This window comes from Kribbella sp. NPDC050459 (assembly GCF_040655315.1).
GTDB lineage: Bacteria > Actinomycetota > Actinomycetes > Propionibacteriales > Kribbellaceae > Kribbella.
In genome coordinates, this window is the sequence record NZ_JBFAJQ010000024.1 from 1 (window position 1) to 56,440 (window position 56,440).

A 56,440-nucleotide genomic window follows, 5' to 3' on the forward strand; every position below is an offset into this window, starting at 1 on the left:
AAACGCTCGGCTGGGACACCCCAGCCGAGCGCTTACGTGATCTACTCACCACCTAGAAACCAAGGCGGTGTTGCGACGACCCCTTGAAACCGCCGTGGGGAGGGGCCTTCGGTCAGATCTTGTCGTCGGCGTCCAGAGTGCTGGCGGCGTCAGGTGCCTCGGTCATCGGCGGCGGGGCGCCGGTGATCTTGCGGCGCCGCCGGGAACGGCCCTCGAGGTAGCGGGCAAGCAGGGACAGCAGCGAACACAGCCCGATGTAGATCAGCGCGACGACGATGTACGTCGGGATGTACGGGAAGCCGTACGTCAACCGGCCGCCCATCTGCTTCGCGACGTACAGCAGTTCGGCGTAGGTGATGATGAAGCCGAGCGCGGTGTCCTTCAGCAGCACGACCAGCTGGCTGACGATCGCCGGCAGCATCGCGCTGATTGCCTGCGGCAACAGCACCAGCCGGACCACCTGGTTCTTCCGCAGCCCGAGCGCGTACGCCGCCTCGCGCTGGCCCTTCGGTACGGCGGCGATACCGGCGCGGAAGATCTCCGCGAGCACCGAGCCGTTGTAGAGCGTCAGGCCGAACACGACCGCCCAGAACGGGCTGAGCCCGAGCTGGAACTGGATGTTGCCGAAGTAGAAGTAGAACATCAGGATCAGCAGCGGGACCGCGCGGAACAGCTCGACGATCAGCGTCGCCGGGGTCCGGATCCACTTGTGGTCGCTGATCCGCGCCGCCGCGAAGACCGCGCCGAACAGCAGCGCGAGCACCGCCGCGAGACCGGCCGCCCGCAGCGTGTTCAGCAGGCCGTCCAGCAGCTGCTGCTGGATCGACGAGTACTGGAACTGCCGCCAGAGCCTGCCCTCGAACTGGCCGTTCTGGTACATCCGGTTGATCAGCCACGCGAGCGCGCCGACCAGCACGACCAGGACCAGGATGTTGGTGATGCGGTTGCGGGCCTTCGCCCGCGGCCCGGGAGTCTCGTACAGAACTGTGCTCATCAGGCCACCGCCGTCCGTCGTTCGGCCCATCGTTGCAGGAAGATCAGCGGCACGATCAGGATCAGGAACCCGATCGTGATCCACAGCAGCGTGAGCAGCTGGTTCTCACCGCGCTCGGACATCGCGGCCGGGATCGAGCCGGCCTCCGCGACCGAGAACCCGGCCGCGATCGTGGTGTTCTTCAGCAACGCGATGAACACGCTCATCAGCGGCGGGATGATCGCGCGGAACGCCTGCGGCAGGACGACGATCGAGAGCACCTGGTTGAACGACATGCCGATCGCGCGCGCCGCCTCGGCCTGGCCGGGGGCGATCGTGTTGACGCCGGACCGGACCACCTCGCAGACGAACGCCGAGGTGTAGATCGTCAGCGCGCCGACGCCGGTCCAGAACGGGCTCGGCAGCGCCAGCTGCATCTTGGCGGCGCCGAAGAACAGGAACGCGAAGACCAGCGTCAGCGGAGTGTTCCGCAGGACATTCACGTAGCCGGTGCCGATACCGCGCAGGGCCGGCACCGGGGAGACCCGGAACGCTCCCAGGATCGTGCCAAACACCAGACTGAGCACGCCGGACACCACGAACAGGCGGATCGTCAGCCAGAAGCCGTCCCGGAACAGCGGCCAGTTGTCGGTGAGGACCGAGAACATCGCGACCTTCCTCTTGCCTTCAGGAACAGAGTCCGGCCGCGGCGCCCGTTGCGGACACCGCGGCCGGCTGTTGGGTCAGTACTTCTCGAGCGGCGGCGGGGTCGAGTCGGAGCCCGACTTGCCGAGCGTCTCGTCGTAGATCGCCTTCCAGGTGCCGTCGGAGGCCGAGGTCTCGAGGATCGAGTTCACCTTGTCCCGCAGCGCCTTGTCGGCCAGCGGCAGGCCGATGCCGTACTTCTCGGTGCTGAACGGCTTGCCGACCACGCGGAGCTCGTCGGGCGCCGTGGCGGCGTACCCCTTGAGGATCGCGTCGTCGGTGGTGACCGTGTCGACCTTCTTGTCCAGCAGCTGGGAGACGCACTCCGAGTAGGTCTTGAACTCGGAGATGTTGCTCGCCTCGGTCAGGTTCTCGTCCTTGACCCGCTGGATCGGGGTCGAACCGGTCGCGGAGCAGACCTTCTTGCCCTTCAGGGCGGTCTTGCCGGCGTCCATCGAGGTGTCGTCCTTGCGGACCAGCAGGTCCTGACCGGCGATGAAGTACGGGCCGGCGAACGAGACCTGCTTCTTGCGCTTGTCGGTGATCGAGTAGGTGCCGACGTAGTAGTCGATCTCACCACCGGCGATCGCGGTCTCGCGGTTCGCCGACGGGATCTCCTTGTACTCGATCTTGTCGGGGTCCATGCCGAGGCCGGCCGACACCATCCGGGCCACCTCGATGTCGAACCCGCAGCGCTTGCCGTCGGCGTCCTTGTAGCCGAGGTTCGGCTGGTCGGCCTTGACGCCGACGATCAGGTTGCCGCGGGACTTGGCCTTGCTGAAGGTCTGGCTGCCGGCCACGTCCACGCCGCTCGCGGCGGTGAACTTGTGCAGCTCGCCGCAGGAGTCGGACGCCTTGCCGCCACTGTCGCCGCCGGCGGCGCTCGGCTCGTCCTTGCCACACGCGGCGGCGGTCAGCGCGAGCGCTGCGACGCCGAACGTGGCGACGAGGGTGCGCATTCTCATGATCAGGTTCCCCTTCGTTTCGTTGCTGGTACAGCCCGCGGGCGGTGTGACTGCCGGATCAGTGCTTCAGGATCTTGCCGAGGAAGTCCTGGGCCCGCCTCGAGGTCGGGTTCGTGAAGAAGGTCTCCGGGTCGGCCTGCTCGACGATCTCGCCGTCGGCCATGAACACCACCCGGTTCGCCGCGGTCCGGGCGAAGCCCATCTCGTGCGTGACGACGACCATCGTCATGCCCTGCTTGGCGAGGTCGATCATCACCTCGAGGACCTCCTGGATCATCTCCGGGTCGAGCGCCGAGGTGGGCTCGTCGAAGAGGATCACCTTCGGGTCCATGGCCAGGGCCCGCGCGATCGCGACGCGCTGCTGCTGGCCGCCGGACAGCTGGGCCGGGTATTTCGCGGCCTGCGAGGCCACCCCCACCCGCTCCAGCAGCTCCATCGCCCGCTTCTCGGCCTGCTTCGGGTCGGTCTTGCGGACCTTGCAGGGACCGAGGGTGACGTTCTGCAGGATCGTCTTGTGCGCGAACAGGTTGAAGGACTGGAAGACCATGCCGACGTCCGCGCGCAGCTTGGCCAGCTCCTTGCCCTCGCTGGGCAGCGGCTGCCCGTCGAGCGTGATGCTGCCGGAGTCGATCGGCTCCAGCCGGTTGATCGCGCGGCAGAGCGTCGACTTGCCGGACCCCGACGGGCCGATCACCACGACGACCTCGCCCTGGTCGATGGACAGGTTGATGTCCTTCAGGACGTGCAGTTCGCCGAAATGCTTGTTGACGCCGGTCAGCGCGACCAGACCGGTTTGCGTCAGCGTGTCGGAATCGCTCATGGCCAGAACCTAGCGGAGCGGGGGGCCCGGTCGCAGCGCTGGGTGGTACCACGGTGGTAACGATCTGCAATAAAGGCACGCTCCGTGCCAAGGTCGTCACGGATCGCCGAAATGCATGTTTTCCCTATGTAACTGATGGTCGGAGGACGATCACTTCCACGCCTGCGGGAAGTGGACGTATGGTCCCTCCGGCCCTCGCACGCCAGGGCTACGGGAGCGCCGCCACGGGACGGCGACCCGCCAAGAACCACACCGGAGTGCGTCATGCGGATCTCGCTGACCAAACGCAGCCGTCAAGTCATCGCCGGCGGGCTGGGAACCGCCCTCGTCGCCGCCGGTATCGGCGCCTACGCCGGCCGCTACGAGCTGAAGGAAGAGTGGCTCAAACATCAGTGGGCCGGGCGGCACTACAACGCCGCCGTGATGGAGAAGGCGCTGATGATCGCCGGCGGAAACCCCGCCGAGATGCAGAGCGAGTCGAAGGAAGCCTTCACGATCGCCGACGAGTTCGAGCAGGCCCGGACCGCGCCGGGCGGCATCGTCGCACCGGGCGCGTACTCGGCCGCCTTCGCCCAGCTCACTGCCCTGCCGCACACGGCCGGTGCGTGGCGTGAGGTCACCAAGGTGCCGTACGACGCCGACGACGCCCGGTACCGCGACTGGTACTCCAACTCCAGCGGTGGCGCCGGCTACGTCACCGGCCGGATCACCGGTCTTGCCGCCGACGACGCCAACCACGTGTACGCCGCCGGCGCGAACGGCGGCGTGTGGCGCTCCAGTACCGGGGGCGGCAACTGGACACCGCTGAGCGACACCTTGCCGTCCCTGAGCGGCGGTGATCTCCAGCTCGCCGGTGACGGCTCGCTCTGGTACGCGACCGGCGAGGCGAACACCGGCGGAACGTCGTACGTCGGATCGGGCGTCTACCGCCTCGCGAATCCCGCCACCGGCAGCTACTCGCCGTCCGACCGGGTCGGAGGCAAGGAACTGGAGTCGACCACCGTCGGCCGGCTGCGCTGGGGCGGCGGGCAGGTGTTCGCGGCGACCAACCGCGGCGTCTGGTACCACGACGCGTCGACGACCGCCGGCGCCTGGAAGGTCGCCTTCTACCCGAACCCGGACTTCATGCCGCAGATCAAGGACGACGCCGGCAACGTGCTGGTGCCGGCCGGCAGCCAGACCGGCGGCGCGACGAACGCGGCGTACAAGAACATCGTCAACGACATCGCGATCGACCCGAAGAACCCCAAGCACGTGATCGCCGCGATCGGCTGGCGATCGGGTGACACCTACAACGGGTTCTACGAGACCAACGACTACACCGCCGGTCCGTCGAGCTGGAAGCGGCTCAACGTGGTGCTGGGAGGTATCAAGAACAGCACCGACGTCGGCTACACGACGTTCGCGTTCAGCAAGACCGGCGATCGTCTCTACGCGATGGTGCAGCAGCCGAGCAAGATCAACGGCAGCACGAGCCTGGCCGGCATCTTCGTCTCCAAGACCGGCAGTCCGTCGGGTCCGTGGAACAAGATCGCCGACCCGCAGATCCTGCACAACAGCGGCTCGGCCCTGGACCGCAAGGGGTACGCGGTCGGCGTCCAGGCCTGGTACAACCAGTTCCTGACCGTCGATCCGGCCAACGCCGACCACGTCTGGGCCGGGCTGGAGGAAGTGTTCGAGACGACCGACGCCGGCTCGCACTGGGCCACCGTCGGGCCGTACTGGAACTTCGGCTTCCCCTGCTGGAACATCGACGACTCGAAGAACACCTGTCCGATGGCACCGCACTCCGACCAGCACTCGGTCGCGGTCGGTACGTCGGGCGGCAAGCCGGTCGTCTTCGTCGGCAACGACGGCGGCATCTACCAGCGGCCGGTCAACGGCCAGGTCAACGCGAACAAGAACGGCACCGACTGGAAGTCGCTGACCACCGACGGGACCATGGACGCCCTGCAGTACTACTCGGTGTCGGTCGGCAAGGACACCGAGCACGGCGGCGTCGTGGTGTCCGGCGGCTTGCAGGACAACGGCGTCTCGAACCTGTTCGCCGTACAGCCGAACGGCAGCAACAGTGACACCAAGATGGGCTCCAACTTCGGCGGTGACGGCGGCGACGGGGCGGCCGATCCGCAGAACGGCTGCAACCAGCTGCAGGAGTACGTCGCTCTCGCGGTCAAGATCACCAACAACTGCGCGCTGAACAAGGGTGCGCTGAGTGAGGCCGAGGCGAGCTCGTGGGGTCTGGACCCGGGTGACCCGAGCCCGCGGTTCATCGCACCGATCGCGATCGACTCGGCGAACTCGAACGGCTTCATCGCGGGTGGTCAGTACGTCTACACCTCTACCAAGGGCTGGGGCATGCGCAGCGCGTCCGAGTGGACGAAGGCGTTCGATCTCGGGGCGGGGCACTCGGCGACGGCGGTCGCGATGCGCGGCGGCGTCGGCTGGGTGAGTTGGTGCGGTCCCTGCAACAACGCGGGCTTCGCGCGCGGTCTGGCCACCAACGCCGGCGGCAGCTGGCACCAGGTGACCTTGCCGTCGGAGTTCCCGAACCGGTACCTCGCGGGCGTCGGCATCGACCCGGCCAACGGGCAGCACGCGTACGTCGCCGTGAACGGCTTCTCGCGCCGCTTCACCGAGGGTCCGGGCGCAGGTGTCGGCCACGTCTACGAGACCAAGGACGGCGGCGCCACCTGGTCGGACATCTCGGCGAACCTGCCGGACGTCCCGACGAGCGCCGTCAAGCAACTGGCGAACGGAGCACTCGTGGTCGGATCGGACCTGGCCACGTTCTACCGGGCGCCGGGCGCGACCACCTGGCAGGTGCTCGGCACCGGCCTGCCGACCACCACGGTGATGGACATCGAGTCCGGCCCCGACGGCAACGTGTACGCCGCCACCCACGGCCGCGGCATCTGGAGCATCACGCCACCCGCGTGACGCGCCCAGCCTGACTTTGAGCACCCACCAACCAATACTCGACGAGGATTTTGGTTGGTGGGTGCACAAAGCAGGTGTCAGGCGGGGCGGTGGGCGCCGCAGCAGCCGCCGGCGGCGAGAGTCGCGGTCGTGGGCGGTTCCTTGACGGCTGCTTCTACGTCGGCGAGCATCCGCTCGCGCTGGGCGGGGGAGATGACGCGGCCGCGGGTGACGACCGTGTGGATCCGGCGGGTGTTGCGGATGTCGGCGAGCGGATCCGCGTCCAGTACGACGAGGTCGGCGATCTTGCGTGGCTCGACCGCGCCCGTGTTCAGGCCGAGGAACTTGGCCGGCTCGACGGTGGCGGCGTACAGCGCCTGACGCGGCGTGGCGCCGGCGCCGACCAGGTGCTCGAGCTCGTCGTGCAGGGCGAACCCCGGCACGGAGTACGGCGTACCGGTGTCGGTGCCGGCCAGGATCGGTACGTCGTGGTCGAGCAGTTCGCGGACGAACCGCTGCCGCCACGCCCACATCTGCCGCTGGTGGGAGACCTCCTCGGCGGTGCGGTTGGCGGCGTACAGGTTCTGGATGACGTAGTCGTAGGTGCCGATCGAGTCTGCGCTGAGGTACTTCGCGAGCGCCGGGTCGAGCTGTGTGTAGTCGATCTGGTCGAGCACGTTGTGCATGGTGAGCGTCGGCGTGACCCGGGTCCGGTTGCGGCGGAGCGTTCCGAACACGTCGGCGGCGCGCGCCGGGCTGTAGGTGTTCGCGGCGATCCACTCGATCGGGTGCAGTTGCCGGAACCAGGCGTTGTAGTCGCCGGTCGGCACGGTGATCGCGAGCAGCATCCGCCGTACCTCGGCCTCGCGGGTCGAGACCGCCAGGCCGAGCGAGTGGATGTGCTCGATGCTGCGCTGACCGGCGTTGCTGACCTCTTTCGAGGTGACCTGGTCGGGGCCGTGACCGTGGACGGTCAGACCGACCTTGCGGGCCTCGTCGACGATCGCGCGCCAGGATTCCCGGCTGAGCCGCGAGTAGACCTTGACGAAGTCGGCGCCCTGGGACTTCACCCGCCGTACGGCGGCCCGCGCCGCGGCGGCGTCGTCGACGACGATGACCTGGATCAGGTTCGGGTCCCACAGGGTGGGGTCGCCGTCGATGATGTTGCTCGCGACCACCATCCGCGGGCCGAGCAGGGTGCCCGCCTCGATCCGGTCGCGCCAGTCGTACAGCATCGGGTTCGTGCCGGCCATCTCGCGGACGGTGGTCAGGCCGTTGGCCAGATAGAGAGGTGGCGACACCCGCTCGTCACCGAGGCTGTGGACGTGCATGTCGGCGAGGCCCGGGATGACGTACTTCCCGCTCAGGCGGATCTCCGCGGCCCCGCGCGGCACCGGGAGCCGCCCGACGCCGATGATCCGGTCGCCGCTGATCAGCACGGTCTGGTGCGGGTTCTTCCGGCCGGTGCCGACGTCGACGACGGTGACGTCGGTGAGCGCGGTGATGCCGGTACGGCGTACTGCGAACGCGGGGGTCGTGGTGAACGCGCCTCCGGCGAGGACGACGGCGCCGGCGGCGGTACGGGCGAGGAACTGACGGCGAGAACTGTTCATGCCCCTCACTATTGTCGCCGGGCGACCGGCGGTCAGGGGTGTCAGCCCGCTGGCCCAGGTAGGGAAATCTCTACCGCGGCACGTACTCTTGGTGGCTGTCATGCGTACTTATGAGGTCCGCACCTACGGGTGCCAGATGAATGTCCACGACTCCGAGCGGCTGCGCGGGCTGCTGGAGGACGCGGGCTATGTCCGCGCGCCCGAGGGCGACGAGGCCGACGTGGTCGTCTTCAACACCTGCGCGGTCCGGGAGAACGCCGACAACAAGCTGTACGGCAACCTCGGTCACCTGGCGCCGGTGAAGGCCCGCAAACCCGGCATGCAGATCGCCGTCGGCGGCTGCCTGGCGCAGAAGGACAAGGCGTCCATCACGCGCAAGGCGCCGTGGGTGGACGTGGTCTTCGGGACGCACAACATCGGCTCGCTGCCGGTGCTGCTGGAGCGGGCCCGGATCGAGCAGGAGTCGCAGGTCGAGATCCTCGAATCGCTCGAGGTGTTCCCGTCGACGCTGCCGACCCGGCGCGAGTCGCCGTACTCGGCCTGGGTGTCGGTGAGCGTGGGCTGCAACAACACCTGCACGTTCTGCATCGTGCCGGCGCTGCGCGGCCGGGAGAAGGACCGCCGGCCGGGCGAGATCCTCTCCGAGGTCGAGGCGCTGGTCGGCGAAGGCGTGCTCGAGGTGACGCTGCTCGGCCAGAACGTGAACTCGTACGGCGTGGAGTTCGGCGACCGGTACGCGTTCTCGAAACTGCTCCGGGCGTGCGGGGAGATCGACGGGCTGGAGCGCGTCCGGTTCACGTCGCCGCACCCGCGCGACTTCACCGCGGACGTGATCGAGGCGATGGCCGAGACGCCGAACGTGATGCCCTCGCTGCACATGCCGCTGCAATCCGGGTCGGACACCGTCCTGAAGGCGATGCGCCGGTCGTACCGGCGGGACCGCTACCTGAAGATCATCGAGGACGTGCGCGCGGCGATGCCGGACGCGGCGATCACCACCGACATCATCGTCGGGTTCCCGGGGGAGACCGAGGAGGACTTCCAGGGCACGCTCGACGTGGTCCGGCAGGCCCGGTTCGCGGGGGCGTTCACCTTCCAGTACTCCAAGCGTCCCGGGACGCCGGCCGAGTCGATGGACCACCAGGTCTCGCGCGACGTCGTCCAGGAGCGGTACGAGCGGCTGGTCGCCCTGCAGGACGACATGGCCTGGGCCGAGAACAAGCTGGTCGTCGGCCGGTCCGTCGAGGTGCTCGTGGCCGAGGGGGAGGGGCGCAAGGACGCTGCCACTCACCGGCTCAGCGGTCGTGCCGCGGACAACCGCCTCGTCCACTTCGCCGTACCGGAGGGCGCCGAGACGCCGCGACCGGGTGACATGGCAACGGTCGAGGTCACGTACGCCGCGCCGCACCACCTGGTCGCGGACGTGTTCGGCGCCGTCCGCCGGACCCGCGCCGGGGACGCCTGGGAGCGGGCGCAGGGCGCACCGGCCGCCGCACCGGGCGTAATGCTCGGGATGCCGACGATCGGCGCGAAGCCGATGGAGCCGGCAGTGGGCGGCTGCCAGGCCGGATGAACCTCCCGGCGGACGCGGAGCCGTTCGCGTTCGGCCGGGACGCGGACATCTACGCGATCGACGACGACTGGGTGCTGCGGCGGTACCGCAACGGTCACCCGGTCCGCGACGAGGCCGACTTCATGCGGCACGTCGCGCAGCACGGGTATCCGGTGCCCGCGGTCCGCGACGTCGACGGCGCGGACATGGTCATCCAGCGCCTCGACGGGCCGACGCTCGGCGACGCCGCGATGGCGGGTGAGCTCAGCGCCGTCGAGATCGGCCGGATCCACGCCGACCTGCACCACCGCCTGCAGGCCATCCCGGCCCCGAGCGGTACGCCGGGTCACGTCGTCGTGCACGGCGATCTGCATCCGCTGAACGTGATCTCCACCGCCGACGGCCCAGTCGTCATCGACTGGCGCAACGCGGAAGAGGGCACACCAGAGTTCGACGTAGCGATGACCGCGATCATCTTCGCCCAGGTCGCCCTCGACCCCAGCTACGAAGACCTCACCCTCTTGCTCCGAGAGGCCCTCGCGACGTACCTGGACCTCTCGATAGACCCCACCTCGGCCCTCCCGGCAGCATTACGGGCCCGCGGCAACAACCGCACTCTCACCCCCGCAGAGCTCGCCCTTCTCCCGCAGCAGGAACAATTGATCCGGCAGCATCTGTGAAATTCGGTGCCATCGCGATAAAGTCGTGAAAGCAATTTCCTTGCCCTCCTGATGCGCTCAAGCGTTTGAGCTGCCGCAGTCTTGCTGGCTTTTCCGGGGGGAGGGTATTTCAAATGCTCGGTTCAGGTTATTCCGTTCTGATATTTCCGGCGGCCGATCCCACGCCGATTGCTCAAACCGCCACGCCGTCGCCGACCAGCACAGAGTCTCCGGTCGTCAACTCCAGCACACTGGCCTGGGTCGTCATCATCTGTGTGGCCTTGATCGTCCTCGCCGGCGTGTCCGCGGTGCTGCTGCATCGAATCGACCTCATCAGAAGAGCCCCGGACCGCGCGTCGGATCTCCGCATGACCAGGCCTGTGATCGCCATCATCCTGGTCGGCGGTCTGGTTCTGCTGACAGTCTGGGCTCTGGGCTTCGGCAATCCGGACGGTCAGCTGCAACTCTTGCTGGCAGGCGCCGTCGTATCTCTGGCATCCGCCGCCGTCGCGTTCTATTTCTCGTCCAGCGGTGCTGCCGATGCGCGAAGAGATCTGCTGACCGCCACCGCGGCGGCGGGGTAAGCGATCGTGCCGCAACCCACGGGTACGGCAGGAACGCCAGGCAGTTTCACACCTGCGAACTACGTCATGCCGCAATCATTGGCTGCCCTCAACCTGGCCGGAGCGCCGGTGCGAGCCGTGCCGAGTACTGCATGGCCCACCGGAAGTTATGTAGTACTCGGCGACAATTCGCAGGCTTACTGGAATGGTTCGGCGTGGGTGCAGGGGGTCGCGCCGTAGTGGGGCTCAAGCGTTCAGGAACTGTGAGGGCTTGAGGGGGCGGGTGACGATGCGGAGTTCGCCGATGTGGCCGGCGAAGCCCTGGTCGATCGCGTTGGCGTAGTGACCCGCGCCGACCAGCCACGGTTTGCCGGTGGAGGCGAGACCGTTGGACGGGGTCGACGGGTTGCGGAGCAGCTCTGAGGAGTCGACGTACACGACGCTGTGCCGGCCGTCGTTCACGATCGCCAGATGGAACCACTCGCCGGCGCGCTGCTCGTGGCCCCAGTTGGTGAACGTGTCGTTCTTGTCGGCTGGGTACACCGCCCACTGCACCTGCAGACCGCCCGAGAACCCGAGCTTCGCGGCCGGCTCGTCCGGGTCGCTGCCCGTCTTGCCCGCGTCGTGCCCGGTGCCGAGCCGCGTGAACAGCCCTTCCCACGCGTGGTCCTGCCCGTCGTCGGCGAGCTTCACGAACGCCTCGATCGTGTAACCGTTCGCGAACGTCATCGCGTTCAGCGGGGCGTCGTCAGCGGTCTTCAGGTATCCGCCGCGGACCGGGTTCTTGCCGCCCGGGAACAGCCAGCTCGCATGACCCGGCTGATCCGGGTGGTACTCCACCGATGCCGTCGGCAGGTCGGTGCTGAGCTGCACGCGGGTCAGGTCGTTGCCGTGACCGGACTGGTCGGCCACCTTGTCCGCGACCGGCCCGTCGAAGCGCCAGTACGCCGCCGTACCGGGGATGACGAGCTGCTTGGCCGGACGCGCCGGACGGACCGGCTCCGGCGCGAACCTGGCGAACCGCTCCGCGAAGTCGATCGGCACGCTGAACCGGTTGACGTCGTCGCTCAGCTCGATCTCCGCCTCGGCGAGCTCGGTGCGCCGGGCCGGTTCCTGGGCCAGGATCCACGGCGCGATCGTCTCGACGTCGATCGTGTTCCGGGCCAGGTCGAAGTGGTAGAGCCGGACCATTCCCGAGCCGCCGTAGTACCGGTCCTGGTAGTTCGTGATGTGCAGGTGCACGTCGTTGCCGGCGGCATTCTTCCGGGTGACGCGGCCGGGCGGCCAGTAGTGGCCGTTGAGCGTGAGGAAGATCTGGTCGCTGCCGTCGACGAGCTGGTCCCAGACCCGGTTGCCGTGGTCGCTGAAGTATGCGACCGGGTTGCCGTGGTCGGCGTTCACCAGTTCGTGGATGGTCAGGATCACCGGCAGCTTCGGGTGCGCCTTGATCACCGCGCGGGCCCAGGCGAAGCTCGCGTCCGACGGCCGCCAGTCCATTGCCAGCAGCAACCACTGGCGACCGGCCGCGCGGAACACGTGGTACGAGTTGTAGCCGTTCGGTGTCGACCCGCCGTACGTCGGCATCCACCGGAAGCGCCGCGGGCCGAACGTGTCCAGGTACGGCGACGGGCCGCGGGTGTCGTCCTTCGAGCCGTCGATGTCGTGGTTGCCGGCCAGTACCGAGTACGGGAAGCGGGCGCGGTCGAGGATCCGGAACACCGGGTCGGCCTGCGCGAACTCGCTCGCCAGCGCGTTCTCCACGACATCGCCGAGATGCGCGACGAAGACGATGTTCTGCTCGCCGCGCTGGTCGATCAGGTACTCGAACGTCGCGGTGAGCGGTGCGGCGTCACCGCGGTCCTGGTCGAACTGGTACTGCGTGTCGGGCACGACCGCCAGCGTGAACCGCGGGTGCTCCGTGTCGATCTTGGTGGTGCTCGCCGCGGCGGTCGTGGAACCCAGGACGCCGGGTGCTGCGATCGCGCCCGCCCCGAGTACGCCCGCCTGCAGGAGCCGTCGCCGGCTCGTTCCGTCGTACCGCTCGTTCATCGCCCCACGCTCCTGTGCTCGCTGACACCGCAGCGAACCTCATGGCGGGGGCCCGGCGGTGAACTCAGGCGAAACCCTGGGCGATCACGGCGGGAAGCGCGTCACCGGTCAACGACGCGAGCACCCGCGCCTCGTGCGGGACCACGGGATCCGGCAGGTCGTCCAGCGGATACCAGTCGAGATCGGCCGCCTTGTTCGGCTCCATCAGCCGCGGCTCGCCGCTCCACTTCTCGGTCACGAAGAAGAAGTCGACCCGCTCGTCGATCGGATCCCCATTGCCGCCCGTCCGGTGCATCGCCGTCACCGGCTGGAGGTCCGACGGGTCGACGTCGATCCCGACCTCTTCCTTGAGCTCCCGCACCGCCGCCGCGAGCACCGACTCACCCCGCTCGACATGCCCTGCGGGCACCGCCCAGTACCCATCCATGTATCCGGTGTCGGCCCGCAGCAACAACAACACCTCGTCCCCCCGCCGAACAATCACATAAGCCGCCGGCACCACCGAAAACCGATCCATACCCGCACCCTAATTGGTCGAGTCGTGGATGGTGGCCGTCGTGGATCAGCCCTTCTCCACGACTCGACGTACCCCTTCAGGACCACACGCCACGATTCGGCGGCCTCGCGCCGGGTCAGCTGCTCAGGGGTGTACGGCAGGCCGAGACGATCCGGCGTGGTCGGTCGGTTCAGCGGGAACGAACTGCTCCCGGCTCTCAGGGCGCCAGTGTTGGCGGGGTGCGTAGCCGTCGCGGCGGAGCCAGTGTTCGGTGTAGACGATTCGGTCGGGGGTGACGACGACGAGCGGGCCGAGTGGGGGCTCGTCGACCGGGTTTCCACGCTCGACGTGGTCGGACTGCCATCGGAAGGCCTCCCAGTGGTCGGCGAACGTATCGCTGTCAGGTGTCAACACCTGGGCCCGACCGAAGATCTGCGCCCCGCGGCTGCTTGCCTCACCGACCAGTGGTGCGAAGACCCCCACGGAAACGCGCGGGTCCGCGGCCAGGTTCCGCATCTTCGGTGACCGCGGCGACGCTGTGAACATCAATGCGAAGTCCAGGTGGTAGTACCGCACCGGTGTGGCCAGCGGGCCGTCTGATCCGGCGGTCGCCAGCACGCACATGTTCTGGCTCGACAGCAGGTTCAGGATCCGCTCGGACAACCGGTCAGGTGGGAGCTTCTTCGTCGGTGCCGGACCGGACAACCACGGATTCGTCAGCGCCATGAGAGATCTTCGCACGGCCACGGAAATTCAGTGGCCCGGAGTCACGGTCTTGCTCATAACGCAGTGGTTCTTGCCCTTGGCGCGCTCGTAGGTGAAGCCGGCTTTTTCGAAGAGGGTGCGGGTGCCGTTGTAGAGGAAGGAGGCGGTGATCTTCTTGCCGCCCGTGTCCTGGGGGTAGGCCTCGACGCGCCCGCCGCCGGACTGGGCTATCAGGGTCAGGGCGCCCTGGAGGGCGACGGACGAGACGCCTCGGCGGCGGTAGCTGCGGTCGGTGAAGAAGCAGGTGAGGCGGTAGTCCGGCAGTTGCTCCAGCCCGGCCTCGTACTCCTTGCTGTGGTAGATGTTCGGCAGCTCGGCCGGCGTCCCGTACTCGAGCCACCCGACCGCCCGCGCCCCGTCGAACACGAGCGCCGCATGCGCCCGCCCCTCCAGGACAAGGCGGTGCTTGAGGTCCCGGTTGCTCTCGGCCTCGAACGTCTTCTCGTCGTGCATCGTGTGGAAGTACGTGCACCAGCAGCCGACTGTACGACGCTATCCGGACGATCCCCGTCCGGAACGTCAGACGGTGTACGTCGTACCGGGGGAGGCGGACTCGATCGTCCCCGAAAACCTCTCGGCCGCGCGCGCAACTGCGACAGACGGCGTGAGCGAGCGGCCGATATGCGTGAGAATCAGACGCTTGGCGCGTGCCGCGGCTGCCGTATCGCCGGCCTGCTCGGGAGTGTGGTGCGCCGGCTCCTCGGTGGAGGTGTCCGCCTCGCAGAGCAGTACGTCGCAGTCGGTCGCCAGCGCGGTCAAGCTGTCGCACGGCGCACTGTCACCGGAGTACACAAGCGAGCGCCCATCAGTCTCGACACGTACGGCGTACGCGGGCATGCCGTGCTCCACCGCGCGACTGGTGAGCCGGACCGAGCCGACGGCGGCAACCTGCCCGTCGTACAGCTCGATGACCTCGAACGCGGACTCGATCGGGCTCCGGGCCGGACCGTTGGTGAGGAAGCCCGCAAGCCGGTTCGCGATCCCCGGCGGGCCGTACAGCGGGATCGGCGCACGCAAGCTGATGTCGGCGTACAGCGCCCCGTAGTACGCCGTCAGCAGGTCGGCGCAGTGATCCGCGTGCAGATGCGAGATCCAGATCGCGTCGAGCTCGTCGAGCCGCGCGTGCTCCTGCAGCGGACCGAGGGTCCCGCTGCCCGCATCCATCCAGATCCGCGTGGCGCCGGAGGCGACCAGATACCCCGAGCACGGGTTGCCGACCGCCGGGTACGGCGTGGCACACCCCAGCACGGTGAACTGCAGAGCTCCCATGCGCAAACCCTCTCCCGGACACGGCGAAGGGCCGCAAGCGGGGTGCTTGCGGCCCTTCGTGGGTGTGCGTCAGGCGGGGTTCTGCCGATCGGGGATGTCGTCGTTCTGGCCGTCCAGGTTGTCCAACCCTTCCTTGGCCTTGTCGACGCCCGTGTCGATCTTGTCGCCGTACTTGCCGCCCGTCTTCTCGTCGACGAAGTCACCGGCCTTGTCCAGACCTTCACCGACCTTGTCGCCGTGGCTGTCGACCAAGTCGGTGGCCTTGTCCTTCAGGTCCTCGGCCTTGCCCTTGAACTTGTCGAAGATGCCCATCTCGGGGCTCCCATTCCTGCGTAGTTGAGTGCTTACAGACAGCTAGCGTGATCTTCGCACCCCGAACGCCGGAACTGTGGGATCTCCGCGAGCGCCGTACCCAAAACGATGCCGGACAGGCTACTACTCGACGTCGCCGCCGCTGTCCGTCGTGCCACCGCCGGATTCGACGTCGCCGCCCGACTCCACGTCCCCGCCGGACTCCACGTCGCCGCCGGAGTCGCCACCGGGCTCGACATCGCCGGCGCTGAACTCGACGTCACCACCACTGCGCTTGGCCGCGGACACGTTGTCCGCCTCGTCCCCCAGGCCGAGCGCGTCCTTGGCCGCGTCCGACTCTTCCTCGAACGGATTCGTCACTTCGTTCCTCCCGTAGAAATGTTGCGAACTGCAGCGTTCCTACCGAACATTCCGGGTCATCCACAAGGCTGGTCCATACCTCTTGGCGAACTCTTCATCACGGTGCTGCCAGACTGGAGCGATGTCTGCTCCACTCGTCGTCGCGGTCGTCGGTCCCACCGCGGCCGGGAAATCCGACCTTGCCGTCGCGCTGTCGCAACGCCTGGGCGGCGAGGTGGTGAACGCGGACGCCATGCAGGTGTACCGCGGGATGGACATCGGTACGGCGAAGATCGGCACCGCGGAGCGCGCCGGCGTACCGCACCACCTGCTGGACATCCTCGACGTGACCGAGACGGCGACCGTGGCCGAGTTCCAGGCGCTCGCCCGGCAGGCGATCGACGACTGCATCGCGCGCTCGAAGGTCCCGGTGCTGGCCGGCGGCTCGGCGCTCTACGTGCGCGCGATCCTCGACGACTTCGTCTTCCCCGGCACCGACCCGGTGGTCCGCGCCCGCCTCGAGGCCGAGCTGGAGGCCCACGGCTCCGGCGCCCTGCACGCGGAGCTGCGCCGGCGGGACCCGAAGGCCGCCGACCAGATCCTGCCCAGCAACGGCCGCCGGATCGTCCGCGCGCTGGAGGTCATCGAGATCACCCAGGGCCCGTACGTCGCGACCCTGCCCGAGCACCGCTACGTCTACGAGGGCGCGGTCCAGCTCGGTCTCGACGTCCCGCGGCCGGTTCTCGACGAGCGGATCGGCCGCCGGGTGGACCGGATGTTCGACGCCGGATTCGTGGCCGAGGTGCGAGGTCTGCTGAACAAGGGTTTGATTGAGGGGAAGACTGCCAACCGCGCCCTCGGGTATTCGCAGGTGATCGCGTTGCTGAACGGTGAGATCGACGAAGCGCAGGCCCGCGAGCGGACCGCCCAGGCCACCCGCCGGTTCGCGCGCCGGCAGGACTCGTGGTTCCGTAAGGACCATCGCATCACCTGGCTCCCGTACGACGCCGACGACCTGGTGGAGAAGGCACTCGAAGTGCTCAGTAGAACTGATGTGGCCCAAGGCAACCGCGAAGCCGTCCCCGGCGTAGTCGAGGTGACAACAGGCCCGGGCAACGACACTGGGGCCGTCGATGCGAGGGGGTGACCGTGAGGCCGAGTTCCGTGAGTACCTGCTCGCGGACCGCACGAGGCTGATGCGTACGGCGTTGCTGCTCACCGCGGGGGATGTGCACACCGCCGAAGATCTGGTCCAGACCGCCTGCACCCGGGTGTACGTGCACTGGCACCGGATCAAGCACGAAGGCGCGGGCCCGTATGCGCACCGCATCCTGGTCAACGCCTTCCTGGACGAGCGTCGCCGCGCCGGCCGCCACCCGGAGGTGGTGACCGCGGAGGCGGTCGAGCCGCGACTGACCGATGTACCGGACCAGGCGGACACCCTCGCCATCCGGGGCGCGTTGCTGGACCTCGCGCCTCGGCAGCGGGCGGTCCTGGTCCTGCGGTACTTCCAGGATCTCGATGTCGCCAGCTGTGCGCGGATCCTGGACTGCACCGAGGGCACGGTGAAGAGCCAGACAGCCAAGGCGCTGAAGCGCCTCAAGGAACTGATGACGGAAGAGACGGGGAGTAGCTGAGAGCCCAGTGGACGAGGTCAAGAGACTACTGGAGGGGTTCGCGGACCGTGCCGCCGAAGGGTTGCCGGACGCGGATATCGACGCGGACGTCAGCCGTGGCCGGCTCGCGCTGCGCAGGATCAAGCGCCGGCGCCGGGTTACTGGGGTGCTGTGCGTCGCCGCGGCATCGGCCCTCGTGCTCGCGATCGGCAACCAGGTGAAGTGGTGGGGCGGCGGCAATGAAGTGGCCGGCGGCACCGCCGGCACCGTCGAGCCTGAGACGTCGGCCGCGAGTCCCTCGACGGCACCGCCTGTGACGCCGCAGAGCAGCGAGCCGGTGTCGATGTTCGGCGCGTCCGTCGTCGAACTGGTGGCGAACAAACAGCCCTGGAGCACGATCACCTGCTCGCTGGCGCCGAAGGGCTGGAGCGCCGAGACCCCGATCGCGGCCAACCAGGTCGTGCTGTCCCAGCCGACGATGCGGACCGCGGACGCCGCCGCCAAGGTGATCCTGCAGACCGCGCCGCAGGCCCGCAGCCTGTCGCAGGTCCGGGTGACCGACGCGAGCGGCAAGACCTTCCACATCGGCACCCTCGGCGGCCGGCTGAGCGGTCAGGTGAAGCTCGCCGACCAGTGGCTGCTGGTCGAGCTCCCGGCCGGCACGGTCGAGTGGCCGGACGACGTGCTACGCCGCTTCATGAACTCCTGCACCGCCAACTAGGCGCGCCACAAGTGGCGCGCGACCCGCAGGTGGGATAGGCAGGGCTTGTCCCTGTCCCCGAGTCCGTGTGGGGGAAGTTCGTGAAGAAGCTGGTCGCAACCCTGTCCGCAGGCACTCTGATCCTGACTGCCTTCACCGCAACACCAGCCACCGCCGGGGCGCAGGCCCCACCCCGGCAGCCGACCTCGATCGGGTACGGCGGCGCCGTGTCCTCCGTCGACCCCGAGGCGACGAACATCGGTCTCGACGTCCTGCGTCGCGGTGGCAACGCCGTCGACGCGGCCGTCGCCACCGCTGCCGCGCTCGGCGTCACCGAGCCGTATTCGGCCGGCATCGGCGGTGGCGGGTACTTCGTGTACTACAACGCCAAGTCCCACAAGGTGTACACGATCGACGGCCGGGAGACCGCGCCCGCGACGATGCCGTCGAACGCGTTCGTCAACCCCGCGACCGGCCAGGCGTATCCGTTCGCGCAGCTCGTGACGTCGGGCGTCTCGATCGGCGTACCGGGAACGCTCGCGACCTGGGACCGGGCCCTGAAGCAGTGGGGTTCGCTGTCGCTCGGCAAGGCGCTGAAGCCGGCCGCGGACCTGGCCGACCGTGGTTTCGTGGTCGACCCGACGTTCCGCCTGCAGACGCTGGAGAACAAGGACCGCTTCGCGCAGGTCGTCCCGACCGCCAAGCTGTTCCTGCCGAACGGTGATGCGCCGCAGGTCGGCGCACTGTTCAAGAACCCCGAGCTCGCGGCCACCTACAAGCTGATCGGTCAGCAGGGACCGTCGGCGTTCTACAGCGGAGCGCTGGCCGGTGAGATGGCTGCCGTCGCCAAGAACCCGCCGAAGACCGCGGACGCCACGCTGCCGTTCTTCCCCGGCTACCTGCAGACCAGCGACCTCGCGGCGTACAAGACGATCGACCGTGCGCCGACCAAGGTGCGGTACGACGGGCTCGACGTCTACGGCATGGCGCCGTCGTCCTCCGGCGGTACGACCGTCGGTGAGTCGCTGAACATCCTGCAGCCGCAGCGCATCCGGCAAATGTCGACGACGCAGGCGCTGCACACCTATCTCGAGGCGTCCGCTCTGGCCTTCGCGGATCGCGGCGCGTACGTCGGTGACCCGGCGTACGTCGACGTACCGCTGAAGGAGCTGTTGTCGAAGGGGTTCGGGGCCGAGCGGTCCTGCCTGATCGACCCGCAGCACGCGGCGACCAAGCCGGTCAAGGCAGGTTCGCCCGACGGCGACTACTCGAAGTGCGGCAAGAGCAGTGCGGTCGAGGAGCGTCCGGACACCGAGGGGCGGTCGACGACGCACATGGTCGCCGCCGACAAGTGGGGCAACGTGGTGTCGTACACGTTGACGATCGAGCAGACCGGCGGCAGCGGAATCACCGTGCCCGGGCGCGGCTTCCTGCTGAACAACGAGCTCACCGACTTCTCCGCCGTACCGGACCCGAAGGACCCGAACCGGGTCGAGGCCGGGAAGCGGCCGCGGTCGTCGATGTCGCCGACGATCGTGCTGCGCGGCGGGCAGCCGTACATCGCGCTCGGCTCACCGGGCGGCTCGACGATCATCACGACCGTCCTGCAGACCCTGACGAACCGGCTCGACCGCGGCATGACGCTGCCCGAGGCGATCGCGGCGCCGCGGGCTTCGCAGCGCAACACCGCCTCGGTGACCGCGGAGCAGGCGTTCATCGACCGGTACGGCGCGGCGCTCGCGCCGTACGGTCACACGTTCACGCCTGCCGGTGCACCGGGAAGCTCGGCCTCCGAGATCGGAGCGGTCGCGGCGCTGGAGTTCTTGCCGGGCGGCGCAATCCTCGCGGCCGCGGAACCGGCCCGGCGCGGTGGGGGAGCGGCCGGAACGGCCTGGCCCGTCAGAGTGCGGTGATGATCGCGGCGACCAGGCCGGCGCGCTCGGCCAGGGTCGCCGCGACGATCTGTTCGTGGACGGCGTGGGCCCCCTTGCCGAGCGGGCCCAGGCCGTCCAGCGTTGGAATTCCCAACCATCCGGTCAGGTTGGTGTCGGCCGCGCCGGACGCGGCCGCACCGCCGACCTCCTGGCCGACGGACCGTCCGGCCGCGGCTACCTGCGCCAGCAGCTCGTCGGTCGCGGGTGACGGTTGCCAGGCCGGCCGGTTCGACATCACCCGCACCGTCAGCTGAGCGTCCCGCACCGGCTGCAACGCGGTGACGGCCGCCAGCACCGACTCCTCCGTCGACGGATCGACGAAACGGAACCCGATGTCGGCCGCCGCCGAGCCCGGTACGACGTTCGTGCGGCCGCCGCCGGTGATCGTGCCGACATTGCACAGCACCTGGTCGTGCTCGGCGACGATCCGCCGGACGGCGACCAGTTGGTCGACGAGTTCGTCGATCGCGGACACACCGCCGGCCGGGTCGAGCGCGGCATGCGCTTCGCGGCCGGTGACCTCGATGCGGACCCGCGTGCTGCCCCAGCGGGACGTCTTCAGGTCGCCGTTCGGATGCGGCGGCTCGAAGCCGAAAGCGGCGTACACGCCGGCTGCCTCGGCCGTCACCAGCTCCCGCGCCGACGGGGAGCCGATCTCCTCGTCCGCGACGACCACGACCCGCAGCGGGCGGTGGTCGCGGCCGGCGACCTGCTCCAGCGCGGTCTCGAGAACGACAAGTCCGCCCTTCATGTCGAACACGCCGGGTCCGTGGATGATCCCGTCCACCTCGCGCCACGGCATTGCGTCGGTCAGCTGCCCGATCGGCCAGACGGTGTCGTGGTGCGCCAGGAAGAGCAGCGGCGCCTCGCCGGCGCGCCCGGGGAAGTCGGCCACCAGGTGGTCGCCGGTCGGCGTGGGCACCCGGCGGACGGTCCCGCCGAGCTCCGCGTAGCGCGCCGCCAGCCGGTCGGCGAAGGCGTTCAGCGCGGTCGCGACACCGGTCGGGGTCTCCGCGCCGACATACTCCCTGAGTCGCTCAATGCTCATGGATAGTCAACGTATCATCATCCGATCGGCGATTGACCAGCGTCGAGTGAGCGAGGATAGGATCGAGATATGAATCGTATCTCTGAGGTGAGCTTCCGCGCGGTCTCGCTCACCACGGCGGCGAGGTTCGCCGAGGCCTCGACGCTGTACCGCGAGGTCTTCGGCTACCTCGACCCGGCGTTCGGGCTGAACCCGCGGCTGCTCGGCGCGCTGGCGAGCAACGGCGGCTCGGTGGTCGGCATCCTCGACGAGAACGACGTGCTGGTCGCGTTCGCGTACGGCTTCTGCGCCACCGACCGGCGCGGTTTCTACCACTACTCGCAGTCGGCCGTCGTCGCCTCCGACCAGCAGGGGCACGGCCTCGGCCGGATGCTCAAGCACGCCCAGCGCGAAGTTGCCCTCAGCCACGGTATGTCGCGGATGCGCTGGACCTACGACCCGGCGCAGATCCGCAACGCGCACTTCAACCTCGACGTGCTGGGCGCCCGCGGCCGCTGGTTCGCCCCCGACATGTACGGCCCGGGCACCGACCGCGTGATCGTCGAATGGGATCTGACCCGTGAGCAGCCCAGCACACCGTCCGGCTTGACCGAGTTGGTCGTGCCGGCCGATGCGGGTGAGTTGCGGCGGTCCTTCGAGGAGTTGCTGGCGAAGGGGCTGGTCGCCGTTTCGTGCCGCCGGCTCGCGGACGGCGCCGGCGCCTACTACTTCGGCCCGGCCGACGATGCCTGACGACCCGCTGAACCGCGAACTCGTCAGCCCGCACGAGCGGTACGACGCCCGGCTGCAGCGCCGCTCGTCCGCGATGCTGCAGCGCCGCGTCGTCGAGCAGGAGCGCGCCTCGATCGACGGGGCCCTGGACCAGATCCTCACCGACGAGTCGATCGCCCAGGCCGCGGCCCGGATCGTCGCCGCCCGCCGGCGCTTCATCATCGGCTCGGCGAAGTCGTTCTCGTACGCGTCCTTGCTGGCGTTCGACCTCGGCGTCGGGCTCTCCCAGGTGACGCTGATCGACGGCACCGTGGTGCGCGGTGTCGACGTGCTGGCCGACGTCCGGTCCAACGACCTGATGGTCGCGTTCTCGTTCCGCCGGTACCGCCGCGACACCGTCGAGGTCGCCCGCCGGTTCGTCGAGGCGGGCGGTGAACTCGTCGCGGTCACCGACTTCGAGGACGCGCCGCTGGCGAAGCTCGCCGACCAGTGCATCTACGTCGCGACCGGCAGCGCGTCGTACGTCGACTCGCCGACCGTCGTCGCCTCGGTGCTGCATGTCCTCGCGACGCTGACCACTGCGAGCGCGAAGGGCGCGCGCCGGCGGCTGGTGGAGCGCGACCGGTTGAACACGGAGCTGGGGTTGTATGTCAACTGACCTGAAGATCGTCGCCGCCCGGCTGCACCGGGTCCGGATGCCGCTCGTGCACGAGTTCCAGACCAGCTCGCACCGCAAGGCGTTCCTCGACCACATCCTGGTCGAGCTGGAGGACGCGTCCGGCGCGGTCGGCTGGGGCGAGATCGCGTCGTCCTCCGACCCGTTCTACGCCCCCGAAACGGTCGAGTCCTGCTGGCACATCGCCTCGAAATACTTGCTGCCCGCCGTCTTGGATACCCCCTGGACACATCCGGATCAGCTCGCCCGCAGGTGGTCCAAGGTCCGCGGCAACAACTTCGCCAAAGCAGGCGTCGACATGGCGACCTGGGTCCTGTGGGCAGAGACCCAAGGACTGCCGCTCGCGACAGTTCTGGGCGGCACACGGACCGAGGTCGTTGCGGGTGTTTCGCTCGGCATCGAGCCGACGATCGACGAACTGCTCGGACAGGTCCAGCGTCAGGTCGACGCCGGGTACCCGAGGGTCAAGCTGAAGATCGCCCAGGGCTGGGACGTCGAACCGGTTCGTGCCGTGCGTACGGCGTACCCGGAGCTCGATCTACATGTGGACGCCAACGGGATCTACACCGCCGACGACCTGGCACACCTGCAACAGCTGGACGCCTACCGGCTGACGATGATCGAGCAACCGTTCGCGCCCCGCGACCTGCTCACCCACGCCGCGTTGCAGCGCCGGATCAGTACCCCTGTCTGCCTCGACGAGAGTATCGAGACGGTCGCCGACCTGGAGACCGCGCTGGAACTACAAGCGCTGCAGGTCCTCAACATCAAGGTGTCCCGGATGGGCGGGCTGACCCCAGCGCGTGAAGCGCACGACCGGGCGCGGGACGCCGGGATCCCGGTCTGGTGCGGCGGCATGCACGAGTTCGGGATCGGCCGGCTGGCGAACGTCGCGCTCTCCGCTCTCCCCGGGTTCACCCTCCCATCGGATGTGTCCGCCTCGGAGAAGTACTACGCCCGGGATGTCGTCGTACCCGCCGTGACCGCCGTCCGGGGCGTCGTCCAGGTGCCCGAGGCACCCGGTCTCGGGCATGCCGTCGACCGCGAGCTGATCTCCGCCAACACGGTCGCCGAGCTGTCCCTCGGACCAGAACAGGAGTGATTCGATGCGCGTGGCGCTGACCGGCGGCCTGGTCGCGGACGGCACCGGCGCCGAGCTCAGGCCCGGCACCGTGCTCGTCGAGGGGGAGCGCGTCAGCGCGGTGCTGCCGCTCGGCGATCCGGTGTCCGACGCAGAGGTCATCGATGCCACAGGCAACATTGTGGCACCGGGATTCGTCGACCTGCACTCGCACGCGGATTTCAGTCTCGGCTCGAGTCCGGCGGCAGCGTCGCAGCTCACCCAGGGCGTCACCACTCTCGTCGCCGGGAACTGCGGCTGGTCCCCGTTCCCGATCACCGATCTCGAGACCCTGCGGGCGGGCACGGCGTTCCTCGATCCCCGGCACGACTGGTCGTGGCACGACCTCGCCGGCTTCGCGACGACGCTGGAACCGGCGGTGAACCTCGCCCTCCAGGTCGGCCACTGCACGCTGCGGATCGCCGCGATGGGCAGCGCGCAGCGGCCGCCGTCGCCGTCCGAGCTCCGGACGATGCAGGACCTGCTGCGCGCGGCGGCCGACCAGGGTGCCGTCGGCTTCTCCACCGGCCTGATCTACGCGCCAGGCACCTACGCGTCACCGGAAGAGGTCGCCGCGCTCGTCGGCACTGCCGCCGAGTGCGGTCTGCTGTACTCGACCCACATCCGCAACGAAGGCGCCGGCCTGCTGTCCGCACTGGACGAGGCGATCGCGGCCGCGCGGGCGGGCGGCGCACGGCTGGATCTCGCACCTGAAAGCCGTTGGCAAGGCCAACTACGGTTTGGTCGGCGCGGCTCTCGAACTGCTGGACCGGGTCGACGATGTCGACCTGGGCTGGGATGCCTACCCGTACACGGCGACGAGCACGACGCTGACCACCAGACTGCCGACCTGGGCGCTCGCCGACGAGACACCTCCGGCGCCCGCGCGAGGCCGCGCTCGTCGCCCCGCGCTGCTCGCCAGGCTTGCCGATCCCGCCGAACGAGCACGGATCGCGGACGCTCTGCGGGCCGACGTCCTGCTCTCACCCGACACCGTCGTGATCGCATCCCTCCCACCCGGGCGCTACGCGGACTGCCGCGGCCTGAGCCTGGCCGAGATCGCCCGGCGGGACGGGATGGACGCCGCCGAGATCGTGCTCCGCATCCTCGAGTCGCACCAGGCCGCGGTCAGCGTCGTGAACCATGCGATGAGCGAGGACGATGTGACGACGGTCCTCGAACATCCACGGACCGCGGTCGCCAGCGATGGCTGGATCATGGATGCGACCGGGCCGGGTCACCCGCATCCCCGCAACTTCGGCACCTTCCCGCGCGTGCTCGGCCACTACGCCCGCGACCGGGGTGTCCTCACCCTTCCCGAGGCGATCCGCCGGATGACGTCGCTCCCGGCCTCCCGTCTCGGCTGGTCCGACCGCGGCGTGATCCGACCCGGCGCCGTCGCCGACCTGGTCGTCCTCGACGCGGCCCAGGTCGCCGACAAGTCGACGTACGACGACCCCTGGCAGCTGTCCGTCGGCGTACGGCACGTCCTCCTCGCCGGCCAGCCGGCCTTCACCAACGGCACACCGACCGGTCGCCGTGCCGGCCGGGTTGTCGGCAGCTGAACAGTACGTACAAAGCGCCTACATAGTGCACCTGAGCGTGATCGTGTCCGCGCGTACACCGTCTCGCCGGTGCTCTACCTGTCGAGCTGCCGACCCTTGAACCGCTTCGGCCCCTCCGGCAGCGGGGGAGGAGCGGCCGGTGCCTCATCCGCCTCGGTGTCGAGCCACCCGTCGTGCTCAGCCAGCAACGCATCCAGCGCGGCCCGGTCCACGTCGCCCAGTACGACGACCCACGGGTGATCCTCGTCGTCGTCCTCGCCGTGGAAGCGCCCGCGGCCGACCTCACCGCCCAATTGGTCCGCGACCGCGACGGCGTCGTCCCGCTCCCAGAAGTACGCGATCAGCTGCACGGACGACACCGTACGCTGTCGGCATGAGTACGTTTCCCTGGCTGAAGGGGCATGGCACGGAGAACGACTTCGTGGTTCTGCCCGACCCGGACGGTTCCGTGCACGGCGAGCTGGACGCGGCCGTGGTGCGGTTCCTGTGCGACCGGCACGCGGGGCTCGGCGCGGACGGGGTGCTGCGGGTGATCCGGGGCGACCAGCAGTCCTACGTCGCGGACGGCGGCGACTGGTTCATGGACTACCGCAACGCGGACGGTTCGATCGCGGAGATGTGCGGGAACGGCGTTCGGGTCTTCGTGAAGTACCTCGCCGAGGCGGGCCTGATCGACGGGAAACCGGTCCGGGTCGGCACACGTGCGGGCGTCAAGCAGGTCCGGCAGAACGACGACGGCACGCTGACCGCGGACATGGGCGAGCCGACGCTCCCCGCCGCGGCCGGAATCGTGGTCGAGGCCAACGGTCACCAGTGGCCCGCCGTGTCCGTGGACATGGGCAATCCGCACGCCGTCACGTTCGTCGACAGCCTGGAGGAGCCCGGCAACCTGTGCGATCAGCCCGGCTGGTCTCCGGCGGAGGCGTTTCCGGAAGGCGTGAACGTCGAGTTCGTCGTACGCCGGGGCGCGCACGACGTCCAGATGCGGGTGCACGAGCGGGGCGCGGGGGAGACCCGGTCCTGCGGGACGGGCACCTGTGCCGTCACGGTCGCGGCCGCGCGCCAGGCCCGCGACGCGCTTCCGGTGACGTACCGCGTCGGCGTACCAGGCGGTGAAGTGTCGGTCACGTGGCGTGCCGACAATCATCTGGAACTGACCGGGCCGGCCGTGTTGCACGCGCGCGGGGAGTTTGATCGGGCCTGGTTGGGAATCTGATTCCTGCGTGGGGCGTTGACTCCTGGTAAACGGGTCGCCTGTACTAGGAGCCCGTGCCACCATGGAAGGTATATGACGACCCATTCACAGGCATACGAGACCACCGACGTCGAAACCGACCTCATCGAGGGCGATGACTCCGGCGCTTCGTTGACGGGTCACGATGAGTATGACCAGGATCTGACCACCGAGGGCCTCGAGCTCGAGGAGCGCCAGGCGCTGCGCCGCGTGGTCGGTATGTCGACCGAGCTGACCGACATCAGCGAGGTCGAGTACCGCAAGCTGCTGCTCGAGCGGGTGCTGCTGGTCGGCGTCTGGACCGAGGGCAGCGCCGAGGACGCGGACAACTCGCTGGCCGAGCTGAAACTGCTCGCCGAGACCGCCGGCTCCGAGGTGCTCGACGGCGTGATCCAGCGGCGCAAGAAGCCCGACCCGGCGACCTTCATCGGCTCCGGCAAGGTCGTCGACCTGCGCAACCTGGTGGCGTCGCTCGGCGCCGACACCGTGATCGCGGACGGCGAGCTGGCGCCCGCGCAGCTGCGCAACCTGGAGGACAAGCTCAAGGTCAAGGTCGTCGACCGGACCGCGCTGATCCTGGACATCTTCGCGCAGCACGCGAAGAGCAAGGAAGGCAAGGCCCAGGTCGAGCTGGCCCAGCTGCAGTACATGAAGCAGCGCCTGCGTGGCTGGGGTGGAAACCTGTCCCGCCAGGCCGGTGGCCGCGTCGGTGCCGCCGGTGGCGGTATCGGCGGCCGTGGTCCCGGTGAGACCAAGATCGAGACCGACCGGCGCCGGATCAACACCAAGATCGCGAAGCTCCGCCGGACGCTCAAGGAGATGAAGAGCACCCGATCGACGATGCGCCAGGAGCGGCGCCGGAACCTGGTTCCCTCGGTGGCGATCGCCGGGTACACCAACGCCGGCAAGTCCTCGCTGCTCAACCAGATCACCGGTGCGGGCGTGCTGGTCGAGGACGCGCTGTTCGCGACCCTGGACCCGACGACCCGCCGGACGACGACCGCGGACGGCCGCGTGTACACGCTGACCGACACGGTCGGGTTCGTCCGGCACCTGCCGCACGACATCGTCGAGGCGTTCCGGTCGACGCTGGAGGAGGTCACCGACGCGGACCTGCTGCTGCACGTGGTCGACGGTTCGCACCCGGACCCGATCGCGCAGATCCAGGCGGTCCGTGAGGTGCTGGCCGAGATCGACGCGACCGACGTCCCGGAGATCGTGGTGATCAACAAGGCCGACGCCGCCGACCCGCTGGCGCTGGCCCCGATCCTGCACCGGGAGCCGAACGCAATCGTCGTGTCCGCGCGCACCGGCGAGGGCATCGACAAGCTCCGCGAGCTGATCGAGGGCGCGCTGCCGCAGCCGCACATCGCCCTCGACGTCCTGCTCCCGTACGACCGCGGCGACCTGGTCTCCCGGATCCACTCCGAAGGCTCGGTCGAACACCTCGAACACACCGCGGACGGCACCCGCATCACCGCCCGGGTACACCCCGCCCTGGCCGGCGACCTCACGCCGTACTCAGCGGTCTGAGCGAACGCGAAGCGGCCCCCGAGTGTCCTCGGGGGCCGCTTGCTGTTTCAGGACGTCACTTGCGCTTGGTCACCTGGACCGTCATCGAGGTGCCGGTCTTCGACAGGACCTTGATGTTGACGCCGTTGTTGGGGATCTTCACGCTGCTCGTCGGCTGGTCCGCGGTCCAGTACGACTTGCTGTCGTTGAAGGTCGGTACGGCGTTCTGGCCGCGGATGTAGCTGGCCTGCCCGTTCACGTGCAGCGTGAACGAGTCCGCCTTCTCGAGACCGAACGGAGCGTCGTACGCCGCGATCCGCGGACGCCAGATCTGGCCGTCGAGACGGTTGATCGGAGTCGGGTGCGAGTCGATCGGCAGGACGAGGCCCTCGCCGGGGTGCTCGTTGGTGTTGTTGTCCTCCTGCGAGGTGTCCCAGTACCAGACCAGCAGGCCGTCCTGGTACGGGAAGTGCTCCACCTTGTCCGGCAGCGAGTTCGCCCAACCGAAGTTGTACGGACCCGTCTTCAGGTACTGGTCGTAGGAGGTGTAGTTGATGTTCGACGCCAGGTAGTAGTTGTCGTGCAGGCTCGTGTACGACGCGCCGACCGAGCTGAACCCGTTCAGCGTCCACCCGTCCGGAGACGTCTCCGCACCGGAGTCGACGACCGTGGTCGAGCCCGACGTCACCTTGATGTCGTCGGCGAAGAACCCGATCCCGCCGGCCGCCGGGTCGGTGGCGTAGCGGAACTGCAGGGTGATCGTCTTGCCGGCGTACGCCGACAGGTCGAACGTGGCGGGCACCCAGCCGGCGCTCTTGCCGTCGATACCGTTGCCCTCGGCGTCCTTCGTGATGCTGCCGTTGATCGGCTTCGCGCCGGTCCCGTCGTTCACGTCGACGTAGGCGTAGTCACACGCGTCCGGACCACAGTCCTCGATGTCCCAGTTCGCCTGGAACGTGAGGCTCGCGGGCTGACCGGCCGGCAGCGTGACCTGGCGGCTCATCGTGTGCGTGAAGCCGTTGCCCTGACCGCTCCACCAGGACTTCGTCCCGGTCGCGGGCTGGACGAGCTGGTGCGTGACCTCCTTCTTCGGCAGCGTCACCACCAGGCCCTGGGCCTTCTTCGAGTTGTACTCGTGCGGGCCGAGCTCGACGGTCCGGTTCTGGCCGGCCGCCACGATCTCGTAGTCGAGCCAGCCGAGCTGGATCTTGTCCCATGCGTTCAGGTCGGCGGCGCGCTCACCGATACCGCCGTCCGTGGCCGCGCTGACCCGGCTCTGCGCCATCAGCGTCCACCAGTTCACGCCGTTCTCGACGGCCGCACCGGAGGTGTCGTACTCGTCCGGCAGACCGAGGTCGTGGCCGAACTCGTGCGCGAACACGCTGACGCCGCCGTTCTCCGGCTGGATCGTGTAGTCGCCGACGTACAGGCCGGTGTCACCGATCTGCGCGCCGCCGTTCGGGTTGGTCGCGGGACCACCCGGGAACCCGGCGTACCAGCGGTGCGACCAGATCGCGTCCTCGCCCTGCTGCGGGTCGCCGTCGGCCTGGTCGCCGCCGGCGTGCACGATCTGGAAGTGGTCGATGTAGCCGTCCGGCTCGTTGAAGTTGCCGTCACCGTCGAAGTCGTAGCGGTCCCACTGGTCGAACGACTTCAGGTCCGCGGTGATCTCGGCCTTGGTCCGGCCCTTGGCCTCCTGGTCGGCGACCCACTGGTTGACCGCGTCCTGGATCAGGTACCAGGTGTTGCTGCAGACGTTGCCGCCGCACGGGTAGCCGTTCGACCGGCCGTACCGCGCCTCGTTGTACTTGACCTTCACCCAGTCGGTGACCTCACCGTCGACGGTGTACCGGCCGGACGACTGCTTCTCGTAGTACTTCTTCAGCGAGTTGCCGCTGCCGAAGTACATGTCCTGGTAGTGCTGCTGGCTGTAGTCGGCCTGCCAGACGGTGGAGTTGTCCACCGAGCGGTCCGGCGCCGGGATCGCGTTGTGCAGCGGGCCCTCGAAGGTGGCGGGGCCGGGGATGTTCGCGTTCTGGTCCTTGTCCGGGTAGCTCGGGTGCCGCTCGTTGCCGAACTCCGCGAGCACGACGAAGATCCGGTCGGTCTTCTCGCGGGACAGCTCGACGTACTGGTCGACCTTGCCGGCCGCGTTCTTGACGCCCTTCGCGCCGGCGGCCTTCGTGCCGAGCTTGACGACCGTGCTGCCGTTGCGCTGCTCGGGCTCGGCCTGGCCGTTGATGACCTTGGTCAGCGCCTCCTGCCGCAGCTCGCGGCGCTTGTCCTCGAGCGGGCTGGGCAGCTCGTCGGATACCGGTGCGGGCTCACTGGCGGCGGGCGCCGACCCCTGCGTGGACGGTGTGGCGGCGTTCCCGGACGAGGCCGCGGCGATGCCGAGCCCGGTCGTCGCCGCCAAGGCCAGGCTGAACAGCCCGGCGGGTAACTTGCGCACGATTCCCCTCCGTTGTCGATGACGCAGTGTGTTCGTAGCTCCCCCGAGCGTGTGCGCGCGACAGTACGGGGAAAATCCACCCAGCTGAAGTGGATCCTGAGGAAAACCTGTGAATCAGCGGGGAATCCTGCATCTCTGAGTAGAAGGGCTCACGCTCTCCAGCCCTTCGCCTTGGCACACTGTGCGCGTGGAGCGCGAGACGGTCGACCTGCTGCAGCCGCTGTGGCGAGCGTTGGTCGTGTTCCGCATCCTCACCTGGGGGTTCGCCTGTTTCGGCGTCTGGACCCGCTGGGACGGCATCGTGCACCCGTACGGCGCGGTGCTCCAGTTGGCCGTGATGGGCGTCTGGACGCTGATCTCGTCGTACGGCTACAGCCGCCGCTGGGGCCGGCGCAACACGCGGCTCGCGTTCGCGGATCTCGTGGTGACGGTCGGCTGCATGTACGCGACGTTGTGGGCGCAACCGCTGCTCGACATCCGCGCCGGGGCCTCCGTGCTCACGTCGGTCTGGGCCGCCGGGCCGGTCCTCGCACTGGCGATCTCCCGCGGACGCGACGGCGGCCTGCTCGGCGCGGCGACGATCAGCCTGGCGCTGCTCTCGCTGCGCGGCGTCGAGCACGCGGCGAAGATCCTGAGCAATGTTCAGCTGTTGCTGGTGGCCGGTCTGGTGGTCGGGTACGCCGCGTCGACCCTGCGGCAGGCGGGGCGGCGGCTGCGCGAGGCGATCGCCGTGGAGAGCGCGACCGCCGAGCGGCTGCGGCTCAGTCGCTCGATCCACGACGGCGTACTGCAGGTCCTCGCCCAGGTGCAGCGGCGCGGTACGGCGATCGGCGGCGAGGCGACCGAGCTGGCCCGGCTGGCCGCCGAGCAGGAAGTTGCCCTCCGCACCTTGATGTCGACACGCCCGGCCGTGGCGGAGGGGGATCGCGTTGATCTGTGTCGACTGCTGTTGCCGCTGGCCACGACCCGGGTCGACGTCGTCGTACCGGCCGCACAGGTCCTGCTGCCCGCACCGGCCGCCGCCGAACTGGTTGCCGCGGTCAAGGAGGCGCTGAGCAACGTGGTGAAACACGCCGGCCCGGAGGCCCGGTCCTGGGTCGTGGTCGAGGACCTCGGCGAGGAGGTCGTGGTGTCGGTGCGCGACGACGGGATCGGTACGACGCCCGCCCGTCTCGAGCAGGCCCACGCGGACGGGCACCTCGGCGTGAGCCAGTCGATCCGCGGCCGCATCGCCGACCTCGGCGGCACCGTCACCGTCCGCACCGCCCCCGGCGAAGGAACCGAATGGGAACTGAAAGTGGTGACCGCATGACGCGTGTGATGATCGTCGACGACCACCCGATGTGGCGCGAAGGCGTCGCCCGGGACCTGGGCCGTCGCGGGTACGACGTGTGCGCGACCGCCGCGGACGTCGCGAGCGCCGTGAAGATCGCGCTGGCAACCCGTCCCGACGTGGTCGTCATGGATCTCCAGCTCGGCGACGGCTCCGGCGTGGACGCGACCCGTGAGATCACCACAGCCCTCCCCGACACCCGCGTCCTGGTGCTGTCGGCCAGCGCCGAGCAGGACGACGTACTCGCCGCCGTGAAGAACGGCGCGTCCGGCTACCTGGTGAAATCCGCGTCGCTGGACGAGTTCGACGACGCCGTACGCCGGACCGCCGAAGGCGACGCGATCTTCAGCGCAGGCCTCGCCGGACTGCTGCTGGGCGAGTACCGCCGCCTGGGCGGGACCGGCCCCGAGGTGCCGCGCCTCACCGACCGCGAAACCGAAGTACTCCGCCTCGTCGCCCGCGGCCTCACCGCCAAACAGATCGCCACCCGCCTGGTCCTCTCCCACCGCACCGTCGAGAACCACGTCCAGAACACCCTCCGCAAACTCCAACTCCACAACCGCGCCGAACTCGTCCGGTACGCCATCGAAAACGGATTCAGCGAGTAATCCGGCCCAGCCGCCAACTTCGTCGCTCCGCTCCTCAGACGCGGCCCCGACGCGCGCTCCCACGCACCCCGGGCCAGCGCCCGAAGCACCGGCTTCCGGCTGGCGCCGCGGGGAGTTGCGGCTGGCGCCGCAAGTTCCGGCTGCCGTTGCGGCTGGCGCCGCAAGTTCCGGCTGCCGCCGGAGTTGTGGGCTGGCGCCCGCGAGTTGCTCGCTCTGGCGCTCGCGTGCGACGAGCCGGCTCTGAATGGTCGCCGCCTTCGACTCCGAGTCGTGGCCTTTGGCTCCCAGGCCCTGAGCCGAGTCGTGGATATCGGTTGGATTTCACCGCCAATCTCCACGACTCGACGACCCCGACTCCAGCACGCGGCGCCAGCCCACAAGCCCGTCGCCAGCCGGAGACCCGCACGCGCGACGCCGTCGCTTGTGCGATTGTGTAGCGGCCGGTTGAATGGCGTCCGTACACTGTGCGTTCCACATCCACGTGGATGCTCTCTGTCACGACACTCGCACCGCGGGTGCCCAGCTCCGGAGGCTTCGGTGAACCGGTCGTCCCTTGTCCGTGCACTTCTCGCGTTCCTGGTCCTCGCGGGGGCGACGTATGTCACGCTGACCGCGAAACCACAGCTCGGTCTCGACCTGCGCGGCGGGACGCAGATCGTCCTGGAGGCGAAGGATTCGCCGACGGTCAAGGCGACCAAGGAGACCACGGACAAGGCCACCCAGGTCCTGCACCGGCGGATCGACGCGCTCGGCGTCAGCGAGCCGAACGTGACCCGCCAGGGCGACAAGCGCATCATCGTCGAGCTACCAGGTGTGCAGGACCCGCGCGAGGCCGCGAAGGTGATCGGCAAGACCGCGCAGCTGACCTTCCACGAGGTTCTCGACCAGGTGGCGGCCAAGCCGGCCAAACCGGCGGCGGGGGAGACGTACCTGCAGCCCGAGAGCGGTCAGGGTTTCCTGCGCCTCGCGAAGCCCGCGATGACCGGCGAGCTGGTGAGCGGCGCCGAGCACCGGCTCGACCCGCAGCAGGTCGCGCAGGGCTGGTTCGTCGAGATGAACTTCAAGGGCGACGGCGGCAAGATCTGGGCGAACATCACCGGCAAGGCCGCCTGCCAGCCGGTCGGTACGCCGCAGCGCCTGATCGCGATCGTGCTCGACAACGAGGTGATCAGCTCGCCGCAGGTCGACCCGAACGGCGGCAACCAGCTCTGCAACACCGGGATCGCCGGCGGCACCACGACGATCTCCGGCTCGTTCACCGAGGAGAGCGCGAAGGATCTCGCCGCGCTGATCTCCGGCGGCGCCCTGCCGGTGCCGGTCGAGGTGATCGACCAGCGCACCGTCGGCCCGTCGCTCGGCCAGGACGCGATCCAGGCCAGCGCGCTCGCCGCGATCATCGGCCTCGCGCTGACGGCGCTGTTCATCATCATCGTCTACCGCCTCGTCGGCCTGATGGCGGTCCTCGGCCTGCTCGGGTACGCCGCGATGTCGTACGCCGCTCTCACCGTGCTCGGCGCCACGCTGACGCTGCCGGGCCTCGCCGGATTCGTCCTGGCGATCGGTATGGCGGTCGACGCGAATGTCCTGGTCTTCGAACGCGCCCGGGAGGACTACATCGCCGGCCGCACGGACGGCCTGCGGAGATCGCTCCGCAGCGGTTTCCAGAACGCGCTGTCCGCGATCGCCGACTCGAACATCACCACCCTGCTGGCTGCCGGTCTGCTGTTCTTCCTGGCCGCCGGCCCGGTCCGCGGCTTCGGCGTGACGCTGTCGATCGGTGTGATCGCGTCGATGCTGTCGGCGCTCGTGGTGACCCGCGTGCTCGCCGAGTTCGTCGTGGCGCGCGGCTTCGTCCTGCGCCACCCGGGCCTGAGCGGGATCGCCGGGCACGGCCGGGTGCGGACCTGGCTGGAGGCCCGCCGGCCGTCGCTGATGAAGCACAGCCGCCGCTGGCTCGTGATCACGGCCGTCGCGATCGTCGTGAGCGTGGCCGGTGTCGCCGTCCGCGGGCTCAACCTCGGCATCGAGTTCACCGGCGGCCGCCTGATCGAGGTCAGTACGGCGCAACGCGTCACGCCGGACCAGGCGCGGGCAGCCGTCGCCGAGGCCGGATACCCGACCGCCGTCGTACAAGCCTCCGGCACCGACGACATCACCGTGCGGACCGGGACGATCAGCGACGACGAGGCCGTGAAGATCAAGGAGTCGCTCGCCAGGATCGGCGGCGACGCCGAGGTGATCCGCAACGAGAGCATCGGCCCGTCGCTCGGTGAAGAGCTGCGGAACAAGGGCCTGATCGCGCTCGGCATCGCCCTGCTCGCCCAGCTGGCGTATCTCGCCGCGCGGTTCCGCTGGACCTTCGGCGCCGGCGCCGTGCTGGCGCTGGTGCAGAACGTCGCAGTCGTGGTCGGTGTGTTCGCCTGGACCGGGAAACCGATCGACGGCATCTTCCTGGCCGCGATCCTGACCATCATCGGCTACACGGTGAACGACTCGGTCGTCGTCTTCGACCGGATCCGTGAGACCCGCAGCGCGCGATCCACCGACGGCCTCGGCACGATCATCGACACCGCGATCGTGAACGTGCTGCCGAGAACCGTCAACACCGGTATCTCGACGCTGTTCATCCTCGCCGCGTTGCTGTTCCTCGGCGGCGACTCACTGGCCGACTTCGCCCTGGCGCTGCTGCTCGGCATCCTCGTCGGCACGTACTCCTCCAACCTGACCGCGGCCCCGCTGCTCCTCGAGCTCGAGCGCCGCTACCCGGCCCCGCCGCCGCGTCCGAAGCGCGCGCAGGTGGATCGGGACGCCCAGCCGGACCGCGGCGCAGTCGTGTAGCACAGCGGGTTATCCACACCCCGGCCGCCGGACCGGAAATCTGTCCGTCCGGCGGGCTAGGGTGTGGCGGTGGGTGTAGATGTGCGGGAACTGCTGGAAGCTGCCGTGTCCGGGATCGCCGGTCAGACCCGGCCGGGGCAGGTGGAGATGGCGCAAGCCGTGGACACCGCGATGCACGACGGGTCGCATCTTCTCGTCCAAGCCGGCACCGGCACCGGCAAGTCCCTTGGGTACTTGGTGCCCGCGCTGCTGCATGCGATCGAGGACCGTCGCGTGGTCGTCTCCACGGCGACCCTGGCCCTGCAGGCGCAGCTCGTCGACCGGGACGTGCCGGCGTTGCTCGACGCGACCGAGAAGCTCCTGCCGCGCCGCCCGAAGTACGCGATCCAGAAGGGGCGGAACAACTACGCCTGCCTGCACCGGATCCGCGAGGGCGCGCCGGACGACGACGGCATGCTCGTCGACGTGCCGCCGGCGGGTGAGGTCGGCCGCCAGGTCGTCGAGCTGCGCGACTGGGCCGAGCAGCAACTGACCGACGGCGGCGCCGGCGACCGCGACCACGCTCCCTCGCACCAGTACCAGGCGTGGCAGCAGGTCTCCATCGCCGCCCGCGAGTGCCTCGGCGCCGAGAAATGCCCGTACGGCGAGGAGTGCTTCGCGGAGAAGGCGAAGGAAGAGGCCCGCAAGGCCGACATCATCATCACGAACCACGCACTGCTGTCGATCGACGCCTTCGAGAACCGGATCGTCCTCCCCGAGCACGACGTCGTGATCGTCGACGAGGCGCACGAGCTGCCCGCGCGCGTCACCGGCGCCGCGGGCGACGAGCTCTCACCGCAGATGGTCGAGCGCGCCGCCAAGCGCGGCCGCCGGTTCGTCGACGACGACAAGGCCGACGACCTGATCGACGCCTCCGACGCGCTCCGCGCCGCGCTCGACGGCACCCGCGAGGGCCGGATCGAGGCGTCCAACGGGCCGGTCCTTGAGGCCGCGGCCCTGGTCCGCGACGCGGCCCGCGCGATGTACTCCGACCTGAACAAGAAGTCCGACGACAAGGACAACGACCCGGACGGGGCCAAGCGGCAGTCCAAGGGTGCGGTGAAGGAGATCTTCGACGTCGCCGAGCGGGTCGCCGCACTGAGCGACGCGGACGTGGTCTGGATGATCGACCGCGACCGCTTCGGCCGCGAGCTCCGGATCGCCCCGCTCACCGTGGCCGGCCTGCTGCGTGAGCTGGTCCTCCGCGACCGTACGGCGGTGCTCACCTCGGCGACCTTGACGCTGGGCGGCGACTTCGACGCGATCGCCCGCCAGGTCGGCCTGCGACCGGCCGACAAGCTCGACGACGACGAGGAGATGCCCGAGCTCGACGAATCGTCCGAGACCGGTCCGTTGCCGTGGCGCGGCCTCGACGTCGGCTCCCCGTTCGAGTACGAGAAGCAGGCGATCCTGTATGTCGCCAAGCACCTGCCGCCGCCGCACCGCGACGGGCTGGGCAAGAAGCAGTTCGAGGAGATCATCGACCTGATCACCGCGGCCGGCGGCCGGACCCTCGGCCTGTTCTCGTCGCGTCGCGCGGCGGAGGCGGCGACCGCCGCGGTGCGCGAGGCGACCGACCTCAAGGTGCTCTGCCAGGGCGACGCCCAGCTCGGCGAGTTGTCGCGCGAGTTCGTCGAGGACCCGGAGACCTCGCTGTTCGGCACGCTGTCGCTGTGGCAGGGGATCGACGTGCCCGGGTCGACCTGCAACCTGGTGATCATCGACCGGATCCCGTTCCCGCGCCCGGACGAGCCGCTGATGGCGGCCCGCCAGCGCGCGGTCGACGAGGCGGGCGGCAACGGGTTCATGGCCGTGGCCGCGACGCACGCCGGGCTGCTGCTCGCGCAGGGCACCGGCCGGCTGATCCGCCGCAGCTCGGACCGCGGCGTGGTCGCGATCCTCGACCCCCGCATCGTCACCCAGCGGTACGGCGCGTTCCTGCGCGCCTCCTTGCCGCCGATGTGGCCGACCGCCGATCGTGAGAAGGTGCTCGGGGCCCTGAAGCGACTGCAGACGACATGAGCCAGTCATGAGCCGGTCATGAGTCCGGTGACCGGTCCGCCGGTGCTGCCGATGATGGCGGCGCTGGGACAGATGCCGTCCGGCGCGGGCTGGTCGTACGAGATGAAGTGGGACGGCATCCGCGTCATCGCCGAGGTCGACGACGGCGTCTGCCGGCTCTGGTCGCGGAACAGCCACGACGTCTCCGGCGGGTACCCGGAGCTCATCGGTCTCGCGGACGCGCCGGGCCTGCGTCTGCCCGCCGTGCTGGACGGAGAGATCGTCACGCTCGACGAGAACGGCGCGCCATCGTTCGGCCTGCTGCAGCGGCGGATGCACGTCCGCGATCCACGCCAGCTCCGGCATCTGATCACCGAGGTGCCGGTCTCGGTGCGGCTGTTCGACCTGCTCCGCTTCGACGGCCAGTGGTTGCTGGACGCAACGTACGACGAGCGCCGCGGGCTGCTCGAGTCGCTGGACATCGGCGACCCGTTCTGGGAGGTCCCGCCGGCGCTGACCGACGGCGACGAGGCGCTGGAACAGTCTGCCGCGCAAGGGCTCGAGGGCGTGGTGGCGAAGCGCCGCAAGTCGCGGTACCTGCCGGGCCGGCGCAGCTCCGACTGGATCAAGATCAAGCCCGTGCAGACCAGGGACGTCGTCTTGTGCGGCTGGCATCCGGGGGAGGGGAACCGGGAAGGAAGAATCGGCTCCTTCTACTGCGGCGCCTACTCCGACGGTGAGCTGGTCCTGATCGGCAAGGTCGGCTCCGGCCTCGACTTCGCCACTCTGGACATGCTGAGCGCCGAGCTGACCGGGCTCGAGATCGCCAAGCCGGCCTTCGACCCGGCCGGCATCCCCACGACGGACCGGCGGCGCGCGCACTGGCTCGACCCGGTGCTGGTCGCCGAGGTCACGTTCTCCGGCTGGGGCGGCGACGGCCGCCTCCGGCATCCGGTATGGCGTGGTCTGCGCCTCGACATCGACCCGGAATCGGTTCTCGTCGGACGCGACTGAATGCATTCAGGTCCGGTGACGACATGCAGTCCCGGGCGGAAATGTTCGAAATGCGGTGAATGTTCTGCGGCGCTGAGACGCTTTCTGTTCAACTGTCGCAGAAAATGCCGGGAATTCAGTCGTTCGTTTCCCGGGACGGGGCCGGGACCGCGAGTGCGGCCTCGATCTTGTCGACCAGCTTCTCCGGCGAGTTTGTCGGCGCGTAGCGCGCGATCACCTGGCCGTCCCGGCCGACCAGGAACTTGGTGAAGTTCCACTTGATCCGGCCGCCGAGCAGGCCGCCCTGCTCGCGCTTCAGCCAGTTGTACAACGGGATCGTGCGGGACCCGTTGACGTCGATCTTGGCGAACATCGGGAACGTGACGTGGTAGATCGTCGAGCAGAAGTTCGCGATCTCGTTCTCGTCGCCGGGCTCCTGGTGGCCGAACTGGTCGCAGGGGAAACCGAGCACCGCGAAGCCCTGCCGGCGGTAGGTCCGGTAGAGCTTCTGCAGACCCGTGTACTGCGGGGTCTGGGCGCATTGCGACGCCGTGTTCACCACCAGAAGCACCTGATCGCGGAAATCGGCAAGAGACTGTTCATTGCCTTCGATCCGGCGCGCGCTGAAGTCATAGACAGTCGTCATGACTCAATGCTGACACGACACGCCCGACTTCGCTCGCCGTCCGATATGTCAGACTCGGCGCAGAACTGTTACGACCTTTCCGAGAATGATCGCGTCCTTGCCGTCGATCGGCTCGAAAGCAGGGTTGTGTGGTAGCAGCAGGATCTCGGTCTTGGTCTTCTTGAACGTCTTCACGGTTGCCTCGCCGTCGATCATCGCGGCGACGATGTCGCCGTTCTCCGCGGTCGGCTGCTGACGGACCACGACCCAGTCGCCGTCGCAGATCGCGGCCTCGATCATCGACTCACCCTTGACCCGCAGCATGAACAGCGTGCCCTCGCCGACCATTGCCTTGGGCAACGGGAAGACCTCTTCGATCTCCTGCTCGGCGAGGATCGGGCCACCGGCGGCGATCCGGCCGACGACCGGCACGTACGCCGCGTCCGGGTGCGCGTCACCGGCGCCGGTCTCGTCGTACGCCGTCTGGCGTACCGGGCCGAGCGCCGACTTGCGGGCCGCGGCGTCGACCTCGCCCGGGTAGCGGACCTCGATCGCGCGCGGCCGGTTCGGGTCGCGGCGGAGCAGGCCCTTCTGCTCGAGGACCCGGAGCTGGTGCGACACCGAGGAGGAGCTGGTCAGGCCGACCCGCTCGCCGATCTCGCGCATCGACGGCGGGTAGCCGCGGCTGTCCACCGAATCGCGGATGACGTCCAGCACGCGGCGCTGGCGCGGGGTCAGCCCGGTCGCGTCGGCCGGCCCGTCGGGCAGCTCGGCGACCGTGCGGTCCGCCTTGCCCGCCGACTTGTCGGCCGCCTTGTCCACGGTCTCGTCCTTGCTGGAACCGCTCGGCGTCCTGGCCATCGCTGATTGCTCCTCGGGTCGGGCCGGCGATCGTCCACCGGCCGAAGCTTGCTCGACTGAGATGACCGTAGACCGAATCCTGAGATTCTTCAAACATCTGTTCGAAGGCGTGTCGGTTCGCATGTTTGTTCGGGTGTCAGGTTATAAGGCGTGCGCGGGGTGTTGCCGCGGCAGGGAATTTCCTGGGCGTGTCCCGGTTGGAGGTGGTTGCGCGACGGGTGGCTGTCGGTTAATCATTCGTACAGGCGTTCGATCGAACAGGTGTTCGGGTCGGTCGGATGAGGCGGTCTCCAGAACAGACCGGGGCGGTGGGGTGGGGACCGCAACGAAACTGTCGGAGGCAGCCGATAGACAGGAACCAGCACCGCAGAACGCGCACCGACCGAGGTCTTGGAGGATCCGATGAGCACAGCAGCTGTCGCCGCCGACGTGCCGGCCCCGCGCCGCTCACAGCAGGCGTCGCCACGGCCCCTGCGCGTGGTCCCGCCCCCGGTCTCCCACCCCACCACCCCGACCGGGCGGCGTTTGGCTGAGCCGGTCGCGCGCTCCGCGTCGCCTGCGGCGGTGCCGTCGCCGGTGGTCGCGCCGCGCCGCCGCCCGCGGATCGAGGGTGCATCTACCGACCGGCTCCCGGTGCGCGGCTGCTCGGGGGAGTCGCTCGGGCGAGAGATCCACCCCCAGCAGCCGCTGCGCCTCACCCGCCGCGGCCGGATGCTGCTGACGGCCGTGTCGGTCCTCGTCTTCGGCGCCGCGATCCTGGTCCTCGGCCTCCGCGTCGCAGGCGTCCTGGAGCCCGGGCCGCACTTCACCCACACCGTGCCGGTGCAGGTCGCGCCCGGTCAGACCCTCTGGTCCATCGCCGAGGACACCAACCCGAGCGTCGACCCCGTGACGGTCGTGGAAAAGATCGCCGACCTCAACAAGCTCGCCACGCCGGCCGACATCCTTCCCGGCCAGACCCTGCAGATCCCGGTCGTCGGCTGATCACCGCGCCTTGACGGCGTAGCCCATGTAGGACACGCGAGTGCTCGCTACCTGCCCGACGTCCAGCGCCCGGCTGAACTCGCCGATGCTGATCCCGCCCCGCCGCACCTGGACGAAGTTCCGCAGTACGCCGAGCTTGCGAGCCCGCACCCCGAGCCCGGCGATCTCACCCAGCCGCAGCCCGTGCCGGCGCAGACCCTCGGCGAGTTCGGGCGGCTTGATGAACATCGCCCAGGCGTGCCAGGTGACATCGGAGGCCCTGGTCAGCCGCCAGTCCTGCATCACCTTGATCACCAGGATCTTCGACGCGAACGTGCGATTGATCGTGTCGAACAGGTAGACCCCGCCCGGCTTCAACACCCGAGCGGTCTCCGCGAGCACCTGGTCCAGATCCGCGACATGCTCGAGCACGTCACAGCAATACGCGAGATCGACACTCTCGTCGGCCAGCGGCAGATGTTCGCCGGCCGCGACGACGTACCGCACGTCCAGGCCGGAAGTGCTCGCGTGACCGACGGCGGTACGGACCGAAACCTCCGACGGGTCGACGCCGATCACCCGGCACCCGAGCCGGGAGAACTCCTCGGCCAGGAAACCGCCGCCGCTTCCGATGTCGACGACACACCGCCCGGCGGGATCGGTCCCGGTCCGTGCGAGTACGTCGCGGAAGTACGCGAAACGCCCCGGCGTGAAGCTGCCCTGCAGCAGGTTGAGCGGATTCTCCTCGTCCCACCAGCCGTCGCCGATCCGGTCGTACACCTGGTTGTCGATCCGCATCGCAGCCCCCTGCCGAAACTCTCCGGCAGCGTCGGCGTCCGATCAACGGGTCGGGCCACGCCATTCGTCCTCGAGCAGCGCGTACACGTACTCGTTCGCCCATTCGCCCTTGAACCACGCGGCATCCAGGTGATGTGCCTCCCGGCGCATCCCGAGTCGTTCGAGCAACCGCGCCGACGCGGTGTTCCGGTCGTCGAGGATCGCCACGACCCGGTGCAGCCCGAGCTCGTCGAAGCCGACCCGCAGCATCTCCCGCGCAGCCTCCGCCGCGAGCCCCTTGCCCTGGTAGTCCGAATGCAGCGCGAAGCCGATCTCGCCCTGGCGGTCGGCTGCGCTGGCCCACTTCAGCAGCACCTCGCCGATCACGGTCCCGGTCTCGCGCAGCTCGATCGCCAGCACCAGCCACTGCCCGTCCTCGGTCAACTCACCCTGCGGCAGCTTCCGCTCGAGCGCGGCCCGGGTCTCCTCCCGGTTCCGCACCGGCCACGGCGTGTACCGCACCACCTCCGGGCGGGAGTGGAACGCGAAGAGGTCGTCCAGGTCGTCCATCCGGTGCGGCCGCAGCTCCAGCCGCTCGGTCAGCAACGGGTACGCGGGTCGGAATCCAGTCACGGCACCATCCTCGGCTACTCTGTCTAACAACGTTAGACAGTACCTCCGACCCTCGACCCCGGACAACGAGATTCCGTGACCAGACGCGATCCTTCGTCCCACGCCGCGGCCGGCATCTCCGTCGCCGCGATCGCCGATGCCGCCCTGGCCGTCATCCGCACCGACGGCGTGGACGGCGTCACGATGCGCGCGGTCGCGGAGCGTCTACGCGTCCGTGCCCCGTCGCTGTACCACCACGTCCACAACAAGTCCGAGCTGCTCGACCTGGTCGCCCGGAACGCCTTCGACCAGTTCACCGCGGACACCACGGCGTACGAGGAGCTCACGACCGTCGACGAGTGGATCGAGCTCACCCGGTCCGGCTCGCTCGAGTTGCGCGCCTTCTATGCCGACCATCCAGGGCTCGCCGGGCTGATCCAGTCCAAGGCGGCACCGGACCGAGACCGGGGCGCCGGCTCCCGGGCCGCGTTGATCCGCGCCCAGATCGAGGCGCTCGTGCGCATCGGCGTACCGGAGTCCGACGTGCGTCACCTCTTCGAAGTCACCGCCAGATGGAGCCTCGCCGCCGTCGTGTCCGATCCGCCCGACGACTTGTTCGCCGCCGGCCTCGACCTGTTCCTGTACGGCGTACGCGCCCGGTTGCTCGAGCTGCTCAGCTGACGGTCGCCAGCCACAGCTCGGCGTACCGCTTGCCGTCCACCGCCGTCGCGACCCGGATCGGCGTCGCCGGCCCGTGCGGGTCGTTCGCGACATCGGCCGCGTGCCGCGTGTCGACGATCGTCCGGCCGCGCGACCAGCCGCCGGACAACTCGATCCGCACCGGGTACTCCCGGGTCGTCAGGCCGGACGGGTCGATCACCGCGCACACCGCGCCGCCGTCGCCGATGCTCCCGCCGTCGGACCCGAACCGCTCGCTGCGCTTCTCGATCAGCTTCCCGGCCAGCTCCGCCGAGGGGGATCCGCTCAGCGCGCGGGCCTGGTCCAGTGTCACGACGACGTCGTAGAAGACGTCCAGGCCGTACATGGTGAGCGGGATGCCGAGGTCGCGGGACGCGGCCAGCACGATCGCGGCCGCCTCCGGGTCGGTCCAGATGTTGAACTCCGCCGACGCCGTCGCATTCCCGATCCCGGCGGCTCCGCCCATGAAGACGATCTCGCGCAGCCCGCGCGCCGCCTCCGGGTACGTCCGCAGCAACAGCGCGATGTTCGTCAACGGCGCCAGCGGGATCAGCGTGATCAGCTCGCCGGTCGCGGCGGCGTCGCGCAGTACGTCACGCAGCAGCTCGACCGCATGCCGGGGGTCGGTCGGGCGCGTCGACCGCGGCCAGTCCAGGTCCCCGAGCCCGTCCTCACCGTGCACGTGCCGCGCCGCCCGCACCGGCTGGATCAGCGGTACGGCGGCGCCGCGAGCCACCGGTACGTCGGGACGGCCCGCGGCGTCGAGCACCGTGAGGGTGTTGCGCACGACATCGTCGATGCCGACGTTCCCGCCGGCGCATGTCACTGCCTTCAGGTCGAGCCCGGGATGCCGCGCCGCCAGCAGCAGCGCACACGCATCGTCCAGTCCTGTGTCGACGTCGAGAATCACCGGCTTCATGCGCACATCCTCGGGCATGCCGCTCAGGAGCGCACCAAGCGTGCGATCGCGGCGGACGCCTCCTTGATCTTCTGGTCGGCCTCCGGACCGCCGGCCGCGGCGGCGTCGACCACGCAGTGCGCGAGGTGGTCGTCGAGCAGGCCGAGTGCGACCGATTCGAGTGCCTTCGTCATCGCCGAGATCTGGGTGAGGATGTCGATGCAGTACTTCTCGTCCTCGACCATCCGCTGCAGCCCGCGGGCCTGGCCCTCGATGCGCTTCAGTCGCGCGAGGTACGCCTTCTTGTCGCCGATGTAACCGTGTTGCGCATGCTCGCCGGCCGGTTCGGTCACGCTCACCACATCCTCCCTGGGTCCCGCTGAACCCTATCGCCCACGGGATCACTCTTGCGCTTTCGGTAGATACCCCCCTATGGTATCCGAGCAATCCAAGCTATACCCCATACCCGTAGGGAGTTTAGATATGAGTGAGACGACGTCGTCGCGGCGGTGGTGGGCGCTTGCCGTCATCGCCGCGGCGCAGTTCATGGTGATCATGGACACCTCGATCGTCGGCGTCGCGCTGCCGAAGATGCAGTCCGACCTCGGCTTCGGACCGGGCAACCTGTCGTGGGTCTTCAATGCGTACGTCGTGGCGTTCGGCGGGCTGCTGCTGCTCGGCGGCCGGTTGTCGGACCTGCTCGGCGCCCGTCGCGTCTTCGCGGCCGGCTGGGGCGTCCTGCTCGTGGGGTCGCTCGTCGCGGGGCTCGCGACCGGTGTCGGTGCCGAACTCGCGGGCCGGGCGGTGCAAGGCATCGGCGCCGCGCTGATCGCCCCGTCGGCGCTGACGCTGCTGATGATGCTGTTCGGCGCGAACCCGCGTGAGCTGACCAAGGCGATCGCGTTGTACGGCGCTGCGGCGCCGGCCGGCGGTACGGCGGGCGTGTTCCTCGGCGGCGTGATCACCGAGTACCTGTCGTGGCCGTGGGTGTTCTACCTGAACGTCCCGATCGCGCTGGCGGCCCTGCTCGCCACGCCGGCCTTGATGCCGCGGGCCGCCGCCCGACCCGGATCTGTCGACGTCTTCGGCGCGCTGACCGTGACCGGTGGACTCGCCGCGGGCGTGTACGCGATCGTCCGCGCCCCGCAGGTCGGTTGGGCGTCGGCGTCGACGCTGCTGGTCGGCGCGCTGGCCGTCGTACTGCTCGGCGTGTTCGTCTTCGTGCAGGCCAAGCGGCGGGAGCCGTTGATGCGGCTCGGGATCTTCGCGACGCCGAACCTGGCCGCGGCCAACGTCGCGCAGTTCCTGCTCGGCGCGGCCTGGGTCCCGATGTGGTTCTTCCTGAATCTCTACCTGCAGCAGGTCCTCGGGCTGAGTGCGTTCCCGAGCGGGGCGGCGCTGTTGCCGATGACCACGTTCATCATGCTCGGGATGATCGTCGTCGCGCCGAAGCTGATCGCCAAGGTCGGCCCGAAGAACACCCTCGTCGGCGGTATGACGGTCCTCACCGCCGGACTGGTGATCTTGTCGCTGCTGCGTCCGACCGGCTCGTTCTGGCTCGACGTACTGCCGGGATCGCTCGTCGCCGCGGCCGGCATGTCGCTGGCGTTCATCCCGAGCCTCGGCATCGCCCTGTCGTCGGCGCGACCCGAGGAGGGCGGACTCGCGTCCGGCATCGTGAACACCAGCTACCAGATCGGTTCCGCACTGGGGCTGGCCGCGATGACCGCGGTGGCTGCTGCGAACGGCGCCGACCTGCTGGACGACGCGGCGGCGCTGACCGACGGGTACTCGGCGGCGCTCATCGGCGCCGCGGTGATCGCGGCCGTGGGCGCCGTGCTGGCCGGTGTGACACTGCGGACACGGAAGGCTCCGGCCGAGCCCGGAGCGGAGACCGTTGCGACCGGCCGATGAGCTGTGGACAACTCCCCGGGGCGGCTTCGGCCGGCTCCGGGGAGTGGTCTGTGCGGGCCGTAGTTTGCGCCTCGAAAGGGTCGTCGCGGCGACGCCACGCGGGAGTACACGGGGCCGCTTCGGTGTTGAAATCTGTGACACGCCCGGGCAATCCGGGCGTGCTTGCAAACTGTCGGAGCAGCGATCTAGGATCCCTATATGTAGTGGTTACACGGGTGTAATTTTCCACAGGTAGTGGTTGGTTGCACACAGGTTCTACACAAGTTGTCCCCGGGCCGATCCACAACCCACCCCCTCCGGGGTGGTCACGGGAGGAGTGTTCGCGTGCACTGTCCGTATTGCCGGCACGCCGACTCCCGGGTGGTCGACAGCCGGGTGGCCGAGGACGGCGGAGCGATCCGCCGCCGGCGGCAGTGCCCGGTCTGCGAGAAGCGGTTCACCACCGTCGAGCAGATGCAGCTCACGGTCGTGAAGCGCTCCGGCGCGACCGAGCCGTTCAGCCGCGAGAAGGTCATCAACGGGGTCGGAAAGGCGTGCAAGGGCCGGCCGGTGAACGCCGACCAGTTGGCGCGCCTGGGTCAGAAGGTCGAGGACGCGCTGAAGGGCGGCGGCTCGCCGGAGGTGCCCGCGCACGAGGTCGGACTGGCGATCCTCGGGCCGCTGCGGGAGCTCGACGAGGTCGCGTACCTACGGTTCGCGAGCGTGTACCGGCAGTTCGAGTCGGCTGACGACTTCGAGACCGAGATCGCGCTGCTGCGGGCCGAGAAGGAGCCGCAGGGCACCGAGCCGGGCCAGTTGAAGCCGACCCAATAGCCGACCCAGTAGACGTAAACCGGGGGAACGAGAAGTAGTTCCACAAGTAGTGGCGTCGCGCAGTACTCCAACGGGGCGGTCCCGACAGACCGCGGTAGTAGACACAGGGCGAGGAGCAACCATGACAGAGACGGTGACCGGCCACTCGGGGTCGACCAAGAGGTCGGCGGCCGGGTTCCGGGGGCGCAAGAACGCGCCCGCGGGACTCACCATCGAGCGAGTCTTCAGCACCGAAGGCGTGCACCCGTACGACGAGGTGACGTGGGAGCGTCGCGACGTCGTGCAGCAGAACTGGAAGACGGGTGAGACGGTCTTCGAGCAGCGCGGGGTGGAGTTCCCCGACTTCTGGAGCGTGAACGCCTCCACTATCGTCACCACGAAGTACTTCCGCGGCGCACTCGGCCACGACAACCGGGAGTGGAGCCTCAAGCAGCTGCTCGACCGGGTCGTGAAGACCTACCGCAAGGCCGGCGAGGAGCACGGCTACTTCACGTCGCCGCAGGACGCCGAGGTCTTCGAGCAGGAGATCACCTGGCTGCTGCTGCACCAGTACTTCAGCTTCAACTCGCCGGTCTGGTTCAACGTCGGGACGTCCTCGCCGCAGCAGGTGTCGGCCTGCTTCATCCTCGCCGTGGACGACTCGATGGAGTCGATCCTGAACTGGTACAAGGAAGAGGGCCTGATCTTCAAGGGCGGCTCGGGCGCCGGTCTGAACCTGTCCCGGATCCGCTCCTCGAAGGAACTGCTCCAGTCCTCCGGCGGCACGGCGTCCGGCCCGGTCAGCTTCATGCGCGGCGCGGATGCGTCGGCCGGCACCATCAAGAGCGGCGGCGCCACCCGGCGCGCGGCGAAGATGGTCGTGCTCGACGTCGACCACCCCGACATCGAGGAGTTCGTCGACACCAAGATGCGCGAGGAGGAGAAGATCCGGGTCCTGCGGGACGCGGGCTTCGACATGGACCTCGGCGGTCGCGACATCACCTCCGTGCAGTACCAGAACGCGAACAACTCGGTCCGGGTCTCGGACGAGTTCATGCGTGCGGTCGAGGAGAAGGGCGAGTTCGGGCTGCGCGCGCGGCTGGACAACTCGGTGATCGAGACCGTCGACGCGCGGGAGCTGTTCGACAAGATCTCCCAGGCCGCGTGGGCCTGCGCCGACCCCGGCCTGCAGTACGACGACACGATCAACGACTGGCACACCACGCCGGAGACGGGCCGGATCACCGCGTCCAACCCGTGCTCGGAGTACATGCACCTGGACAACTCGTCCTGCAACCTCGCCTCGCTGAACCTGATGAAGTTCCTCCGCGACGACGACCTGTTCGACTCGGAGAAGTTCGTCCAGGCCGTCGAGCTGATCATCACCGCGATGGACATCTCGATCTGCTTCGCGGACTTCCCGACCGAGGCGATCGGCGTCACCACCCGCGCGTACCGGCAGCTCGGCATCGGCTACGCGAACCTCGGTGCGTTGCTGATGGCAACGGGTCACGCGTACGACTCCGACGGCGGCCGCGCGCTGGCCGGCGCGATCACCTCGCTGATGACCGGTACGTCGTACAAGCGGTCCGCCGAGCTGGCCGGCATCGTCGGCGCCTACGAGGGCTTCGAGCGGAACAAGGACGCCCACACCCGGGTGATGCGCAAGCACGCTGCGGCCAACGACGCGATCCGGACCGTGCACGAGATCGACAAGGACGTCCAGAAGCACGCCACCGCGGCGTGGGAGGGCGTGCTGAAGATCGGCACCAAGAACGGCTGGCGGAACGCGCAGGCCTCGGTGCTCGCGCCGACCGGCACCATCGGCTTCATGATGGACTGCGACACGACCGGGATCGAGCCGGACTTCTCGCTGGTCAAGTTCAAGAAGCTGGTCGGCGGCGGTTCGATGCAGATCGTCAACACGACGGTCCCGCGGGCGCTGCGTCAGTACGGCTACACCGAGGAGACGATCGAGGCGATCGTCGAGTTCATCTCGGAGCACGGCCACGTCGTGGACGCGCCGGGCCTGAAGCCGGAGCACTACGAGATCTTCGACACCGCGATGGGTGAGCGGGCCATCAAGCCGATGGGCCACGTGCGGATGATGGCGGCGGCGCAGCCGTTCCTGTCCGGCGCGATCTCGAAGACGGTGAACCTGCCGGAGACCGCGACGGTCGAGGAGATCGCCGACGTCTACTTCCAGGGCTGGAAGCTCGGCCTGAAGGCGCTCGCGGTGTACCGCGACAACTGCAAGGTCGGTCAGCCGCTCGCGGACGCGAAGGCGAAGAAGGCTTCGGAGGCCGTTGCCGCCGAAGCTGCCGTCGCGGAGAAGATCGTCGAGAAGGTCATCGAGTACCGGCCGACCCGCAAGCGCCTGCCGAAGTCGCGGCCGTCGCGGACCACGTCGTTCACCGTCGGGGGCGCCGAGGGCTACATGACCGCCGGCTCGTACCCGGACGACGGTCTCGGCGAGGTCTTCCTGAAGATGGGCAAGCAGGGCTCGACGCTCGCCGGTGTGATGGACGCCTTCTCGATCGCGATCTCGATCGCGCTGCAGCACGGCGTGCCGCTGGAGACCTACGTCCAGAAGTTCACCAACCTGAAGTTCGAGCCGGCCGGTCTGACCGACGACCCGGACGTCCGGATGGCGCAGTCGATCATGGACTACATCTTCCGCCGCCTGGCGCTGGACTACCTGCCGTTCGACGAGCGGGCCGCCCTGGGCATCTACTCGGCGGAGGAGCGGTCCCGGCAGCTCGACACCGGTTCGTACGAGCCGGTTCCGGTCGAGGTGTCCGAGGCCGAGTCGCTGAAGACGGTCGAGCCGGCCGCCGAGATCGAGAAGCCCGCTGCGGTGGAGGCCGCCTCCGCGAAGCCGGTGAAGGGCGAGGCGCACACCACCGCCGAGATGCTGGAACTCATCACCGGCACCTCCGTGGACGCCCCGCTCTGCTTCACCTGCGGCACGAAGATGCGCCCGAGCGGCTCCTGCTACGTCTGCGAGGGCTGCGGCAGCACCTCCGGCTGCAGCTGATCCACCGGCCGGTCCAGCCGGCACCAGCTGAAAGCGCCACGGCCCCCGGGAACTTCCCACTTCCCCCGGGGGCCGCAGCGCGTCTACCGTCGAGCTGTGGAGGGGATCGACGGTCTCCTCGCAGCCGGGGAGAACGCCCTCGGCGCCGGGGACTGGGTCGCGGCTCGGGCCGCGTTCGGCGAGTCGGTCACCATCTCGGCAACGGCCCGGGGTCTGGCCGGACTGGGGGACGCCCACTGGTGGCTCGGCGACGTCGGCGCTGCGTTCGCCTGCTGGGAACTGGCCTACGGGTACTACCGTCGTACCGATCCCGCGCAGGCCGTGTTCACGGCGATCGGCCTGAGCCTGCTGTACGACGCCAACTTCGGTGACCGTGCCGCAGCGCGGGGCTGGGCCGCGCGGGCGGTCCGGGTTTCGTCGCAGGTCGGCAATCCGGTCGTGGCTGCGTGGGCGTCGCTCGCGCGGGCAGGCTGTACGGACGACGCATCGCAGGCCGCCGCGGCGTCCGAGGCGGCGTACGAGGTCGGGGTCGAGGCGGGGGATCACGATCTCGAGTTGTGCGCCTTGAGTTTGTGGGGTTCGGCGCTGATCAACCGGGGACACGTGCTCGAGGGCACGGAGTTGCTGGACGAGGCGCTGGCGGGTGCGCTCGGCGGTGAAGGCACCCGGCTCGACACAGTCGTCTTCACGAGTTGTCTCCTGATGCGCTCCTGCGTCCGCGGCGCCGATTTCCTGCGCGTCGTGCAGTGGACCCGATCGCTCGACGGCTTCATCGAGCGGTACGGCTGTCCGTACCTGCACGCGACGTGCCGGGCGTCGTACGGCGCTGTTCTCGCCTGCACCGGTGATTGGCCGCGGGCCGAGACGGAGCTGTCCGCGGCTGCGGAGCTCGCGCGGGACGCGTTGCCGGCCGTGCAGGCCGAGGCGGCCGTGTTTCTCGCCGATCTTCGCTTGGCGCAGGGGCGACTGGCCGAGGCACGGCGGCTTCTCATCGGGTTCGAGGACCGCACCGTCGTACAGCCTGTGCTTGCTGCCGTTCAGCTGGCCGGCGGCCAACCGGCGGTGGCGATCTCGCTGATCCGACACCAGCTCGATCGGGCCACGCCGTTGGAGGAGGCTCGGCTGCGGGAGGTGCTCGGCCGGGCCTGTCTGGCAACCGGTGACGCGGCCGGTGCCGCTGCGGAGGCTGCTCGGCTGACTGCGCTCGGCTCCAAGACCGACAGCGGTCTGATCGCTGCCCGTGGCGCCCGCCTGTGTGGCGTGACCTTGATCGCGGACGGTCGGCATCATGACGCAGTGCCACGGCTTTCGGCGGCGCAGACCTGGTTCGGCTTGCTGGAGATGCCGCTCGAGGTCGCGCGCACCCGGATGCTGCTGGCCGACGCCATGGCTCCCGATGAGCCGGCTGCTGCGGTCGCGGAGGCCCGGATGGCTCTGGCGGTGTTCGAGGACCTTGGCGCTGCGGTAGATGCCGATGAGGCCGCGGCCTGGCTCCGCTCGGCCGGCGCGGGTGCGGCCCGCCGTGGACCTCGTGGTGTCGCGCTGCTGACGAAGCGCGAGTACGACGTACTGGCCGTACTCGCGGAGGGCCTGCCGAATCCGGAGATCGCTGCCCGGCTGTACATCAGCCGCCGGACCGTCGAGCATCACGTGGCGAGCATCCTGTCCAAGCTCGGCGTACAAGACCGGACCGAGGCCGCCGCCTGCCTGACGAGGGCGACCGAATAGGCCGTGCCGGCAATGTGTACTGGTCGTTGGGAAGCGCGGTCAGCCGGAGACGTAGCTGACCGCGACGACGCTCGAGCTGCTGCCCTGATCGACCTTCTTGCCATTGACAACCAGTACGACGCTGATGCCGTCGGCCCCCTTGGTCTTGCGGAGATTGACGGTATACGCCCCCTTCGAGGACTTGACCTGGAAGGTCGCGGAACCACAGCCCTGCTTCGTGGTGGTACCGATTCTGCCCGCCCAGCAGGTCCTGTTCGACGTCGTGATCTTGACCGTGGCGCCGGACTGCGCCGTCGGTTTCGGCTTTCCCTTGCTGCTGGTCGACCTGCCGCCGGGCGTCGTGGTGTCGAGCGGCTCGCAGGCGGTCAAGCCGAGCGTTACCAGGGCAGCGACCGTAGGGACGACCCATCGACGGACAGACATGGCGCGACCTCCCGTCAGCCGGTCTCGATCGTGACCTTCGGCGTCACACTGACCGGCTTCAGTTCCTTCCGGACCAGCGCGTCGATCCCGGACGACGCAGGCGTGCTCTTCGCCGCTGCGAGGCGATCGGCCTTGGTCCGGGACGAGAGCTGAGCCTGGAGCTCATTGGCCAGCGCCTCCAGCTGCTGCCGGCCCTGGCGGGAGAATGCGCGGTGCTTGCTGGTGACGACCACGAACTGCACCGCGACGGCCGCTGACGTGCAACCGCTGCAGGCGGCGTTCACCGCGAAGGCGCGGTTCCTGGCAGCCAGCGTCGTACCGGGCCGGATCACGATGACCTGGACGGAGACGCTCGTGGCGCGACAGTTGCTGCAGCTCGACCACGCGTTGGCGAGGTTGTCCGCTGTCGGCTTCTTTGCCTTGTTCACATAGACCACCTGTACGGCGGCCGCCGTACCCCTGCACCCGTCGCAGGTGGCGGAGGCGCTCGCCACCGCATCAGCTTGCACACGTTTGCCCCGCGCCCGCTCGACCATGGCGGTGCGGTCGGTGTCCGAACCGCCCGGCGTCCCCGGGTTGGCCGACGCGACCAGATCCAGGTCCTGGCCTTTTCGGAACGTCACCATGCTCGCGGTACCGGTCGCACTCGCGAGCAGGGACGCGATCACCAAGATGACTTCGAATCGCCGGCTCATGACACTCCTTCGGGGGTGGTGGACGGGTCGGTCAGCGTTCCGGTGGTCCAGCGGTTCACTGCAAAGCCGTCAGCGACCAGTTCCGCCAGCTCCAGGTAGGCGTCGCGGGTGCCCGGGCGCAGGTCGTTCAGATCGACCGCGGCGCCACTGTCCAGTGCCGGATCCCAGGGGATCCGGACTGTTCCGGCGCAGCGGGAGGAGAAGTGGTTCTCGATCTCGTCGAGTTGCAGCCAGCGTTGCCGGCCTCTGGTCGTGTTGATCACCGCGACCGCGGACGCCACCAGGTCGGCGTGCCCGTGCTGGTCCAGCCAGTCCAGCGTCCCGGCCGCGACCCGTGCTCCGTCGAGTGCGGGCGGCATCACGACGACGATCTGGTCCGCCTCGCGCAGGATCCCCTGGATGGCGCTGTCGAGAATGCCGGTGCCGGTGTCGACGAGGATCATGTTGTAGTGCTGCGTCAGCAGGTCGAGTACGACCCGGTAGTCCCTGGCTCCCAGGGCCTGACTGATGGTCGGGTCGTCGTCCGAAGCGATGACCTCGAGTCGGCTGGGCGCCTGCGAGGTGTACTCGCGCAGGTCGGCGTACTTGGTGATGAGGTCGCGTTCCCCCAGAAGGTTGGTGACCGTGGCCGGCGACTCCCGCCGTACCCGGTAGCCGAGCGAACCCGCATCCGGATTGGCGTCCAGCGCGACCACCCGATCTCCGCGGTACATGGCGAGGGTATGGCCGAGCATCAGGGTCGTGGTCGTCTTCCCGGCCCCGCCCTTGCGGCTCAGGGTGACCACGCGGCGCGGACCGCGCAGCGGCGTACGAACGCGATCGATCCGCTCCTGCCGGCGTTGCTCGGCAGGACTGGGGCCTACGTTGATCCGGCCGCTCGAGACGAAGTACAGCCCGTGACGCCAGCCATGGCGCGGTGGTGGGAGCCGGTGGTGGAGCATCCGTTCCTCGGTGAACGCGGCCGCGCCCGGGAGCTCGGTGTCCATGGGCTCCTCCTCGGCAGGCTCTGGTGGCTCGGCATGCCGGGACCGCACCGCGCGTACGACGTGCAGCACCGACCGAACCAGGACGACACTGAGGCCGATGATCGGGATCGTGATCGCCAGCAGCGAGAGGAACGCGACGACAGCGGCGCCGATCTCACCTGCCGCGGCGAGTCCGCTCACGCTGCTCCACAGCTCCCCGGAGCGATCCCAGAAGTTCGCGAGGTAGCTTGGCGCGTTCCAGGTGAGAAGTCCGAGTCCGATGAGCAGCGCCGGCACAGTGATGAGTACCCACGTCGTGACAACCACCCGGGTGCGCAGCCGCAGCTGAGCGACGCCGGCGGCGGCGCGACCTCCGGGGAGGAGACTCCACAGGATCGGCCGGACGTGCCCGAACAGGTTCGGCACTCCGGCGAGATCGCCGAGGATGTAATAGCCGTCGAACCGCACGATGGGCAGTAGCTGCTGAGCGATCTCCAGGTGGGACAGGGCGATGATCGCCAGCAGCGGGGTCCATCCGGTCTGCAGATACAGGCCGGCCGAGGCGACGATGAACACCGCGTTGAAGTAGACCCCACCGAGGTCGGTTCGTAAACGGCCGGCGCGGTTCAGCCGGTACGCGGTGGTGACGTTGGTGTAGAAGGCGGGAATCCACAGATAGATGCCGACGCCGATGCGCCCCGGCTTGGCTCCGCCGTAATGGCAGCCGGCGGCGTGCCCGAACTCGTGGAACAGCGTTGCCGCCAGCAACAAGATCAGTACGGCGATGACGCCGGCCGGTTCGACCAGTGCGGCGAACACGTCGGACGGTGCCATGCTGGTCACGATCCAGACGTCGAACGCGAGGACCGACGCCAGGACGGCGACGATGACCGGGAGGTGGAACAGCGGCGCGAGGACGCGCGCGATCACCCGGACCGGACCGGCCGGCAGCAGGACGCCGCGGACGCTCAGCGCCAGCAGTGGATCCGCCTTGCGCTGCCCGACCGGCGCGCCGTTCCACAGCGCGACCAGGCCGGACGGTCCGAGCTTCTCCTGGATGAGCTTGATCAGGTCGTCGGGATCGAGCCGGTGACCGTACTCCCGGCTGACCCGATCGGCCAGCAGGTCGGTCGACGCATGCCCGTCGGCGTTCTCGACGATCAGGTAGAGCAGCTTCGTGAGCAGGACCATCTGCCGGTCGGCCCGCTCGGCCAGGTACCGCTCGTCCCGGAACCCGGAGCCCTCGTACCGCCCGAGCAGCCGCACGCCGGCCACTCGGCGCGGCCTCGGCCCACCTCGTACCGGCACCGTGCGAATGCCGCTCTCCGTCGCAGTCACGACCCCGCCCCCTACCGTTGCCTCGCGTTCCCCCGGAGACCGCCCGCACGCACCCGCCCGCCGCGGCAGGCGCCGGGCGGGAACGTGATGCCCCTGGAACCAGTCCTGGAGCTAGCGCTGGAAGGCGGCCACATGCTGCAGGGCAATGGCGGTCGCGTTGGAGCCGACCGACGCGGCGTTCACCGCGATCGCCAGGTTGACAGCTGTGATGTTGGTGATGTTGATCAGTGCCAACGCCTCCCGGGCCGGGAGCAGCTCGGCCGACTGGCCGGCCATTTCCGTCCGGGAGATCCTGCCGAGATCCGTCATCGAAACCCCCTCGGTACTGAGGCGTGCGGACGGCGAACTCGATGCTCACCGCCCGCACACCCGATCCGGCGCTGTCAGCGCTGCTTGACCACGATCGACTGGAAGGCCGCGGCCTTGGCCACCGACCAGTACGACGACGCGTTCAGCGCGACCGCCGTGTTGGACGCGTAGATGTTCGCCCAGTTGTAACCGCCCAGCGCTTCCCGTTCCGGAAGGACCTGGCATTCCTCCAGGTCGAGCTCTACCGCCGTCAGTTTCTCGTTCATGAGTCACCCCCTCCGTGCGATCCGGTGCTCCCAGCCAGTGGATGCCGGGCCGCATGATCGCAGCGCTGTCACAGTGCTGTCCCGGCGTTGTCCCGGCGTTGTCACAGCGTTGTCAGGAATGCGGTGGTCGACGTAACCGCCCGGGCCGAGGGATCGTTGCCTCATCGTGGGTCTTCCGGTTGTCCGTGCTGGGCACGGCGCGAGGCAGCGGTCAGTCGGCCCGTGGGGGAGTGGATCATGACCGATCAGATGCAGTCCGGGGGCGGTTCCGTGCCCGACGCGGCGGCGATGGTCATCCGGGTCTGGCGGGAGACCGACGAGGCGACCGGCTTGCGCGCTCGCATCACCCAGGTGTCCGACCTCGGAGGAGAGGTTGAAACGACCGTCGTGGTGACGTCCGCGGAGGCGGTCTACGACGAAGTCCGAGCCTGGCTCGAGGCCTTCGTCGGGCGAAACTGAGTCTTGACAACGGGCCGGTCCTGGCCAATGGTGCAAGGAAGTACGTGGCGGTTGGTGGTTCGGCCGTTACACACAGCGGGGACAGACTGCGAGCAACACAGCCGTGGGGCAGGGCTCGTCCGATGCGCGCCGCCTCAGCGAGGGGGGCCGTGCGATGCGAACATTCCTGCGAGGTGAGCTGCGCCTGCAACTACTGGGCGACTGGCTCCTGACGGTAACGGACCCGGCAACCACACCATCCCTTGCACAGAACGGTTCTCCTGCCCCAGCACCCAACGGCCGGCCCGCCGAAGGTTCGAACGGTTCGCCCGACCTGGCGGCGAACAGTTGGCCCGCCCAATGGCCGAGCGGTTGGCCCGCCCAAGGGCCGAGCGGTTGGCCCGCCCAAGCGTCGACCGGTTCTCCTGGCCCGGAGCTGACCGGTTCTCCGGGCCCGGAGCGGAACGGTTCGCCCGGCCCGGCACCCAACTGCTGGCCAGGCCCGGCAGCCAACGGTCGGCCAGCCCAAGGATCGAACGGCTCGACAGGCCCGGCGGCGAACAGTTGGCCCGCCCATGGGCCGAGCGGTTGGCCCGCCCAAGTGTCGGGCGGTTCTCGTGGCCCGGAGCCGGACGGTTCTCCTGGCCCGGGGCCGAACGGTTCGCCCGCCCCGGCACCCAGCGGTCGGCCCGCCCAAGTGTCGGGCGGTTCTCGTGGCCCG

52 protein-coding genes and 1 pseudogene are annotated in these 56,440 nt (G+C 69.0%); 27 read left to right on the forward strand and 26 right to left on the reverse strand.

Annotation, left to right across the window (positions count from 1 at the left end; translation table 11 throughout):
* Positions 1-112: 112 nt before the first annotated feature.
* From AB0I12_RS41860 to AB0I12_RS41875, 4 genes are all read right to left on the reverse strand, one after another.
* Positions 113-994 (reverse strand): amino acid ABC transporter permease, encoded by an 882-nt coding sequence (locus AB0I12_RS41860; RefSeq protein ID WP_359941853.1) that lies wholly within the window; start codon positions 992-994, stop codon positions 113-115.
* Positions 994-1,641 carry an amino acid ABC transporter permease gene (locus tag AB0I12_RS41865; protein WP_355483657.1) on the reverse strand — a complete coding sequence of 216 codons (648 nt, stop codon included), beginning with the start codon at positions 1,639-1,641 and terminating at the stop codon, positions 994-996. The genes AB0I12_RS41860 and AB0I12_RS41865 overlap by 1 nt, the downstream gene beginning before the upstream one ends.
* Positions 1,642-1,716: 75 nt before the next feature.
* Positions 1,717-2,643, reverse strand: coding sequence for a glutamate ABC transporter substrate-binding protein (locus AB0I12_RS41870; RefSeq protein ID WP_359941856.1), 927 nt, complete (start codon positions 2,641-2,643; stop codon positions 1,717-1,719).
* Positions 2,644-2,701: 58 nt separating this feature from the next.
* Entirely contained in the window at positions 2,702-3,430 is a 729-nt protein-coding gene (locus tag AB0I12_RS41875) for an amino acid ABC transporter ATP-binding protein (RefSeq protein WP_359942009.1), read from the reverse strand.
* A gap of 297 nt (positions 3,431-3,727) precedes the next feature.
* Here AB0I12_RS41875 and AB0I12_RS41880 point away from each other — a divergent pair, with 297 nt between their 5' ends.
* Entirely contained in the window at positions 3,728-6,403 is a 2,676-nt protein-coding gene (locus AB0I12_RS41880) for a hypothetical protein (RefSeq protein ID WP_359941859.1), read from the forward strand.
* A gap of 77 nt (positions 6,404-6,480) precedes the next feature.
* Here the strand turns inward: AB0I12_RS41880 and AB0I12_RS41885 are convergent, their stop codons facing one another.
* The gene (locus tag AB0I12_RS41885) at positions 6,481-7,995 is read right to left on the reverse strand and encodes an amidohydrolase family protein (RefSeq protein WP_359941862.1); all 1,515 of its coding nucleotides are present in this window, start codon (positions 7,993-7,995) and stop codon (positions 6,481-6,483) included.
* 100 nt (positions 7,996-8,095) lie between these two features.
* Here AB0I12_RS41885 and miaB point away from each other — a divergent pair, with 100 nt between their 5' ends.
* The 3 genes from miaB (at position 8,096) to AB0I12_RS41900 (ending at position 10,790) form a co-directional block, all read left to right on the forward strand.
* Complete coding sequence (gene miaB / locus AB0I12_RS41890; protein WP_359941865.1) at positions 8,096-9,568, forward strand: tRNA (N6-isopentenyl adenosine(37)-C2)-methylthiotransferase MiaB; 1,473 nt, start codon at positions 8,096-8,098, stop codon at positions 9,566-9,568.
* Positions 9,565-10,227, forward strand: coding sequence for a phosphotransferase (locus tag AB0I12_RS41895; protein ID WP_359941868.1), 663 nt, complete (start codon positions 9,565-9,567; stop codon positions 10,225-10,227). Before miaB ends, AB0I12_RS41895 begins: the two co-directional genes overlap by 4 nt.
* A gap of 113 nt (positions 10,228-10,340) precedes the next feature.
* Positions 10,341-10,790: a hypothetical protein gene (locus tag AB0I12_RS41900; protein WP_359941871.1), complete on the forward strand. Its 450-nt coding sequence runs from the start codon at positions 10,341-10,343 to the stop codon at positions 10,788-10,790.
* A 225-nt stretch (positions 10,791-11,015) separates the two neighbouring features.
* Here the strand turns inward: AB0I12_RS41900 and AB0I12_RS41905 are convergent, their stop codons facing one another.
* The 7 genes from AB0I12_RS41905 to AB0I12_RS41935 form a co-directional block, all read right to left on the reverse strand.
* A complete protein-coding gene (locus AB0I12_RS41905; protein WP_359941873.1) occupies positions 11,016-12,818 on the reverse strand; it encodes a LamG-like jellyroll fold domain-containing protein in 1,803 nt (600 codons plus the stop codon).
* A 64-nt stretch (positions 12,819-12,882) separates the two neighbouring features.
* Positions 12,883-13,335 carry an NUDIX domain-containing protein gene (locus tag AB0I12_RS41910; RefSeq protein ID WP_359941876.1) on the reverse strand — a complete coding sequence of 151 codons (453 nt, stop codon included), beginning with the start codon at positions 13,333-13,335 and terminating at the stop codon, positions 12,883-12,885.
* 123 nt (positions 13,336-13,458) lie between these two features.
* A complete protein-coding gene (locus tag AB0I12_RS41915) occupies positions 13,459-14,040 on the reverse strand; it encodes a pyridoxamine 5'-phosphate oxidase family protein (RefSeq protein ID WP_359941879.1) in 582 nt (193 codons plus the stop codon).
* 27 nt (positions 14,041-14,067) lie between these two features.
* On the reverse strand, positions 14,068-14,532 hold the full coding sequence (locus AB0I12_RS41920; RefSeq protein WP_359941882.1) for a GNAT family N-acetyltransferase: 465 nt from the start codon (positions 14,530-14,532) through the stop codon (positions 14,068-14,070).
* A 66-nt stretch (positions 14,533-14,598) separates the two neighbouring features.
* On the reverse strand, positions 14,599-15,348 hold the full coding sequence (locus AB0I12_RS41925; RefSeq protein WP_359941885.1) for an MBL fold metallo-hydrolase: 750 nt from the start codon (positions 15,346-15,348) through the stop codon (positions 14,599-14,601).
* Between the two features lie 69 nt (positions 15,349-15,417).
* Complete coding sequence (locus tag AB0I12_RS41930; RefSeq protein WP_355483677.1) at positions 15,418-15,660, reverse strand: antitoxin; 243 nt, start codon at positions 15,658-15,660, stop codon at positions 15,418-15,420.
* A 123-nt stretch (positions 15,661-15,783) separates the two neighbouring features.
* Positions 15,784-16,020 carry a hypothetical protein gene (locus AB0I12_RS41935; RefSeq protein WP_355699310.1) on the reverse strand — a complete coding sequence of 79 codons (237 nt, stop codon included), beginning with the start codon at positions 16,018-16,020 and terminating at the stop codon, positions 15,784-15,786.
* Positions 16,021-16,141: 121 nt separating this feature from the next.
* Between AB0I12_RS41935 and miaA the strand changes: the two genes are divergently transcribed.
* From miaA to ggt, 4 genes are all read left to right on the forward strand, one after another.
* Positions 16,142-17,146 carry a tRNA (adenosine(37)-N6)-dimethylallyltransferase MiaA gene (gene miaA, locus AB0I12_RS41940; protein WP_359941889.1) on the forward strand — a complete coding sequence of 335 codons (1,005 nt, stop codon included), beginning with the start codon at positions 16,142-16,144 and terminating at the stop codon, positions 17,144-17,146.
* Positions 17,133-17,636, forward strand: a complete 504-nt coding sequence (locus AB0I12_RS41945) for a SigE family RNA polymerase sigma factor (RefSeq protein ID WP_359941892.1) — start codon at positions 17,133-17,135, stop codon at positions 17,634-17,636. Before miaA ends, AB0I12_RS41945 begins: the two co-directional genes overlap by 14 nt.
* 7 nt (positions 17,637-17,643) lie before the next feature.
* Entirely contained in the window at positions 17,644-18,336 is a 693-nt protein-coding gene (locus AB0I12_RS41950; RefSeq protein ID WP_359941895.1) for a hypothetical protein, read from the forward strand.
* Positions 18,337-18,416: 80 nt separating this feature from the next.
* Positions 18,417-20,228 carry a gamma-glutamyltransferase gene (gene ggt, locus AB0I12_RS41955; protein ID WP_359941898.1) on the forward strand — a complete coding sequence of 604 codons (1,812 nt, stop codon included), beginning with the start codon at positions 18,417-18,419 and terminating at the stop codon, positions 20,226-20,228.
* Here ggt and AB0I12_RS41960 read toward each other — a convergent pair.
* Complete coding sequence (locus AB0I12_RS41960) at positions 20,215-21,297, reverse strand: M20/M25/M40 family metallo-hydrolase (protein ID WP_359941901.1); 1,083 nt, start codon at positions 21,295-21,297, stop codon at positions 20,215-20,217. The genes ggt and AB0I12_RS41960 overlap by 14 nt on opposite strands.
* Before the next feature lie 69 nt (positions 21,298-21,366).
* Here AB0I12_RS41960 and AB0I12_RS41965 point away from each other — a divergent pair, with 69 nt between their 5' ends.
* The 5 genes and pseudogenes from AB0I12_RS41965 to AB0I12_RS41985 all read left to right on the forward strand — a co-directional run bounded on the left by AB0I12_RS41965 (position 21,367) and on the right by AB0I12_RS41985 (position 25,369).
* Positions 21,367-22,029, forward strand: a complete 663-nt coding sequence (locus tag AB0I12_RS41965) for a GNAT family N-acetyltransferase (protein WP_359941904.1) — start codon at positions 21,367-21,369, stop codon at positions 22,027-22,029.
* Complete coding sequence (locus AB0I12_RS41970; protein WP_359941907.1) at positions 22,022-22,666, forward strand: SIS domain-containing protein; 645 nt, start codon at positions 22,022-22,024, stop codon at positions 22,664-22,666. Before AB0I12_RS41965 ends, AB0I12_RS41970 begins: the two co-directional genes overlap by 8 nt.
* Positions 22,656-23,786, forward strand: coding sequence for an o-succinylbenzoate synthase (menC, locus tag AB0I12_RS41975; protein WP_359941910.1), 1,131 nt, complete (start codon positions 22,656-22,658; stop codon positions 23,784-23,786). Before AB0I12_RS41970 ends, menC begins: the two co-directional genes overlap by 11 nt.
* 4 nt (positions 23,787-23,790) lie before the next feature.
* A pseudogene (locus AB0I12_RS41980) lies at positions 23,791-24,501 on the forward strand (amidohydrolase family protein); the annotation flags it as partial.
* Positions 24,502-24,544: 43 nt separating this feature from the next.
* Positions 24,545-25,369: an amidohydrolase family protein gene (locus AB0I12_RS41985; protein ID WP_359941913.1), complete on the forward strand. Its 825-nt coding sequence runs from the start codon at positions 24,545-24,547 to the stop codon at positions 25,367-25,369.
* Positions 25,370-25,443: 74 nt separating this feature from the next.
* On the opposite strand, the gene AB0I12_RS41990 is transcribed toward AB0I12_RS41985, so the two are convergent.
* A complete protein-coding gene (locus tag AB0I12_RS41990) occupies positions 25,444-25,719 on the reverse strand; it encodes a hypothetical protein (protein ID WP_359941916.1) in 276 nt (91 codons plus the stop codon).
* Between the two features lie 23 nt (positions 25,720-25,742).
* Between AB0I12_RS41990 and dapF the strand changes: the two genes are divergently transcribed.
* The gene (gene dapF / locus AB0I12_RS41995; RefSeq protein WP_359941919.1) at positions 25,743-26,585 is read left to right on the forward strand and encodes a diaminopimelate epimerase; all 843 of its coding nucleotides are present in this window, start codon (positions 25,743-25,745) and stop codon (positions 26,583-26,585) included.
* Positions 26,586-26,657: 72 nt separating this feature from the next.
* Positions 26,658-28,136 carry a GTPase HflX gene (gene hflX, locus AB0I12_RS42000; protein ID WP_359941922.1) on the forward strand — a complete coding sequence of 493 codons (1,479 nt, stop codon included), beginning with the start codon at positions 26,658-26,660 and terminating at the stop codon, positions 28,134-28,136.
* A gap of 55 nt (positions 28,137-28,191) precedes the next feature.
* On the opposite strand, the gene AB0I12_RS42005 is transcribed toward hflX, so the two are convergent.
* Positions 28,192-30,567, reverse strand: a complete 2,376-nt coding sequence (locus AB0I12_RS42005; RefSeq protein WP_359941925.1) for an immune inhibitor A domain-containing protein — start codon at positions 30,565-30,567, stop codon at positions 28,192-28,194.
* 187 nt (positions 30,568-30,754) lie between these two features.
* Here AB0I12_RS42005 and AB0I12_RS42010 point away from each other — a divergent pair, with 187 nt between their 5' ends.
* The 5 genes from AB0I12_RS42010 to ligD all read left to right on the forward strand — a co-directional run bounded on the left by AB0I12_RS42010 (position 30,755) and on the right by ligD (position 38,400).
* Positions 30,755-31,879 carry a DUF5931 domain-containing protein gene (locus AB0I12_RS42010; RefSeq protein ID WP_359941928.1) on the forward strand — a complete coding sequence of 375 codons (1,125 nt, stop codon included), beginning with the start codon at positions 30,755-30,757 and terminating at the stop codon, positions 31,877-31,879.
* The gene (locus AB0I12_RS42015) at positions 31,876-32,508 is read left to right on the forward strand and encodes a response regulator transcription factor (RefSeq protein ID WP_359941931.1); all 633 of its coding nucleotides are present in this window, start codon (positions 31,876-31,878) and stop codon (positions 32,506-32,508) included. Before AB0I12_RS42010 ends, AB0I12_RS42015 begins: the two co-directional genes overlap by 4 nt.
* A gap of 537 nt (positions 32,509-33,045) precedes the next feature.
* A complete protein-coding gene (gene secD / locus AB0I12_RS42020; RefSeq protein WP_359941934.1) occupies positions 33,046-35,346 on the forward strand; it encodes a protein translocase subunit SecD in 2,301 nt (766 codons plus the stop codon).
* 63 nt (positions 35,347-35,409) lie between these two features.
* The gene (locus AB0I12_RS42025; RefSeq protein ID WP_359941937.1) at positions 35,410-37,407 is read left to right on the forward strand and encodes an ATP-dependent DNA helicase; all 1,998 of its coding nucleotides are present in this window, start codon (positions 35,410-35,412) and stop codon (positions 37,405-37,407) included.
* 18 nt (positions 37,408-37,425) lie between these two features.
* A complete protein-coding gene (gene ligD, locus AB0I12_RS42030; RefSeq protein WP_359941940.1) occupies positions 37,426-38,400 on the forward strand; it encodes a non-homologous end-joining DNA ligase in 975 nt (324 codons plus the stop codon).
* 115 nt (positions 38,401-38,515) lie between these two features.
* Here the strand turns inward: ligD and AB0I12_RS42035 are convergent, their stop codons facing one another.
* Together AB0I12_RS42035 and lexA are read right to left on the reverse strand one after the other, a co-directional pair.
* A complete protein-coding gene (locus AB0I12_RS42035; RefSeq protein ID WP_359941943.1) occupies positions 38,516-39,025 on the reverse strand; it encodes a glutathione peroxidase in 510 nt (169 codons plus the stop codon).
* A 48-nt stretch (positions 39,026-39,073) separates the two neighbouring features.
* Positions 39,074-39,865: a transcriptional repressor LexA gene (gene lexA / locus AB0I12_RS42040; RefSeq protein ID WP_355699330.1), complete on the reverse strand. Its 792-nt coding sequence runs from the start codon at positions 39,863-39,865 to the stop codon at positions 39,074-39,076.
* 402 nt (positions 39,866-40,267) lie between these two features.
* Here lexA and AB0I12_RS42045 point away from each other — a divergent pair, with 402 nt between their 5' ends.
* Positions 40,268-40,849, forward strand: a complete 582-nt coding sequence (locus tag AB0I12_RS42045) for a LysM domain-containing protein (RefSeq protein WP_359941947.1) — start codon at positions 40,268-40,270, stop codon at positions 40,847-40,849.
* On the opposite strand, the gene ubiG is transcribed toward AB0I12_RS42045, so the two are convergent.
* Together ubiG and AB0I12_RS42055 are read right to left on the reverse strand one after the other, a co-directional pair.
* A complete protein-coding gene (ubiG, locus tag AB0I12_RS42050; protein ID WP_359941950.1) occupies positions 40,850-41,626 on the reverse strand; it encodes a bifunctional 2-polyprenyl-6-hydroxyphenol methylase/3-demethylubiquinol 3-O-methyltransferase UbiG in 777 nt (258 codons plus the stop codon).
* Positions 41,627-41,668: 42 nt separating this feature from the next.
* Positions 41,669-42,238: a GNAT family N-acetyltransferase gene (locus AB0I12_RS42055; protein WP_359941953.1), complete on the reverse strand. Its 570-nt coding sequence runs from the start codon at positions 42,236-42,238 to the stop codon at positions 41,669-41,671.
* A 75-nt stretch (positions 42,239-42,313) separates the two neighbouring features.
* On the opposite strand from AB0I12_RS42055, the gene AB0I12_RS42060 reads away from it, so the two are divergent.
* A complete protein-coding gene (locus AB0I12_RS42060) occupies positions 42,314-42,898 on the forward strand; it encodes a TetR/AcrR family transcriptional regulator (protein ID WP_359941956.1) in 585 nt (194 codons plus the stop codon).
* On the opposite strand, the gene AB0I12_RS42065 is transcribed toward AB0I12_RS42060, so the two are convergent.
* Together AB0I12_RS42065 and AB0I12_RS42070 are read right to left on the reverse strand one after the other, a co-directional pair.
* Positions 42,891-43,835, reverse strand: a complete 945-nt coding sequence (locus tag AB0I12_RS42065; protein WP_359941959.1) for a nucleoside hydrolase — start codon at positions 43,833-43,835, stop codon at positions 42,891-42,893. The two genes, AB0I12_RS42060 and AB0I12_RS42065, sit on opposite strands and share 8 nt — an antisense overlap.
* A gap of 23 nt (positions 43,836-43,858) precedes the next feature.
* Positions 43,859-44,176: a metal-sensitive transcriptional regulator gene (locus AB0I12_RS42070; RefSeq protein WP_355699336.1), complete on the reverse strand. Its 318-nt coding sequence runs from the start codon at positions 44,174-44,176 to the stop codon at positions 43,859-43,861.
* A gap of 121 nt (positions 44,177-44,297) precedes the next feature.
* Here AB0I12_RS42070 and AB0I12_RS42075 point away from each other — a divergent pair, with 121 nt between their 5' ends.
* From AB0I12_RS42075 to AB0I12_RS42090, 4 genes are all read left to right on the forward strand, one after another.
* Positions 44,298-45,728 (forward strand): MFS transporter, encoded by a 1,431-nt coding sequence (locus AB0I12_RS42075; protein ID WP_359941962.1) that lies wholly within the window; start codon positions 44,298-44,300, stop codon positions 45,726-45,728.
* A gap of 324 nt (positions 45,729-46,052) precedes the next feature.
* Positions 46,053-46,541, forward strand: coding sequence for a transcriptional regulator NrdR (gene nrdR, locus AB0I12_RS42080; RefSeq protein WP_167208700.1), 489 nt, complete (start codon positions 46,053-46,055; stop codon positions 46,539-46,541).
* A 121-nt stretch (positions 46,542-46,662) separates the two neighbouring features.
* Positions 46,663-49,557, forward strand: a complete 2,895-nt coding sequence (locus tag AB0I12_RS42085; protein ID WP_359941967.1) for a vitamin B12-dependent ribonucleotide reductase — start codon at positions 46,663-46,665, stop codon at positions 49,555-49,557.
* A 96-nt stretch (positions 49,558-49,653) separates the two neighbouring features.
* Positions 49,654-51,285, forward strand: a complete 1,632-nt coding sequence (locus tag AB0I12_RS42090; protein WP_359941970.1) for a LuxR C-terminal-related transcriptional regulator — start codon at positions 49,654-49,656, stop codon at positions 51,283-51,285.
* Between the two features lie 39 nt (positions 51,286-51,324).
* Here AB0I12_RS42090 and AB0I12_RS42095 read toward each other — a convergent pair whose 3' ends face one another.
* The 5 genes from AB0I12_RS42095 to AB0I12_RS42115 all read right to left on the reverse strand — a co-directional run bounded on the left by AB0I12_RS42095 (position 51,325) and on the right by AB0I12_RS42115 (position 55,281).
* Entirely contained in the window at positions 51,325-51,708 is a 384-nt protein-coding gene (locus AB0I12_RS42095) for a hypothetical protein (protein ID WP_359941973.1), read from the reverse strand.
* A gap of 14 nt (positions 51,709-51,722) precedes the next feature.
* Positions 51,723-52,403, reverse strand: coding sequence for a hypothetical protein (locus tag AB0I12_RS42100; protein ID WP_359941976.1), 681 nt, complete (start codon positions 52,401-52,403; stop codon positions 51,723-51,725).
* On the reverse strand, positions 52,400-54,706 hold the full coding sequence (locus tag AB0I12_RS42105) for a MinD/ParA family protein (protein ID WP_359941979.1): 2,307 nt from the start codon (positions 54,704-54,706) through the stop codon (positions 52,400-52,402). Before AB0I12_RS42105 ends, AB0I12_RS42100 begins: the two co-directional genes overlap by 4 nt.
* Before the next feature lie 111 nt (positions 54,707-54,817).
* Positions 54,818-55,015, reverse strand: a complete 198-nt coding sequence (locus AB0I12_RS42110) for a hypothetical protein (RefSeq protein WP_355699343.1) — start codon at positions 55,013-55,015, stop codon at positions 54,818-54,820.
* A 74-nt stretch (positions 55,016-55,089) separates the two neighbouring features.
* Positions 55,090-55,281 carry a hypothetical protein gene (locus tag AB0I12_RS42115; protein ID WP_359941982.1) on the reverse strand — a complete coding sequence of 64 codons (192 nt, stop codon included), beginning with the start codon at positions 55,279-55,281 and terminating at the stop codon, positions 55,090-55,092.
* A 237-nt stretch (positions 55,282-55,518) separates the two neighbouring features.
* Here AB0I12_RS42115 and AB0I12_RS42120 point away from each other — a divergent pair, with 237 nt between their 5' ends.
* Positions 55,519-55,740: a hypothetical protein gene (locus AB0I12_RS42120; RefSeq protein ID WP_359941985.1), complete on the forward strand. Its 222-nt coding sequence runs from the start codon at positions 55,519-55,521 to the stop codon at positions 55,738-55,740.
* The last annotated feature ends 700 nt before the right edge of the window (positions 55,741-56,440 follow it).

What these genes read in the sequence shown, in the direction of transcription:
- lexA (WP_355699330.1), bottom strand. Translation starts at nt 39,865, where the DNA reads ATGGCCAGGACGCCGAGCGGTTCCAGCAAGGACGAGACCGTGGACAAG.
- AB0I12_RS41960 (WP_359941901.1), bottom strand. Translation starts at nt 21,297, where the DNA reads ATGAGCATTGAGCGACTCAGGGAGTATGTCGGCGCGGAGACCCCGACC.
- AB0I12_RS42045 (WP_359941947.1), top strand. Translation starts at nt 40,268, where the DNA reads ATGAGCACAGCAGCTGTCGCCGCCGACGTGCCGGCCCCGCGCCGCTCA.
- AB0I12_RS42100 (WP_359941976.1), bottom strand. Translation starts at nt 52,403, where the DNA reads ATGAGCCGGCGATTCGAAGTCATCTTGGTGATCGCGTCCCTGCTCGCG.
- AB0I12_RS42095 (WP_359941973.1), bottom strand. Translation starts at nt 51,708, where the DNA reads ATGTCTGTCCGTCGATGGGTCGTCCCTACGGTCGCTGCCCTGGTAACG.
- AB0I12_RS42120 (WP_359941985.1), top strand. Translation starts at nt 55,519, where the DNA reads ATGACCGATCAGATGCAGTCCGGGGGCGGTTCCGTGCCCGACGCGGCG.
- ubiG (WP_359941950.1), bottom strand. Translation starts at nt 41,626, where the DNA reads ATGCGGATCGACAACCAGGTGTACGACCGGATCGGCGACGGCTGGTGG.
- AB0I12_RS41930 (WP_355483677.1), bottom strand. Translation starts at nt 15,660, where the DNA reads ATGGGCATCTTCGACAAGTTCAAGGGCAAGGCCGAGGACCTGAAGGAC.
- AB0I12_RS41910 (WP_359941876.1), bottom strand. Translation starts at nt 13,335, where the DNA reads ATGGATCGGTTTTCGGTGGTGCCGGCGGCTTATGTGATTGTTCGGCGG.
- AB0I12_RS41915 (WP_359941879.1), bottom strand. Translation starts at nt 14,040, where the DNA reads ATGGCGCTGACGAATCCGTGGTTGTCCGGTCCGGCACCGACGAAGAAG.
- AB0I12_RS42035 (WP_359941943.1), bottom strand. Translation starts at nt 39,025, where the DNA reads ATGACGACTGTCTATGACTTCAGCGCGCGCCGGATCGAAGGCAATGAA.
- AB0I12_RS42075 (WP_359941962.1), top strand. Translation starts at nt 44,298, where the DNA reads ATGAGTGAGACGACGTCGTCGCGGCGGTGGTGGGCGCTTGCCGTCATC.
- AB0I12_RS41865 (WP_355483657.1), bottom strand. Translation starts at nt 1,641, where the DNA reads ATGTTCTCGGTCCTCACCGACAACTGGCCGCTGTTCCGGGACGGCTTC.
- AB0I12_RS42115 (WP_359941982.1), bottom strand. Translation starts at nt 55,281, where the DNA reads ATGAACGAGAAACTGACGGCGGTAGAGCTCGACCTGGAGGAATGCCAG.
- AB0I12_RS42085 (WP_359941967.1), top strand. Translation starts at nt 46,663, where the DNA reads ATGACAGAGACGGTGACCGGCCACTCGGGGTCGACCAAGAGGTCGGCG.
- AB0I12_RS41945 (WP_359941892.1), top strand. Translation starts at nt 17,133, where the DNA reads ATGCGAGGGGGTGACCGTGAGGCCGAGTTCCGTGAGTACCTGCTCGCG.
- miaB (WP_359941865.1), top strand. Translation starts at nt 8,096, where the DNA reads ATGCGTACTTATGAGGTCCGCACCTACGGGTGCCAGATGAATGTCCAC.
- AB0I12_RS41905 (WP_359941873.1), bottom strand. Translation starts at nt 12,818, where the DNA reads ATGAACGAGCGGTACGACGGAACGAGCCGGCGACGGCTCCTGCAGGCG.
- AB0I12_RS41885 (WP_359941862.1), bottom strand. Translation starts at nt 7,995, where the DNA reads ATGAACAGTTCTCGCCGTCAGTTCCTCGCCCGTACCGCCGCCGGCGCC.
- AB0I12_RS41925 (WP_359941885.1), bottom strand. Translation starts at nt 15,348, where the DNA reads ATGGGAGCTCTGCAGTTCACCGTGCTGGGGTGTGCCACGCCGTACCCG.
- AB0I12_RS41920 (WP_359941882.1), bottom strand. Translation starts at nt 14,532, where the DNA reads ATGCACGACGAGAAGACGTTCGAGGCCGAGAGCAACCGGGACCTCAAG.
- AB0I12_RS42065 (WP_359941959.1), bottom strand. Translation starts at nt 43,835, where the DNA reads ATGAAGCCGGTGATTCTCGACGTCGACACAGGACTGGACGATGCGTGT.
- AB0I12_RS41900 (WP_359941871.1), top strand. Translation starts at nt 10,341, where the DNA reads ATGCTCGGTTCAGGTTATTCCGTTCTGATATTTCCGGCGGCCGATCCC.
- hflX (WP_359941922.1), top strand. Translation starts at nt 26,658, where the DNA reads ATGACGACCCATTCACAGGCATACGAGACCACCGACGTCGAAACCGAC.
- menC (WP_359941910.1), top strand. Translation starts at nt 22,656, where the DNA reads ATGTCAACTGACCTGAAGATCGTCGCCGCCCGGCTGCACCGGGTCCGG.
- ligD (WP_359941940.1), top strand. Translation starts at nt 37,426, where the DNA reads ATGAGTCCGGTGACCGGTCCGCCGGTGCTGCCGATGATGGCGGCGCTG.
- AB0I12_RS41895 (WP_359941868.1), top strand. Translation starts at nt 9,565, where the DNA reads ATGAACCTCCCGGCGGACGCGGAGCCGTTCGCGTTCGGCCGGGACGCG.
- AB0I12_RS41965 (WP_359941904.1), top strand. Translation starts at nt 21,367, where the DNA reads ATGAATCGTATCTCTGAGGTGAGCTTCCGCGCGGTCTCGCTCACCACG.
- dapF (WP_359941919.1), top strand. Translation starts at nt 25,743, where the DNA reads ATGAGTACGTTTCCCTGGCTGAAGGGGCATGGCACGGAGAACGACTTC.
- AB0I12_RS41870 (WP_359941856.1), bottom strand. Translation starts at nt 2,643, where the DNA reads ATGAGAATGCGCACCCTCGTCGCCACGTTCGGCGTCGCAGCGCTCGCG.
- AB0I12_RS41880 (WP_359941859.1), top strand. Translation starts at nt 3,728, where the DNA reads ATGCGGATCTCGCTGACCAAACGCAGCCGTCAAGTCATCGCCGGCGGG.
- AB0I12_RS42015 (WP_359941931.1), top strand. Translation starts at nt 31,876, where the DNA reads ATGACGCGTGTGATGATCGTCGACGACCACCCGATGTGGCGCGAAGGC.
- AB0I12_RS42110 (WP_355699343.1), bottom strand. Translation starts at nt 55,015, where the DNA reads ATGACGGATCTCGGCAGGATCTCCCGGACGGAAATGGCCGGCCAGTCG.
- miaA (WP_359941889.1), top strand. Translation starts at nt 16,142, where the DNA reads ATGTCTGCTCCACTCGTCGTCGCGGTCGTCGGTCCCACCGCGGCCGGG.
- AB0I12_RS41970 (WP_359941907.1), top strand. Translation starts at nt 22,022, where the DNA reads ATGCCTGACGACCCGCTGAACCGCGAACTCGTCAGCCCGCACGAGCGG.
- AB0I12_RS41860 (WP_359941853.1), bottom strand. Translation starts at nt 994, where the DNA reads ATGAGCACAGTTCTGTACGAGACTCCCGGGCCGCGGGCGAAGGCCCGC.